The sequence below is a fragment of the Streptomyces sp. NPDC020489 genome (genome assembly GCF_044386545.1).
In the GTDB taxonomy this organism is placed as follows: Bacteria; Actinomycetota; Actinomycetes; order Streptomycetales; family Streptomycetaceae; genus Streptomyces.
Map to the genome: position 1 here is coordinate 1 of NZ_JBIRUZ010000001.1, position 47,915 is coordinate 47,915.

A 47,915-nucleotide genomic window follows, 5' to 3' on the forward strand; every position below is an offset into this window, starting at 1 on the left:
TGGGCCATGACACCCCCCGCACGGCGCGCCCGGGGGGGGGGGGGGGGGGGGCGGCGGTGGGGGGGGGGGGGGGGGGGGGGCCGCCCCCCCCCCCCACCCCCGTGGCGCTGACGTCCGAACTGTCCCTGATGTGTCCCCATATGACACCCCATCAGACGCCGTGTTCCGGCCAACTGCCCTGCCGTATGACGAAAACAGGGTTTTACAACAGGGGGCGACTGGATTTAAAGTAAGGGTCGATGGGGAGATGATCACGGTCGGAGCAAGATCAGCCGGCCAGTCAATCGGGGGGTTCTGAAAGGTATGTTCGCGAAACTCGGTGATCTGACACTGATGTTCTGTTCGCGATGTCTCGGGACGCCCTGAACGTTGATATGCCCCGCGGTGTCGGAGAGTTCTCCTGGCCGCCGGCCATCGTTCATTTGATTCACACATTCTTCTGTGAAGTAAAGCCAGAGAGCCGTCTTTTGCCGCGCCCTTCTCGATTCTGAGACAGGGGTCTTTTCCGCGCGCCGGGGGACGGTCGGCTCAGGCTGCCGACGCTGACATGGTTCTGCCCACCTTTGGCATGGCCATGCCATTTTCTGTCCTGCCCAAGCGCACTCACAAAGTGACGAATTCCAGGTTCGAGGATGATGGCGAAAACCACGGGGTCCGAGGAATTGTCCCTGCCAGACATGTTGCGTGCGGCCGCGCTCGCCCGACCCGAGCGGACCGCCGTCTCGTGCGGCACGCGGCGACTGACCTTCCGACAGCTCGACGAACGCGGCGCGGCCATGGCCGACCGTCTGCGTGGCCTCGGCGCGGTGCTGGACGAGCCCGTCGGCATCTTCATGGACCCGTCCGTCGACCTCATGGCGAGCGTCTGGGGCGTGCTGTGCTCCGGCGCCCCCTACCTGCCGCTGTCGCCGGAGTACCCGGACGAGCGCGTCCGCTACATGATCGCGGACTCCCGGACCCGGCTCATCCTGACCGACGAGTCCCTGGTCGGCCGCCTGAGCGCGCTCACCCCGCCGGGCGTACGCATCCTCACGGCCACCGAGACCCTCGCCTCGCACGACACCGGACCGGCTCCCGTCACCGTCTCGCGCGGCACCGGACCGTCCCCCGTCGCCGCCCCGCTCGCACCCCCGCCCGGCGACTCCCTCGCCTACGTCATCTACACCTCCGGGAGCACGGGCAACCCCAAGGGCATCGGGATCGAGCACCGCAGCATCGTCAGCCAGATGCGGTGGATGGCCGCCGAGCAGGGCCTCGACGAGCGCCGGACGGTGCTCCAGAAGACACCGCTGAGCTTCGACGCCGCCCAGTGGGAGATCCTCGCCCCGGCCTGCGGGGCCGGCGTGGTGATGAGCGAGCGCGGCGTCTACGCCGACCCCTCGGGCCTCCTCGACCTGATCCAGGCGCACCAGGTGACCACGCTCCAGGGCGTGCCGACCCTGCTCCAGGCGCTCGTGGACTCCGGCCGGCTGCCGCAGTGCACCTCGCTCGTCCAGGTCTTCAGCGGCGGCGAGGCCCTCACCAAGAGCCTGGCGATCGAGTTGCTCGACGCGCTGCCGGACGCCGACCTGGTCAACCTCTACGGTCCCAGCGAGTGCACGATCAACGCCTCGGCGCACACCGTGGACCGCGCCACCGTCCAGGACGGCCCGGACCACGTCTGCATCGGCCGGCCCGTGCACGGCATGAGCTTCCACATCCTCGACGCCGACCGGCGACCCGTCGGGCCCGGGGAGTCGGGTGAGCTCCACATCGCCGGACGGCAGCTGGCCCGCGGGTACCTCAACAACCCCGAGATGACGGCGGAACGTTTCATCACCAACCCGTTCGCCACCGACCCGGACTCCGCCCGCCTCTACCGCACCGGCGACCTGACCCGCTGGAACGACGACGGCACCGTGCAGTTCCTCGGCCGCACCGACAGCCAGGTCAAGCTGCGCGGCTTCCGCGTCGAGCTGGACGAGATCAAGGTGTCCATCGAGAAGCACGACTGGGTCAAGCGCGCCGCGGTCGTGGTCCGCGAGGACACCCGGGTCGGCGCCAACCTGATCGCCTTCGTCGAACTCGACCCGCACCGGGCCGCCCTGATGGACCAGGGCAACCACGGCGCCCACCACCAGTCCAAGCAGAGCCGGCACCAGCTCAAGGCCCAACTCGCCGGGCTGGGCGTACGCGAGGAGCCCGGGCTGCCGTTCGTCGACCTCCCCGGGCGGGCCGCGACGGCCGAGCAGCGCCGCACGGTGTTCGCCCGCAAGACCTACCGCTTCTACGAGGGCGGCGACGTCGACCGGCAGGACCTGCTGCGGCTGCTCGCCCCCTCGCCCGAACGGCCGGCCGAGCCCCGCGACCCCGACAGCCTCACCCTGGACGAACTCGGTTCCCTGCTGCGCTGGTTCGGCCGGTTCACCAGCGGCGAGCGGCTGCTGTCCAAGTACGGCTACGCCTCGCCCGGATCGCTCTACGCCACCCAGCTGTACCTGGAGCTGTCCGGCGTCGGGGGCCTGGAGGCGGGCCACTACTACTACCACCCGGTCGAGCACCGGCTGCTGCTGATCGGCCCGGCACCCGCGGGGGAGCCGAAGCTGCGCGCCCACTTCATCGGGCGCCACTCGGCCATCGAGCCGGTCTACCGCAACAACATCAGGGAAGTCCTCCAGTTCGAGGCCGGACACATGGTCGGGCTCTTCGACCACGTGCTCCCGGCGTACGGGCTGCGCATCACCGCGAGCCCCGCCGAGCCGGCGGTCAAGGACGCCCTGCGCTGCCCGGACGAGGACCACTACCTGGCGTCGTACGACATCCGCACGGCCGCCGCGCCGGCCGAACGCCTCCCGGTCGACCTGTACGTGCAGGCCCATCCGGGCCGGATCGCCGACCTGGCCGAGGGCCAGTACCGCTACGAGGGCGGCGAACTGGTGCGGGTGTCCGAGGAGTTGGTGCGCAAGCAGGACGTCATCGCCATCAACCAGGAGGTCTACGCGCGTTCGAGCTTCGGCATCAGCCTGATCGGCGGCGCGCCCGAACCCTGGCAGCGCTACACCGACCTCGGCCGCGAGCTCCAGCGCCTCCAGATGAACGGGTTCGACCTGGGGCTGATGTCCTCCGGCTACAGCTCCGAGACCGGCAACCCGCTGCCCTCGTCCCGGCGGATCGCGCAGCTCGTCGGCCTCGGCCCGGACACCGCGTCCTACTTCGCCGTCGGCGGCCGGATCAGCGCCCAGCAGCGGCTGAGCGAGGGCATGAAGGAGGACTCCGTGCACATGCGGGGTCCCGCCGAGATCATCAAGGACAACCTCGCCGCCGCCCTGCCGCCGTACATGGTGCCCAACCGGGTCACCGTCCTCGACGCCTTCCCGCTCACCCCCAACGGCAAGGTCGACCACCAGGCCCTGCGCGAGCTGGACAAGGCCGCCGTCGACGACACCGAGACGCCGGTCGTGCCGCCGCGCACCCCCACCGAGGAGGCCATCGCCGCGCTGTGGGGGAAGGCGCTGAAGCAGGAGCGGGTCTCCATCCGCGACAACTTCTTCGCCGCCGGCGGCCATTCGCTGACCGCGGTCGACCTGGTCAACCGGATCAACCGGGAGCTGGGCGCCGCCCTGCCCCTGCAGATCCTGTTCGACGCGCCGACCATCGCCGAACTCGCCCGCCGAGTAGACCGCGAGCCCGCCACCGCCGCCTCCCGGCTGGTGCGGCTGCGCGCCGCCGACGGCGGCCGCCCGGTGTTCTGCTGGCCCGGCCTGGGCGGCTACCCGATGAGCCTGCGGCTGCTGGCCGGCCGCCTGGACCTGGACCGCCCCTTCCTCGGCGTCCAGTCCCACGGCATCAACGAGGGCGAGACCCCCTACGGGACCTTCGCCGAGATGGTCGCCCGGGACGTCGAGCTGGTCCGCCAGGCGCAGCCGACCGGCCCGTACACGCTGTGGGGCTACTCCTTCGGCGCCCGGCTCGCCTTCGAGGCCGCCCACCAGCTGGAGTCGGCGGGCGAGCGGGTCGACGAGGTGATCCTCATCGCGCCCGGCAAGCCGCCCGTGGAATTCCTCGGCGAGGCGGCCGGCCGGACCTCGGTCGATTTCGACGACGCCACGTTCGTCTCCATTCTCTATTCGGTGTTCGCCGGAAACCTCCAGAAGTCGGCGGTCGAGGAATGCCTGGCCGCGACCCACGACGAGGAATCCTTCGTCACCTTCGTCAGCGACCGGTTCGAGCACCTGGACCCCGCCTGGGTGCGGCGGATCGTCGGCGTGGTGCGACGGACGTTCCTTTTCGAGTACGACCCCCGCGAACTCGCCGAGCGGAATGTCACCGCGCCGGTCGCGGTGTTCCGGGCGACGGGCGACCAGGAGTCGTTCATCGACTCCGGTGAGGTGCTCACCGCCGCGCCCCCCGCCTTCCACCAGCTCGACGCGGACCACTACGAACTGCTCCGCGCGAACGGAATTCACGAACTCGTCACCGCCCTTCAGGCCGCACGAATTCCCAGAAAGGTCATAGGAGTGCCGCACGTCAGCATCAAGCATTTCCCGAACAACCTCGAGGCCGAGCAGCTCACCGCGCTCGTCGACGCGATCACCAGTGCCGTGCGGACCGCGTTCGCGGTCGACGAGGGCGCGGTGTCCATCGCCCTGGAACCGGTGGCGCAGGACGCCTGGAACGAGCGGGTCTACCTCCCGGAGATCGCCAACGGCGGCGGGAACCTCGTCAAGGCGCCCACCTACTGAGCCCGCGACCGGATCCGACGGTGCCCACCCCCCCACCAGGACATGAACCACGGAGGACCGCGATGCGCACAGTGATCACCAGGATGAGGGAGGACCTCTCCGTGATCGTGGCGCGAGACCCGTCGATCCGCACCCGCGCGGAGGCCCTGCTGCACCCCGCGCTGCCGGCGCTGTGGGCGCACCGGGTGGCACACGTCCTGTTCACCCGCGGGCACCGGCAGAGCGCACGGCTCCTGGCCTACCTGGCGCGCTCCTTCACCGGCGGCATCGAGATCCATCCCGGTGCCCGCCTGGGCCGGCGCGTCTTCATCGACCACGGGGCCGCCGTGGTCATCGGGGAGACCGCCGAGGTCGGCGACGACGTCACGATCTTCCACCAGGTCACGCTCGGTGCCGTCGGCTGGTGGAAGGACGGGCGGCGCGAACCCGGCGCCCGCCGGCACCCGGTCGTCGGGGACCGGGTGGTGCTCGGCACCAACGCGATCGTGCTCGGCCCGGTCACCGTCGGCGCCGACGCGCTGATCGGCGCCGGCTCGCTGGTGCTGGGTGACGTGCCGCCGAAGGCCAGGGTGGCGGCCCCCGCCGCCGAGATCGTGGTCCGCCCCTCGCCCGCGGAGCGCGCGGACGCGGACCAGTTGCTGCGCGCCCTGGCCACTTCCGGGTGCTGGTGACGCCCAGGTCCCCTGCCCCGCCCCCACCGCCGCACGTCCCCAGCCCGTTCGCCGCATCCCACGGCCGACCACGCGTCGGCACGCCATCGGAGGCACAGATGACTCACGTCGGTGTACTGGAGAGCAACCTCTCCGGTTCCGGCTTCGAGGGCCTGCAGATCATCAAGGAACTCGACTGCCGGGTCACCTTCTTCACCCGCGATCTGGACCGGTACCTCGAAGTGCCGGGCGGTCCGGCCTACTTCGAGAAGTACGTCGACGAGATCGTGCACTGCGAGACGAACATCCTCGAAGAACTCCTGCCCGAGGTGCACCGGATCGGCGCCGAGCACCCCTTCGACGCGTTCCTGACCCTGGCCGAGTACGACGTGGTCGTGGCCGCCGAGGTCGCCGTCCACCTCGGACTGCCCACCGTCAGCGTCGACGGCGTCGCCACGGCCCGCAACAAGGCGCTGATGCGCCGCCGCTGCGCCGAACTCGGCGTCGCGATACCGGCGTTCCGCACCGTGCAGACCCCGGCCGAGGCGGCCGTGGCCGCGGCGGAGGTCGGACTGCCCTGTGTGGTGAAGCCGGCCGACGAAACCTCCAGCGCCGACGTGCGGCTGGTGGAGACCGCGGAACAGGCCGCCGAGCACGTCGAGCTGATCCGCTCCCGGGTGGAGAACACCCGCGGCCAGAGCCGCTACCACGAGCTGATGGTCGAGGAGTACCTCAGCGGCCCCGAGGTCAGCGTCGAGGTCCTCGCCGACGGCGACCGGTACGAGGTCCTCGGGGTCACCGACAAGTCCGTCATCGGCCAGGGCTACTTCGTGGAGCTGGCCCACACCTTCCCCTCCGGCCTGCCCGAGAAGCTGGTCGGCGAGATCGGGGACCTGGCCGTGGAGGCGCTGCGCGCCTGCGGGTTCGACCTGGGCATGGCCCACGTCGAGATCAAGGTCACCGCGTCCGGCCCCAAGCTCATCGAGATCAACCCCCGGCCCGCCGGCGGCAAGATCACCTACCTGGCCGACCGCGCCCTCGGCATCAAGTCCCTGGAACTGGTGGCCCGTCAGTACCTCGGCGAGAAGCTGCCCGAGCGGGTGCTGCCCGACCAGCCGGTCGCCGGCGCCGCCATCCGCTACCTGATCGCCACGCCGGGCCGGGTGGTGTCGGTCTCCGGCCAGGACCGCGCCGCCGCGCTGCCCGGCGTCGAGGAGGTCGTCGTCAAGCCCGCACCGGGTGCCGTGCTGCGCGAGCCGCGCCGCAACGGCGACCGCGCGGGCCACGTCCTGGTGATCGCCGAGACCGCCCAGCTCGCGGCCCGTACCGCCGAGGCCGCGGTCAAGGAGATCGACATCCGCACCGAGCCGGTCACCGCCCGCCCGGTCGCGGACTCCCTCGTCGACCTGATCGGCCGCACCCCGCTGCTCCGCCTCCCCGTGGACCGGGTCCTCACCGGCGTCCAGGACGGCACCGAGGTGCTGGCGAAGCTGGAGCTGTTCAACCCCTGGTCCAGCAGCAAGGACCGGGCCGCGCTGTCGATGCTGCGCGGCGCCGAGGAGCGCGGGCTGCTCACGCCCGGCGCGGGCACCGTGATCGAGGCGACCTCCGGCAACACCGGCATCTCGCTGGCGGCGCTCGCCGCGGCCCGCGGCTACCGCTGTGTCATCGTCCTCCCGGACAACGCCACCGAGGAGCGGGTCGCCATGCTCCGCTCGCTCGGCGCCGAGGTGGTGCGCACCCCGCACACCGGCGGCTACCAGGCGGCCGTCGACAAGGCCGAGGAACTGCACCGGGCCACCCCCGGCTCCTGGTTCTGCTGCCAGCACGACAACCCCGACAACACCCGGGCGCACTACGAGACGACCGGCCCGGAGATCTGGGCCGACGCCGAGGGCCGCGTCGACGTCCTCGTCTGCGGAGTGGGCACCGGCGGCACGCTCAGCGGCGCGGGCCGGTACCTGCGCGAGCGCAACCCCGCCGTCCGGATCGTCGCGGTGGAGCCGGCCGGCTCGCCCCTGCTGTCCGGCGGCGAACCCGGCACCCACACCATCCCCGGCTTCAACGGCGGCTTCATCGCGCCGACCACGGAACGCGACCTCATCGACGAGGTGATCGCGGTCGCCGACGCCGACGCCCTCGACACCACCCGGCGCCTCGCCCACCGCGTCGGCCTCACCGTCGGTGTCTCGGCCGGCGCGGTCGTGCACGCCTGCGGTGTGGTGGCCGCCCGCCAGGAGACGCGGGGCAAGCGCGTGGTGACCCTGCTGCCCGACACCGGTGAGCGCTACCTCAGCCTGCTCAGCCGCGTCGCCGAGGAACAGGCGGCCGGCCGGTGACGGCGCCCGTGGCGGACCGGCCCCGCCTGCTGATGGTGATGCCCTACCGCCAGTTCGTCCGCAAGGCACAGGACGCGGGGTTCTGGGTCGCCGCGCTCTGGGACCCCCGGCTGGAGTCGCCCGCCTACCTGGACGACGTACGCGCGCTGGCGGACGTGTTCGTCACCGCCGACTTCCGCGACGACGAGCTGCTGCGCCGCGCCATCCGGGAGACGGCCGAGGAGCACCGGGCGTCGGTGATCTACCACATCGGCCGCGAGGAGACGATGGCCGCCGCCTACGAGGTGGCCGAGGAGCTCGGCGTCGAGGTCAACCCGGCCGCGGCGGTCCGGCTGCTCACCGACAAGCACGCCATGCGTGACCTGCTCGCCGAGCGCGGCCTGTCCCCGGTCCGCTACGAGGCGGTGGCGACCCGGGAGCAGGTGCCGGACGCGGTCCGCCGGCTCGGCAGCCCGGTCGTCGTCAAGCCGACCGCGCTCGCCGGCAGCCGGGGCGTCTTCCTCTGGCAGCAGGACACGGACCGCGCGGCCTGGACCGCGCTCGTCGAGGGCTACGGCTACGACGGGCCGTTCCTGGTCGAGGAGTACCTGCGCGGTCCCGAGTACAGCGTGGAGACGCTGAGCCGGGACGGCCGGCACCAGGTCGTCGGGATCACCGAGAAACTGCTGGGCGCGCCCCCGCTGTTCGTGGAGGTGGGGCACGTCCACCCCGCGCCGCTGCCCGCGGAGCGCCGGCAGGCCGTCGAGGAGCTGACGACCGAGCTGCTCACCGCGTGCGGGTACCGGTTCGGGCCCGCGCACACCGAGGTGATCTGGACCGAGGCGGGTCCGCGGATCGTGGAGTCGCAGGCGCGGCTCGGCGGCGACCGGATCCCGCGCCTGGTCGAGCTGGCCACCGGCCTCGACATCGAGCAGGCGATCTTCGCCGGTCTGGCGGGCACCCCGGCCGCACCGGCGGCGGCGACGGCCACGGCCGTCGTGCGGTTCTTCACCTTCCCGCCCGGTCACGTCGACGCCGTCCGCGGCCTGGACGAGGTCGCCGCCCTCGGCCACGTCGACGAACTCACCCTCCGGCTGAGCCCGGGCGACACCGTGCCGGAGGTCCGCGACTCCAAGAGCCGGCACGGGCACGTCATCGTCTCCGGCGCCTCCCCCGAGGAGGCCCGCGCACGGTGCGCCGAGGTGCTCGCCGCCGTCGAGGTCGTCGTCGACGGCACGCCCGTCCGCGCGGACGGGCGGACCGCGGCGCTCGGGACGGCCGTGTGAACAGCGACGGTCACGACTCCCCCCACCCCAGAAAGGCAGTGGCCATGCAGTGGTCCGGATCAGCTATCAGGAGGTCGCCATGACCACCCCCGCCCCCGACGCGCAGGTGGTGTTCGTCGGCTACAACGCGGCCTATCTGCGCGCGATCGACACGAGCGTCCCGAGCGGCTCCGTCATGGTGATCGAGGAACCCGACATCATCCGCAAACGGGAACTGCACGACGCGGCCGACCGCTTCGACTGCCTCGACCGCATCGTGCCCGCGAGCTACCAGCAGTCGACCGAGGCGCTCGACCTCGCGGCCGAACTGACCGCCGTGCGCCCGGTGGCCGCGGTCGTCCCCGGCCTGGAGTACGCCGTGCCCGCGACGGCCGCGCTGGCCGAGAAGCTCGGCCTGCCCGGCGCCACCGAGCAGGCCGCGCAGGCGCTGCGGGACAAGGTCCGGCTGCGCGAGGTCACCGGCGCGGCAGGGGTCCGCAACCCGCGCTGGCGCGAGGTGTTCGGACCCGAGGACATCCTCGACTTCGCCGGCGACGGGCCGGTCGTGGTCAAGCCCGCCAACCGGCAGGCCAGCGTCGGTGTGCAGCTGCTGGACTCCGTGGACGCCGAGAGCGCGGCCCGGGCCTGGCAGCGGACCTCGTCGGCCGCCGAGTACGAGCAGGTGCCGGACCGGGAACTGACCTGGCGGTTCCTCGCCGAGGAGCGGCTTCAGGGCCCCGAGTTCAGCGTCGAGGCGCTGGTGCGCGACGGCGAGATCATCTTCCAGAACGTCACGGCCAAGACGGTGATCCCGGGGCCGTACCCGGTGGAACTCGGTCATCTGCTGCCCGCCCCGCTCGACGAGGCCACCGAGGACGCCTTCGGGACGGCCATGCGGGCCCTGGTCGACGCCACCGGCTACCGGACCGGCATCCTGCACGCCGAGTGGATCCTCACCGACTCCGGTCCGACGCTGGTCGAGTGCGCCGGCCGCTGCCCCGGCGACTACCTGATCGACCTCAACGACCTCGCCTACGGCACCCGCATCCGGCTGACCCTCATCGACCTGCTCGCCGGTCGCCCGGTCACCCTGCCCCGGGCCGCCGAGCAGACCGCGGCGATCCGCTTCCTGGCCGCCGAGCCGGGCACCGTCACCGAGGTCTCCGGCGTGGACACCGCCCAGGCCCTGCCCGGCGTCCGGGTCGTCGAGGTCGACGTCGCCGCCGGTGACCAGGTGCGCCCGTGGGCGTCCTCCTGGGACCGCGCCGGGCATGTCATCGCCACCGGGCCGGACGCGGAGACCACCCGCCGACGCGTCCTGGACGCGGACGCCGCCGTCAGCATCACCACCGATTGAGGAACGCACATGTCTGATCTCTGGCGACGCGTCCGCGGCTGGCGCGGATCCGTCCCCGGCGGGACGGTCGGCCTGCGGCTGGCCGTGATGGCGATGATCGACGCCGTCGGCACCGGTGCCTTCCTCGCCGTCTCCGTCCCCTTCATCACCCGGTCCGTCGGGCTGTCCGAGGGCAGGCTCGGCCTCGGTCTGACCCTGTCCGCGGCCATCGCCCTGGCCACCGCGATCCCGATCGGCATCCTCGCCGACCGGATCGGACCCAAGAAGGTCCTGGTCGGGGTCAGCCTGTGGCGGTGCGCCTGCTTCGTGGTGTACCCCTTCGTCCAGAACCTGTGGCAGTTCCTCACCGTGGTGTGTCTGCTCGGCCTGGTCGACAAGGCGGCGGCCCCCATGGAGCAGGCCCTGGTCGGGCAGGCCACCGCGACCGACGACCGGGTCCGGGTGGTCGCGGTCCTGCGGTCGCTGCGCAACGTCGGTTTCACCGTGGGCGCCCTGCTCGGCGGCATCGGGCTGCTCATCGACAACCGGGCCGGCTACGCGGTGATCCTGCTGCTCAACGCGGCCTCGTTCGCCGTGCTCGCGACGCTCGCCTCCCGGCTGCCGGTGCTCAGCGCGCCCGCCAAGAGCCTGCGCCGCCGTTTCTCGGTGAGCGTGCTGCGCGACGGATCGTTCCTGTCGTTCACCGGGATCAACGCCGTGCTGACCATGCACATGACCCTGCTGAGCATCGGCATCCCGCTGTGGATCGTCGGGCACACCGAGGTCTCGTCCGCGGTGATCGCCCCGCTGGTCGCGGTCAACACCGTGCTCGCGGTCGCCCTCCAGGTGCGGGCCAGCCGGGACACCGAGACCATCGCCGGCGCCTCCCGCGCACTGGTGCGGGCCGGGGTCTCCCTCGCGCTGTGCTGTCTGCTGCTGACCGCGGCCCCGAGGCTGTCGGCGGTCCTGGCCGTCGGGGTGCTGCTGCTGGCCATGATCGCGCTGACCGGCGGCGAGCTGTGGCAGTCCGCCGGCGGCTGGGGCGGCTCCTATCTGCTGGCGGCCCCCGGCCAGGAGGGCGTCTACCTGTCGGTCTTCTGGCTCGGCGTGGCCATCCAGCAGATCGCCGCGCCGGTCCTGGTCAGCCTGGTCGTCACCTCCGGCACCGTGGGCTGGACCGTGCTGGCTGCGCTGTTCGCCGTGTGCGGTTTCGCGGCGCCGGTCATCGGCCGCTGGGCGCAGGCCCGGGCGGACAGCCGACCGCAGCCGGAGCCGGCCCCGGCCACGTGACCGGCCGTCCCCGCAAACGGGCCCGTCATCCGGGCCGTCCCTCTGCTCACCCGTTGATCACGACCTGATCAGGTACACCCAAGGAGAATCATGTCTGTTCCGCTGTATGTCCCCGCAGGCGGCGGCGAGTACGTCGACATCCGGGACACGAAGAGGACCTACCTCAAGCTCACCACGCCCATGTCCAACGGTGAGTTCGGCTTCTTCGAGCACCACATGGCCCCGGAGGCCAAGGGTGCGGCCCCGCACATCCACAAAGAGTCCACCGAGATGTTCTACGTGGTGAAGGGCGAGATCGAGTTCACCATCGGCGACCAGAAGGTGGTAGGCGAGCCGGGCGCGTTCGCCTACGTCCCCAAGGGCGAGCCGCACGGCTTCACCAACCGGGGCTCCGAGGACGCCACCCTGCTGATCATGTTCTACCCGATCTACGACCGCGAGGACTACTTCCGTGGTCTGGGGCGCCTGACGGCCAACGGCCGCAACCCCAGCCTGGAGGAGCTCCAGGAGCACATGGCCAAGTACGACCAGTTCATGTGCTGACCCGCGGACCCGCTGACCCGCGCCGACCCACGGGAGACGGGAACGGCCGGGGCCCGGCGGCGGAATCCGCCGCCGGGCCCCGGCCCGCCGTCGTCACTCGGCCGCGCCGCCGTCGGGGTTGCGGAAGCGCCACTGCAACTGGCGTACCTGCTCGGCGAATTCCGGCACCGGGCCGACCACCTCCAGGCCGGGCACCACGTCCTGGACGGTCAGCGGGGCCAGCGGCGAGGTGACCGGCACACCCCACTGCGCCTTCCAGTCCCGGGCCTGCTGGGAGGAGCTGGCGTACACGATCCGGCCGAGCCCGGCCCAGCCGTGCGCGGCCGCGCACATCGGGCAGTGCTCGCCCGAGGTGTACACCGTCGCCGCGGCCCGCTCCTCGGGGCTCAGCCTGGTCGCCGCCCAGCGGGCCAGCTCGAACTCCGGGTGCGCGGTCGGGTCGCCCGTGGTGGTCTCGCGGTTGCGCTCCTCCGCGAGGATCGTGCCGTCCGCGCCGACCAGCACGGACCCGAACGGCCAGTCGCCGGCGTCCACCGCCTCGGCCGCCAGCTCCACACAGCGGCGCAGGTACGGACGTTCCGACTCGCTGATCACGGTCGTGGGCTCGGCGTCGCTCTCGGGAAGGCCGTGGGCGTCGAGGGTCACTGTCTCTCCGTCTGTCGGGGGGATGGGGCGGCCGGTGTCAGGCACGGTGCGCGGCCACGGTGGCCAGCGCCTGCCACGCCTGCTCGGGGCGCAGCGTCTCGTCCGGGTCACCGTGGTACGGGTCGAGCAGCACGGTGTCGGCCCCGGCGCGGCGCAGCTGCTCCAGGTCCTCGAGGACCTGCTCGATCGTGCCCTCCCCGGCCCGGCGCTCGGGGTCGTCGATCGGCTTTTGTGTGATCCGGAGAAAGATACGCGGCGCCAAATCCGGAACGGGCCGGTCGAGCTCGGCCGAAATGCGCTTCAACCGTTCCAGCGCGTCATTGAACCAGGGCATCGTGAATCGCAGCGGATGCCACGGAAGACCCCGGCGGACGGCCCGGCGAATTGCCGCGTCACTGTTTCCGCCGATCCAGATCGGAATCTGTCCCGATCCGTAGTCGGCGTCGTTCTCCCAGGCCGTGCGAAGGGTGTCCAGCACCTCGTCGGTCAGTGCGCCACGCCGGGAGAAGGGGACGCCGAGCGCCGCGAACTCCTCCTTCGCCCAGCCGACGCCGACCCCCAGGATCAGTCGGCCGCCACTGAGTTGTTGCAGGTTGGCGGCCATGCGAGCGACCAACAGGGGGTGCCGGTACGGGGCGATGAGGACGGTCGTGCCCAGCTTCACCCGGGTGGTGATCCCGGCCAGCCAGGCGAGTGTCGTGACAGGTTCGTAAAACGGGGCCGGATATTGCCGGGCGACATCCGGGGTGATGGCCACATGGTCCGAGACCATCAACAGGTCGAAGCCGAGGCCTTCCACTGTTCTGGCCCACCGGGCGAGATTATCCGGATTTGTTCCGGGCCCGAAGTTGGGGACATTCACGCCTATCTGCATGAGCGTCAGACTAGCAAGATCTCAACGGCTGGTGGGCGCCGAAAAGAAAGTGCCCGACCGGTCCGCGAACCGGTGATTCGAGGGGATTTCCAGCGGCGTCCGGCAGGGTGGTGTCACCGCGGCGGCACGATCGGGACGTACGCAGCAGAATGTGAGGAGACGCACCAAGTGGCGGTCCGTACGTCTGCCGCGGCGCCCACGGGGTAGGGCTGCGATTACCCGCAAGGACGCCGTACTCGACAAGGAGGCCCCTCGTGGTCGCTCCCGCACACCCGCGCTCCAAACGCGTGGCGCAGCCGCCGTCCCCCGCGCCCGAGCCGCACTTCTGCGTGTTCAGCGCGGAGGGTGCCTGCGCCGACATCCCGCTGACCAGCGAGGCGCCGCTGCCCGACGCGGAACCGCTGACCAGCGAGCCGCCGCTCGCCGAGGCGAGCCACCTGACCAGCGAGTCGGCGGCCTTCGAGCCGGACCTCGCGAGGCTGTAGATGAGGGCACCCGAGCCGGCCGAACCGCCCTGCGAGGACCTCTCCCGCCTCGCCGAGCTGCATGGCGTCGCCACGTCCTACAGCCCGTCCCCGGACCGTACGGTCGCCGCCTCGGCCACCGCTCTCACCCTCGCCCTGGCCGCCCTGGGCGTCGACGCGAGCCGCCCCGCGGCCGCCCTGGCCGCCCGTGAGCGCGCGCTGCGCGACCGGCTGCTGCCGCCGACGGTGGTCAGCTGGAGCGGCGCCCCGCCCGCGGCCCTCGAGAACCTGCCCAGCGGTACCCGGCTGCGGATCGAGACCGAGCAGGGCGAGACCCGCTCCTCCGCCGCCCAGCTCCCGCCCGGCGTCCACCGGTTGACGGCCACCGCGCCCGACGGCCGGACGGCCGAGGCCCACCTGGTCGCCGCCCCCGCCCGGCTCCCCACCCCCACCGGCCGCTCCCACGGGCTCCTCGTCCAGCTCTACTCCCTGCTCTCCGAGCGGTCCTGGGGCATGGGCGACCTCGGTGACCTCGCCGAACTCACCGCCTGGGCCGGCCGGGCGCTCGGCGCCGGCTTCGTGCAGGTCAACCCGCTGCACGCGGCGGTACCCGGCGCCCCCACCGACCCCTCGCCCTACCGGCCCTCCTCGCGGCGCTTCCCCGACCCGGTGCACCTGCGGGTCGAGGACGTGCCCGAGTACGCCCACGTCACCGACCGCGAGGCGGTGCGGTCACTGGCCGAACGGGCCGGACGGCTGCGCGAGGCGGTGCTGGACAAGGGCGAGCTGATCGACCGGGACGCCGTGTGGGAGCTCAAGCGGGAGGCGCTGGAGCTGGTGCGCGAGGTGCCGCTGGGTCCCGGACGACGGGCCGCCTACGCCGACTTCCTCGCCGAGGAGGGCCAGGCGCTGGAGGACCACGCGACCTGGTGCGCGCTGGCGGAGGTGCACGGCTCGGACTGGAGCCGGTGGCCGGCCGGGCTGCGCGACCCCCGGTCGGGTGAAACCGCCCGGGCCCGCGCCGAGTTGATGGACCGCGTCGACCTCCACTGCCGGCTCGCCTGGCTCACCGACGCCCAGCTCGTCGCCACCCAGCGGGCCGCCCGGGAGGCCGGAATGCCCGTCGGGGTCGTCCACGACCTCGCGGTGGGCGTGCACCCCCAGGGCGCCGACGCCTGGGCGCAGCAGGAGTACTTCGCCGCCGGGATGTCGGTCGGCGCGCCGCCGGACGCCTTCAACGCGCGCGGCCAGGACTGGGGGCTGCCGCCCTGGCGCCCGGACCGGCTCGCCGAGTCCGGCTACGCCCCCTACCGGCGCCTGCTGAAAGCCCTCTTCCGGTACGCCGGCGCGCTGCGCATCGACCACGTCATGGGCCTGTTCCGGCTCTGGTGGGTGCCCCAGGGCCACCCGCCGACCGAGGGTACCTACGTCCGCTACGACGCCGAGGCCATGCTCGCGGTCCTGGTGCTGGAGGCCTCACGGGCCAGGGCGGTCGTCATCGGCGAGGACCTCGGCACGGTGGAGCCCGGCGTCCGCGAGACGCTGCGCGAGCGCGGGGTGCTCGGCACGTCGGTGCTGTGGTTCGAGCGGGACTGGGAGGGCGACGGCCGGCCGCTGCCGCCGGAACACTGGCGTGCCGACTGCCTCGCCACCGCCACCACCCACGACCTGCCCTCCACCGCCGCCCGCCTGACCGGCGAGCACGTCGAGCTCCGGCACCGTCTCGGGCTGCTGACCCGCACGCTCGCGGAGGAACGCGCGGAGGCGGCGGCGGACACGGGGGAGTGGCTGGAGCTGCTGTCCCGCCTCGGACTGCTGCACGGCACCGGCGGCGGCCACGGCATCTCGACGGAGGAGGCCGAGGTGCAGGCCGTGCACCGGTTCCTGCTGCGCACCCCGGCCCGGCTGGTGGGGGTCTGGCTGCCGGACGCCGTGGGGGACCGGCGTCCGCAGAACCTGCCCGGCACCTGGGACCAGTACCCCAACTGGCGGCTGCCGATCGCCGACGCGGACGGCAGACCGGTCACCCTGGAGTCCCTGGCCGGCTCCCCCCGGCTGCACGCCTTGATGGAGGTGCTGCGCCAGTCGGCGCCGGGACGCGGGGCGGGGTGACGGGCGTGGGACGGGCCTATCCACCCCCCGGACGAGCGGCCCCGACCCGGGTTGGCTATTTTGGCACCGTGGACAAGAAGAACGCCCTGCGCGCCGGTGCCCTGGCTGCCGGTACGACGCTGATGATGCTGCTCATGACGTCTCCCGCGCTCGCGCTCACCCGCGACGACGGCGACGACCCCGGTCCGGGCCTGAGCGTCATGGAGACGCTGGGTCTCTTCGTCGTGGCCCCGCTCGTGATCTTCGCGGTCATCGCGGGCCTGGTGATGGTCCTGGACCGGTCCACCGACCGGGTGCCGAGGACGAAGACCAAGGTTCCCGTGAAGGCGAAGGCCGGAGCCTGACCGAGCCGAGGGCCGAGGCGGCCTGACAGCTCACCGCACGTTCCCCGAGGGCGCCGCCCCCGCCCACGTACGCGCACCAAGCCGTACGTGGGCGAGGCCGGCGCCCTCGGCGTGTCCGGGAGTCGGCGCGGCCCGGGGAGCGCGGGGCCGTGCCCCCCGAGTGGTCAGTGCGGGGGTGCCTGGGTGCCGGCCAGCAGGTGGCGCAGCAGCTCGGCCAGTTGGGCGGTCTGTTCGTCGCTGAGGACGGACATCGCCTGGGTCTCGGCGGCGAGGCCGGCGCCGACCGCCTCGTCCAGGACGCTCAGCCCCTTGTCGGTGAGGGTGACCTGGAGGCCCCGGCGGTCGTGCGGGTCGGGGGAGCGGCGCAGCAGGCCCGCGCGCTCCAGCTTGTCGAGGCGGCCGGTCATGCCGCCGGTGGTGAGCATCAGCGCCCCGGAGAGCTCGCGGGGCGAGAGGGTGTAGGGCTCGCCGGCGCGGCGCAGGGTGGCCAGGACGTCGAACTCGCCGCGTGAGATGCCGTAGGGGGCGTAGGCCCGTTCCATGCGGTCGCCCATGGCGCGTGACAGCCGGAAGATCCGTCCGAAGACCTCCATCGCCCGGGTGTCGAGGTCGGGCCGCACGGTGCCCCACTGCTCGATGATCGCGTCGACGGGGTCCCTCGGGGGCTGCTGAGGCGTGGCGTTCATGGGAGGAGTATCCGCCGCGGACCGGTCACCTGCAAGAAAGTAGCTTGCGGCAAAGCGGCTTGCCAGAAAGTGGCTTAGTGCTAAGCTTCTTTCAAGCAAGCTACTCCGAAGGGACCCGGCCATGACCCGCCCCGCGACCGTTCTGCTCACCGCCCTGGCCCCGATCTCCTGGGGCACCACCTACGCCGTCACCACCGAGTTCCTGCCGGCCGACCGCCCCCTGTTCACCGGGCTGATGCGCGCCCTGCCCGCCGGGCTGCTGCTGCTCGCCTTCGCCCGGGTGCTGCCGAAGGGGATCTGGTGGGGCAAGGCGGCCGTGCTCGGCGCCCTGAACATCGGGGCCTTCTTCCCGCTGCTGTTCCTGTCGGCGTACCGGCTGCCGGGCGGCATGGCCGCGGTCGTCGGCTCGGTGGGGCCGCTGCTCGTCGTGGGGCTGTCGGCGCTGCTGCTCGGGCAGCGGCCGACCGCGCGGAGCGTGCTCACCGGGGTCGTGGCGGCGTTCGGCGTCAGTCTCGTCGTGCTCAAGGCGGCCGGGGCGCTCGACGTGGTGGGCGTGCTCGCGGCCTTCGCCTCGGCGGCGTCGATGTCCGCCGGGACGGTGCTGACCAAGCGGTGGGGCCGGCCCGAGGGGGTCGGGCCGCTCGTGCTGACCGGCTGGCAGCTGACCGCGGGCGGACTGCTCATCGCACCGCTCGCGCTGCTGGTCGAGGGGGCGCCGCCCGCGCTCGACGGCCGGGCGGTCGGCGGCTACCTCTATCTGGCGCTGGCCAACACGGCGGTGGCGTACTGGCTCTGGTTCCGCGGCATCGGCCGGCTCAGCGCCACCCAGGTCACCTTCCTCGGACCGCTCTCCCCGCTGACCGCGGCGATCGTCGGCTGGGCCGCGCTCGGGCAGACGCTCACCGCGGTCCAACTGGCCGGGATGGCGGTGGCGTTCGGGGCGACCGTGGCCGGACAGCTCGGGCAGGGGGAGGGGCGAAGGAAGGCGCCCGTCGCCCGATCGTTCAGCATCTCTGAAAGGAATGCTCGAAAAGATTCGATGGACCTGACGGATCCGGCGCTGCGACGGTAGATCCACCGAGATCACCGACCAGTGGAAGGATCCCTGTGTCCGCCGTCCTCGAAAGGACCGCCCGTCCGCACGTCGCCCCGAGGGCCGTGGCCCTCGGGGTGATGTGCGCCGCCGTCGCGACCGTCGTCTGGTCCGGCAGCTTCGTCGCCTCCCGCGCGCTCCACGACAGCGTGCCGCCCGTGCAGCAGGCCTTCTGGCGCTGGCTCGTGGCGCTCGCCGCGGTGGCCCCCTTCGGGGCGAGGCAGGCCTGGCGGCAGCGGCGCGCGATCCGCCGCCACCTCGGTTTCGTGCTCCTCGCCTCGCTGCTCGGGGTGAGCGTCTACAACACCCTGGTCAATCAGGCGGGACTGACCACGTCGGCCGCCAACATGGGCATGATCATGGCGGCCTCGCCGGTGCTGATGGCGGTCTCCGAGCGGCTGGGCGGGACCCGGCCGGGCGCCCGGCGGACCGGCGGCCTGGTGATCGCGTGCGCTGGGGTGGTACTGCTCGTCGGGGGCGGGTCCGGGCTCGCCGCGGGAGACCTGTGGATGATCGCCGCCGCCTGCTGCTTCGGCGCGTACAGCGCGCTGCTGCGCCGCAGGCCGGCCGAACTCGGCGGGACCGCCTTCCTGTTCACGACCTTCCTGTTCGGCACGGCGCTGCTGCTGCCCGCCCAGGGCGTGAGCCTCGCCGTCCAGGGCGGCTTCGCACCGACGCCGGGCACGGTCCTGCCGCTGCTGTACGTCGGCGTGCTCTCCTCGGCCGTCGCCTTCTTCGCCTGGAACCGTGCCATCGCCCTGGTGGGCCCCTCCCGCGCCGGAGCGGTGTACCACCTCCAGCCGGTCTGCGCGGCCCTGCTGTCCTGGGCGGTGCTCGGTGAGACGGTCTCCGCGGCACAGGCGCTCTGCATGGCGCTGATCCTCGGCGGGGTGCTGCTCGGTGCCGCCGGATAGGTTGGCCGCCATGCTCGACTGGGACATCCGCAAGCTGCACATCCTGCGGACGCTGCGGGAACGCGGCACGGTGACGGCGACGGCCGAGGCGCTGCGGATGACGCCCTCGGCGGTGTCGCAACAGCTGACCAACCTCGCCCGGCAGCTCGGGGTGCCGCTCCTGGAGGCGCAGGGGCGGCGGGTGCGGCTCACGGACGCGGCACGGCTGGTGCTGCGGCACGCCGAGGTGGTGTTCGAGCAACTGGAGCGGGCGGACGCCGAGTTGGCGGCCCATGTGCACGGCGAGGTCGGGGAGGTGCGGGTCGGCGCCTTCTCCACGGCGGTGCCCGCGCTGGTCGTGCCCGCGGTCCGGGCCCTGCGGGCGACCCACCCCCGGATCACCGTGCGGGTGCGGGAGGCGGAGGCCGGGGAGGCGTACGAGCTGCTGGCCGGCGGGGAGGTGGACCTCGCGTTGTCGCTGGCGGCGCAGGCACCGGAGGTGGGGGACGGGCGGTTCACCCGGGTGGAACTGCTGGCGGACCCGCTGGACGTGGCACTGCCCCGGGGACATGAACGGGCGGCCGCGGACGGGCTGCGGCTCGCCGACCTCGCCGGGGAGTCCTGGATCTTCGGCGGCAGCGGACCCTGGTCCGACATCACCCGCGGTGCCTGCGAGGCCGCCGGGTTCACCCCGCGGCAGGGGCATTCCGCGGCGGGCTGGACGGCGATCCTCGCCATGGTCGAGGCGGGGATGGGCGTGGCCCTGGTCCCCCGCACGGCCGCCGTCCCCCGCGACGGCGTGGAGATGCGCGAGCTGGGTCCGGACCGCCCGGTGCGGCACATCGTCGCGGCCGTGCGCCGGGGTGCCGAGGAGGGTGCCGCGGTGGGCAGGGTGCTCGGGGCGCTGCGGGAGGTGGCGGCGGCGTACGCAGGCGTCCCCAGCGACCCGGCGAGCACCGGGCAAGCACCCCTGGGCGCGGGCGAGGGGCGCCCGGTGTGACACCGGGCACCCCTCGTCGGCGTGGCGGCTAGCGGGCCGCCGCGTCCGCGGCCTGGGCCCTCAGGGCGCGTTCCACGCCCGCGCGGGACTCCGAGACGAGGCGGCGCAGGGCCGCGTTGGGCTCGGCGGAGGCCAGCCAGGCGTCCGTCTTGTCCAGGGTCTCCTGGGAGACCTGGACGGCCGGGTAGAGGCCGACCGCGATCTGCTGGGCGATCTCGTGCGAGCGGGCGTCCCAGATGTCCTTCAGGACCTCGAAGTACCGGTCCGTGTACGACGCGAGCAGCTCGCGCTGGCCGGTCTGGACGAAGCCGCCGATGACGGCCTCCTGGACGGCGTTCGGGAGCTTGTCGGACTCGATGACCTGCGCCCAGGCCTCGGCCTTCGCCTCCTCGGTCGGGCGCGCGGCACGGGCGGTGGCCGCGTGCCGCTCGCCGGCCGCCGTCCGGTCCCGCTCGTACTCGGCCGCGATCTCCGCCTCGTCGTAGCGGCCGACCGACGCGAGGCGCTCCACCAGCGCCCAGCGCAGCTCGGTGTCGACGGCCAGGCCCTCGATCGTCTGCGAGCCGTCCAGCAGGGCCTCCAGGAGGTCCAGCTGCTCCGGCGTACGGGCCGTCGCGGCGAACGCGCGCGCCCACGCCAGCTGGTGGTCGCTGCCGGCCGCGGCCGACCGCAGGTGCGCCAGCGCGGCGTCCGTCCAGCGGGTCAGCAGCGTCTCGCGGGCGGCCGGGTCGGCGTACAGCTCGATGGCGAGCTTCACCTGGCGGTGCAGGGACTGCACGACGCCGATGTCCGACTCCTTGCCGATGCCGGACAGGACCAGGGACAGGTAGTCGCGGGTGGCCAGTTCGGCGTCGCGGGTCATGTCCCAGGCCGAGGCCCAGCACAGGGCCCGGGGCAGGGAGGACTCGAAGTCGCCGAGGTGCTCCGTGACGAAGGCCAGGGACTGCTCGTCGAGTCGCACCTTGGCGTACGACAGGTCGTCGTCGTTGAGGAGCACGACCGCCGGGCGGCGCTTGCCGACCAGCTGCGGTACGGCCGTCAGTTCGCCGTCGACGTCCAGCTCGACGCGCTCGTCGCGGACCAGCTTGCCGCTGTCCTCGTCGAGCTCGTACAGGCCGACCGCGATGCGGTGCGGGCGCAGCGTCGGCTCGCCCTTGGCGCCCGCGGGGAGCGCCGGGGCCTCCTGGCGGATGGCGAAGGAGGTGATGACGCCGTGCTCGTCCGTCTCGATCTCGGGGCGCAGGACGTTGATGCCGGCCGTCTGGAGCCACTTCTGCGACCAGGTGCCCAGGTCACGCCCGGAGGTCTCCTCCAGCGCGCCGAGCAGGTCGGACAGGCGCGTGTTGCCGAAGGCGTGGCGCTTGAAGTACGCCTGCACACCCGCGAAGAACTCGTCCATGCCGACGTACGCCACGAGCTGCTTCAGGACGCTCGCGCCCTTGGCGTAGGTGATGCCGTCGAAGTTGACCAGGACGTCGTCGAGGTCGCGGATGTCGGCCATGATCGGGTGCGTGGAGGGCAGCTGGTCCTGGCGGTACGCCCACGTCTTCATGGAGTTGGCGAACGTGGTCCACGAGTGCGGCCAGCGGCTGCCCGGCGCGTACGCCTGGCAGGCGATGGAGGTGTAGGTGGCGAACGACTCGTTCAGCCACAGGTCGTTCCACCACTCCATGGTGACCAGGTCGCCGAACCACATGTGGGCCAGCTCGTGCAGGATCGTCTCCGCGCGGACCTCGTACGCGGCGTCGGTGACCTTCGAACGGAAGACGTACTGGTCCCGGATGGTGACCGCGCCGGCGTTCTCCATCGCGCCCGCGTTGAACTCCGGCACGAACAGCTGGTCGTACTTCTTGAACGGGTACGCGTAGTCGAACTTCTCCTGGAACCAGTCGAAGCCCTGCCGCGTGACCTCGAAGATCGCGTCCGAGTCCAGGAACTCGGCGAGCGAGGGGCGGCAGTAGATGCCGAGCGGGACGGACTGGCCGTCCTTCTCGTACACGCTGTGCACCGAGTGGTACGGGCCGACGATGAGCGCCGTGATGTACGACGAGATCCGCGGGGTCGGCTCGAAGACCCAGACGTCGTCCTTCGGCTCCGGCGTGGGGGAGTTGGAGATGACCGTCCAGCCGGTCGGCGCCTTCACCGTGAACTGGAAGGTCGCCTTCAGGTCCGGCTGCTCGAAGGAGGCGAAGACGCGGCGGGCGTCCGGCACCTCGAACTGGGTGTACAGGTAGGCCTGCTGGTCGACCGGGTCGACGAAGCGGTGCAGGCCCTCGCCGGTGTTGGTGTAGGCGGCGTCGGCCGCCACGCGCAGGACGTTGCGGCCCTCGAGGAGCCCCGGCAGGGCGATCCGGGAGTCCTTGAAGACCTCCGCGGGGTCGAGCGACTCGCCGTTGAGCGTCACCTCGTGGACGGTCGGCGCCACCAGGTCGATGAACGACTCCGCGCCGCTCTCGGCGACGTCGAAGCGCACCGTGGTGACAGACCGGTAGGTACCGCCCTCTTGCGCGCCGGAGAGGTCGAGATCGATCTCGTACGACTCGACGGTGAGCAGCTGCGCCCGCTGCTGAGCCTCTTCGCGAGTCAGGTTTGTGCCAGGCACGCGGTCATCTCCTCGTTATGTGTCGGTTCGGCGGTCCGGTCATCCTTCCACGGGTCCCGCACCGAACGCGATGTCCAGAACCCGCCGGTGACCGGCGCGGACATCCGGAACCGTGGGAGCCATGACCACCTACACCGCACGTGCCCTCACCCCCGCGACCCTGAAGGAGCTCCGCTCCACGGACGACGCGGGCCGCCCGACGGTTCCCGTGACCGACGAGGAGGGCGGGACGCCCCTCAGGTGCTGCCTGCGACGCAGCGCGCCCGGGGAGCGGATCGCCCTGGTCTCGTACGCCCCCCTGCGACGCTGGGCCGCCGAGACGGGCGCCGAGCCGGGGGCCTACGACGAGCAGGGCCCCGTCTTCATCCACGCCGAGGAGTGCGCGCGGGCGCCGGAGCACGAGGGGGCCGCCGCGCGCGAGGGGTACGCCTTCGACAACGACCACCGGACCGTGCGGCGGTACTCCGCCGACGGGCACATCCTGGGCGGCGAGCTGGTGGAGAGGCTCGACGACGAGGCCTTCCGGGCCGCGTTCGACGACCCGGCCGTGGCGCTCGTCCACGTCCGGGCCGTCGAGTACGGCTGCTTCCTCTACGAGGTCCGCAGGCCTCGGAGCTGAAGTCACTGGCCGCCCCGGGGGCCCGCCGTCTCAGGCGGCCTCGCGCCGCGCCGCCGTGCGGGACAGCACCTGGTAGGCGTGGGCCGCCGACACCAGGGTCGTGTGCCGGTGCCAGCCGGGGAACGAGCGGCCCTCGAAGTCGAGCAGGCCGTAGTGCTCGCCCAGGGCGGCGACGGTCGCCAGGGTGCCGGTGTGCAGCTCGGCCAGCGCGAGCAGGTCGGCCATCCGGTGCCCGGGCAGGTTGGTCAGCCAGACGCGGTCCAGGCGCTGCCGGCCGCTGTTCCACTCGGCGAACACCCGGCCGGCCGACGTGAGCCGGCCGCCGCCCGGGCGCAGCCCCACGATCTCGGTCGGGCTGGAGACGACCTGGACGCGGCGCAGGCGGCCGTCGGCCCCTGGCGTCACCGCCGCGTCCGGGTGCCGGGTGCCGCCCTGGAGCAGCAGCTGGCGGGCGGAGACCGGGGGCGCGGGCTCCCGGTGGGCGCGGGCCGCGCCCGGCTCCGGGCCGAGCGGCAGCTGACCGCTCACCGCGAGGACGAAGCCGTGGCCCCGCCCGTGCAGCCGCTCGACCAGCGGCCGGACATCGGTGACGGTGGTCAGGTCCGCGACGACGGGTGCCCGCACCACGCCGGGCTGGGCGGCCAGGCTCTCGACGAGGTCCAGGGCCTGCGCCCACAGGGCCTGCGACGAGGTCCCCTCCGGGATGCGCGCCCGCCGGCGCAGGTCCTCGTCGGCCGTCCAGCGCTCCGGCAGATGCAGGCGCCAGTCCACCGGCACCTGCCCGGCGTCACCGGCCAGGAAGAGCCCCAGCCCCAGCTGGCAGTTGACGGTCCGGCCCTGCTCCCGGACGAACCGGCGGTGCACCCCCGCCGAGTGGGCGCCGCGCTTGGGCAGTATCGCCGGTGCGAGGGTCCAGGCGCGGGTGTCCATCCGCTCGCCCGCCCAGGCCGCCAGCTCGCGCCGGGTGGCCTCCCACTCCCAGGGACTCGCGTTCACGAACTGCTGGAGCGACTGCGACGCGGTGGGCGAGGACGTCACCGTCTCGGCCATCCGCCGTACGGACTTCTTGCCCGGGGTGGCGAGCAGGCCGTGCAGATAGACATGGCCCCAGCGCTGCTGGTCCGTGCGGGGCAGGTGCTCGAACAGCCGCCCGGTGAAGTCGGCGAACCCGGTGCCCCCCTCCCGCCTGCTCCGTCGCGCGACGGCCGCCTCGTACGCCTCCCACAGGCCGCGCACATCCCGTGCGTCCCGGATGTCCCGGACTTCTCGAATCGCTGACACTCCATCCCCCTCGGCGCGGTGCGATCCAGTGAACACCTAAAGCATAAAGAACGTTTGCTTTGTTTCGCGCCAAGTCTGCACTACTTTGGCGAGTCCGAACCTCCCCACCCCCCTCACCAGGGGCAATGTCGAAGCCAGACCTGAGGAGGAAGAGAGTCGATCCATGCAGGACAGAGCCGCACGAACCCACGACGCCCTGATCCACGCCGCGGCGGTGGAGTTCGACACCCGGGGGTACGAAGGGGCCTCGCTCTCCCGGATCAGCAAGCGGGCAGCCACCTCGATGGGGGCGCTGACCTTCCACTTCGGCACCAAGGGGGAACTCGCCGAAGCGGTGCGGGCGGCCGGCCGGGACGCCGTCGCCCCGGTCGTGCGCGGCGCGCTCACCGCCCCCGCGGCCCCGCTGGAGGCCCTGGCGGACCTGACGGTCGCCCTGGTGCGGCTGCTGGAGCACGACGTGGCCACCCGCGCGGCGGCCCGGCTGGAGCGCGACGGCCCGCCCGGGGGACAGGGCACGCGGCCGGTGCCGGGGTGGGCCGACGGGGTGCGGCTCCTGCTGGAGCGCGCGGCCGCCGCCGGGGACCTGCGGCCCGGGGTGCCGCCGGACACCGCCGCGCTGCTGCTGACCTGGCTGGTCGAGGGCAGCCGGGTGGACCCCGGCGGGGACGCCGGCGGCCACGTCGACCAGGTCTGGGACCTGGTGCTGCACGGGCTGGGCGCGGACCCGCCACCGGGGTGAGCCACGGAGGAGGGGCCCCGGGATCGGCATCCCGGGGCCCCTCCTCCGTGTCCCGCACGGTCCGTCACGCCGCCGCGGCCAGCTCCCGCTGCACGTCCGCCAGCGAGCGGTTCTTCGTCTCCGGCACCTTGCGGACCACGAAGACGACGGCGCCCGCGGACACCGCGGCGAAGAACCAGAACACCCGGTTCTCCCCGACCAGATCGGCGGCCGGCAGGAACATCTGCCCGACCACGAGGTTGGCCGCCCAGTTCACCAGCGCGCACACCGCGCCGCCACGCGCCCGGGACTCGGGCGGGAACAGCTCCGCCGCCAGGATCCAGAACACCGGACCGAGCCCGACCGCGAAGGCGGCCACATAGCCGACCATGCAGACGAGCGCCGTCGCGTTGGTCACCGGGCCCGACGGCAGACCGAGCGCCACCCCCAGGGCGACCAGGGCCAGCGCCATGCCGCCGAGCGAGAACAGCAGCAGCGGACGCCGTCCGGCCCGGTCGATCAGCGGCACCGCGGCGACGGTCGCCGCCACGTTCACGGCACCGATCACCACCGAGTACGTGATGGAGTCCGCAGCGGGCAGCCCGGCCCGGGACATGATGCTGGGCGCGTAGTAGATGACGCTGTTGATGCCGCCGAACTGCTGCACCGCCGCCAGCGTCACCCCGATCACCAGCGCGGGCCGGGTACCCGGGGCGCTCAGCGACCCGGCCGGTGTGCGAGCCGTCCGCCCGCGCAGCCACTCCGGGCTCTCCGGGATCGCCAGCGTGCCCAGCAGCATCGCCACGGACGGGACGAGACCGACGGCGAACATGGCCCGCCAGTCGGCGCTGCCCGCGAACCAGAGGTTGATCAGGTACGACACCAGGATGCCCACGGTCAGCAGGATCTGGTTGGCCGTCACCAGGCGGCCGCGCAGCCGGGGCGGGGCGATCTCGGCGAGGTACAGCGGCACCACCGTGGACGCGCCGCCCACCGCGAGGCCGAGCACCGCGCGGGCGGCGAGCAGCATCGCGAAGCCGTTCGCCAGCACCGCCGCCAGCAGCCCCACCGTGAAGGTCAGCGCGATCGCCACCAGCACCTTCTTGCGCCCGAACCGGTCGGCCGGCCGTCCGCTGCCCAGCGCGCCCACGGCGGCGCCCAGCAGCAGCGCCGAGATGACGGCGCCCTCCTCGAAGGAGTCGAGCCCGAAGTCGGTCCGGATGAACAGCAGGGCACCCGAGATCACTCCCGTGTCGAAGCCGAACAGCAGTCCGCCGAGCGCGACGACGGCGGTGCTCAGGCCGAGCCGGGCGGGCGGGGGGCCGTCAACGGCGGGGGTGGCCGGGGCGGCCGGTGGGTGGGGGGCGTCGAGCATCGTCGTCTTCCTCGGCTCGGGGTCGGTGGAGGGGGTGGGACGGCGTGTCAGGCGCGGGTGAGCAGCAGCCCGGGGTCGTTCAGGAGGGCCGCGGTGTCCGCGAGGACGCGGGAGCCGAGTTCGCCGTCGACGAGCCGGTGGTCGAAGGACAGGGCCAGGGTGGTGACCTGGCGCGGGACCACCTTGCCGCGGTGCACCCAGGGGCGTTCGCCGATGGCGCCGAGCGCGAGGATCGCCGACTCCCCGGGGTTGAGGATCGGGGTGCCGGTGTCGATGCCGAACACGCCGATGTTGGTGAGGGTCACCGTGCCGCCGCGCAGCGCCGCGGGCGGGGTCCGGCCCTCCCTCGCCGTGGTGGTCAACTCCTCCAGCGCGGACGCGAGTTCGGGCAGGGTCATCCGGTCGGCGTCGGGGACCGTGGGGACCAGCAGACCGCGCGGGGTGGCGGCCGCGACGCCCAGGTTGATCCGGTGCTTGAGCACGATCTCCTGGCGCTCCTCGTCCCAGGAGGCGTTGATCTCCGGGTTGCGTCGCACGGCGACCAGGAACGCCCGGGCCGCGAGCAGCAGCGGGCCGACCCGCAGCCCCGCCATGTCCGGGTGCCGCTTGAGCCGCCGGACCAGTTTCATGGTCCGGGTGACGTCGACCGTCACGAACTCCGTGACGTGCGGCGCGGTGAAGGCGCTGGCCACCATGGCCCGTGCGGTGGCGCGGCGGACCCCGGTGACGGGGACGCGGGTCTCGTGGCCGGCGGGGGCGGCCTCGGGGGCGGTGGCCGCGGGGGCGGAGCCCGCGGTGGGCTCGACGGCCTCGGCCGGGGGCTGCGGCACCCCGGACCGGTCGGCCCCGGCCGCCGTACGTACATCCGCCCGCGTCACGTCCCCGCGGGGCCCGGTGGGCACGACCGCGGCCAGGTTCACACCCAGCTCCTTGGCGAGCTTGCGCACCGGCGGTTTGGCCAGCGGGAGGGCGGCTGCCACCGGCGCCGCCGGGCCGCTCCCGGCACGGCGCGGGCGGCGCCGGGAGGCGGAGTCGGGCGCGGCGCCGTAGCCGACCAGGACCGGGGTGCGGGCCGCCGGCTCGGACACGGGCGCCGGTTCGGCCGCGGCTGTCGTCGCCACCCTGATGATGGGCGTGCCCACGTCCACCGTGGCGCCCTCGGGGAAGCACAGCTCGTGCACCACCCCGTCGTAGGGGATGGGCAGTTCGACCGCGGCCTTGGCGGTCTCGACCTCGCACACCACCTGCCCGTCCGTGACGCGGTCGCCGGGCGCGACCGACCAGCGGATGATCTCGGCGTCCTGGAGGCCCTCGCCCACATCGGGCATCCGGAACTCCCGCAGGGCGTTGTCCGTCATCGTCTGCCTCTCCTCAGTACGCGAGCGCGCGGTCGACGGCGTCGAGCACGCGGTCGATCCCGGGGAGGTACTCCTCCTCCAGCCGGGACGGCGGATACGGGGTGTGCCAGCCGCCGACCCGCAGGACCGGCGCCTGGAGGTGGTAGAAGCACCGCTCGGTGACGTGCGCGGCGATCTCCGCGCCCGCGCCGAAGAACACCGGGGCCTCGTGCGCGACCACCAGCCGCCCGGTGCGCCGCACCGAGTCCTGGAGGGTGTCGAAGTCCAGCGGCGAGACCGACCGCAGGTCGACGACCTCCAGCTGCCGGCCCTCCTCCTCGGCCGCCACGGCGGCGGCGTCCAGGCAGGTGCGCACCATCGGCCCGTAGGCGGCCAGGGTCAGGTCGGTGCCCGCGCGGACCACCTGCGCCCGGTGCGCCGGGGCCGCGGGGGAGGCGGTGTCCACCTCGCCCTTCTCGTAGTAGCGGCGTTTCGGCTCGAAGAAGATCACCGGGTCGTCGCAGGCGACGGCCTCCCGCAGCATCCAGTAGGCGTCGGCGGGGGTCGCCGGTGACATCACCCGCAACCCCGCCACGTGCGCGAACAGCGCCTCCGGGGACTCGGAGTGGTGCTCGACCGCGCCGATGCCACCGCCGTAGGGGATGCGGATGACGACCGGGAGCCTGACCTTGCCCAGGGAGCGGGCGTGCATCTTGGCCAGCTGGGTGACGATCTGGTCGTAGCCGGGGAAGACGAAGCCGTCGAACTGGATCTCCACCACCGGGCGGTAGCCGCGCAGCGCGAGGCCGATCGCGGTGCCGACGATGCCGGACTCGGCGAGCGGGGTGTCGATCACCCGGGCCTCGCCGAAGTCCTTCTGGAGGCCGTCGGTCACCCGGAACACCCCGCCGAGCCGGCCCACGTCCTCCCCCATGACGAGGGTCTTGGGGTCCTCGGCCAGCACGTCGCGCAGCGCGGTGTTGAGAGCGGTCACCAGCGTCATGCGGGTCGCTGTCATGGATCAGCCCTCCTCGGCGAAGGACGCCTGGTAGGCGGCGAACTCGGCACGCTCCCGGTCCACACCCGGGTGCGTCTCGGCGTAGACGTGGTCGAAGAGCGCGTCGGGCGCGGGCGAGGGCATGGTCCGTACGCCCTCCCGCACCTGGGCGGCCAGCGCCTCCCCCTGGGCCGAGACCTCGGCGAAGAACGCGTCGTCGGCGGCGCCCTCGCGGCGCAGCAGCCGTTCCAGGCGCAGCAGCGGGTCCTTGGCGCGCCAGCTCTCCACCTCGGCCGCGTCCCGGTAGCGGGTCGGGTCGTCGGACGTGGTGTGGGCGCCCATGCGGTAGGTGAACGCCTCGATCAGATACGGCCCCCGGCCCGCGCGGACATGGTCCAGCGCGGCCCGGGTCACGGCGAGCACGGCCAGCACGTCGTTGCCGTCCACCCGCACACCGGGGAAGCCGAAGCCCTGGGCGCGCTGGTACAGCGGCACCCGGGTCTGGCGCTCGTTGGGCTCGGAGATGGCCCACTGGTTGTTCTGGCAGAAGAACACGACCGGCGCGTCGTACACGGCGGCGAAGTTGAACGCCTCGGCGACGTCGCCCTGGCTGGCGGCACCGTCCCCGAAGTAGGCGACGACCGCGTTCTCCGAGCCGTCCTTGGCCATGCCCCACGCGTAGCCGGTGGCGTGCAGGGTCTGCGAGCCGATGACGAGCGTGTAGAGGTGGAAGTCGTGCGCGTCGGGGTCCCAGGCGCCGTTGTCCACGCCCCGGAACAGCCGCAGCAGCGCCAGCGGATCCACCCCGCGCCCCAGCGCGACGGCGTGCTCCCGGTAGCTCGGGAACACCCGGTCGCGCTCGGCCAGCGCCCGCACCGACCCGACCTGGGCCGCCTCCTGCCCGAGCAGCGAGGGCCACAGCCCGAGTTCGCCCTGCCGCTGGAGCGTGACCCCCTCCGCGTCGAAGCGGCGGGCGAGCGCCATGTCCCGGTACAGGGACCGCAGTTCACCGGCGTCCAGGTCGATCGTGTACTCCGGGTGCGGCACCCGCCGGCCGTCGGGGTCGAGCAGCCGTATGCCGTCGCCGCTCATCGCCCGCCGCCGATGCCGAGCCCGTCCATCGCCGCCGCCACGGCCTTGACCAGGGAGGAGGCCCGCTTGTCGTCGGGGCCGAGCGCGATGAGCCGGTTCATCACGTACGACACCCCGGCCGCCGCGCGCGGCCAGGCCTGGTTGGCGGAGCCGCCGGCGCCGTCGTGGCCGAAGGAGTCGCCGTCCACGGTGGGTCGCGGGTTGGTGCGCAGCCGGTAGCCGCCGCCCCCGTACACCATCGGTACCCCGATCAGCTGGTCGACCTTGCTGACATAGGGGGCGCGGGCCTCGTCCAGCAGCCGGCGCGACAGCAGCAGGGGCGGCTCGTCGGCGGGCCGGGCCGCGTCCTGGGCGAGGGCGCCGTACAGCGTGGCGAAGCCGCGGGCGGAGCCGTAGGCGTTGGCCGCCGGGATGAGACCGAAGCGGCGGGCCGGGCGGTTCCAGATCTCCTCGTCCTCGGGGAAGGGGACCGGGTTCTGCCAGATCCGCTGGGTGAGCGGGTCCTCGCTGGTGAAGTAGCCGGTGAACTGGTCGCGGAAGCCCGTGCCGTACTCGGTGCGGGCCACCCGGGACTCCTGCTCGGGGGTGATGCCGAAGGAGACGTCGACGCCGAGCGGCCCGGCCACCTCCTCGGCGAAGAACCGGTCCAGGCGCCGGCCGTCGGCCCGCCGGATCACCTCGCCGATGATCCACCCGGTCGCCCACGGCCCGTACAGGATCCCCTCGGCCCGCGGATCGGCCTCCGGCTCCTGGTCGGCCAGCAGCTTCGCCATGGCCTCCGGGTCGCTCAGGTCGTCCTGGGAGAGCGGGGCGGCCACGGCGGGCATCCGCGCGGTGAAGGTCACCACCTCCCGCACGGTGATGCCGGCCTTGCCCTTGGCGGCGAACTCCGGCCAGTAGTGGGCGACCGGCTTGTCCAGCTCCACCACACCCCGGTCGACGAGCACCAGCAGCGCGGTCGCCAGGATGCCCTTGCTGCCGGAGAACACGAGCTGGAGCGTGTCGCCGTCCCAGGCCCGCCCCGTGGTGGGATCGGCGGGACCGCCCCACAGGTCGACCACGAGTTCGCCGTCCAGCGTCACGGCGAGGGCGGCGCCCTGCTCGTCGCGCTCGGCGAAGTTGCGGGCGAACTCCTCCCGGACGGACTCGAAACCCGGAGCCACATGGCCGGATACGACGGTTTCCGATGATGTTTCGCTCGACGTGACGTGTGCGGACACGGTTGCGGACATGGCAGATCTCCGATCGACAGATGAGTTCGGTTGCTTCAGCTCGGGCGGCTGCTTCAGCTCGGGTGGCTGCTTCAGCTCGGGTGGCTGCTTCAGCTCGGGTGGCTGCTTCAGCTCAGGCGTTGCTTCCGCTCAGCCGGTTGCGGCAGCTCAGGCGTTGCTTCGGGTCAGGCCGGGACGGCCGTGAGGGCCGGGAGGGTCAGCCGCAGCGCCTCCTCGGCCTCCCCGCACACCGCGCCGACGTAGTCCCGGATCCGCGGCCGGCCCTGCGCGGCGGCGCCCCCGTGCGGACCGACGACCACGGTGTAACCACCGGCGGCGCGCCCCGCGAGCAGGCCCAGCTCCGCGTCCTCGAAGACGATCGCGGCGCGCGGGTCCACGCCGAGCCGGGCCGCGGCCAGCAGGTAGCCCTCCGGGTCGGGCTTGCCGCGGGCCACGTCGTCGGCGCTGACCAGCACCCGCGGCAGCGGCAGCCCGGCCGCGGCCATCCGCCGCAGGGCCAGCTCCCGGCCCGCCGAGGTGACCAACGCCCAGCGCTCGGGCGGCAGTTCGGCCAGCAGTTCGGCCGCCCCCGGCAGGGCGACCGTGCCCCGGGTGTCGGCGATGTCCTGCGCCACCAGCCAGGCCGTCTCCGCCGCCACGTCGGTGCCCGGCGGGGCGTGCTCGGCGACCGTCTCGGCGGTGCGCTGCCCGTGCGCGCCGGCCAGGATCACGGCCGGGTCGAGACCGTGGCGCTCGGCGAACCTGTGCCAGGTCCGCTCCACCGCCGCGGTGGAGTCGATGAGCGTGCCGTCCATGTCGAACAGCAGCGCCTGCGCTGTCACTACGATGGCCATGTCCCCGCCGTTCCTGCGTAGTCGGTGCGACGGCCGTACGCGCGCTCCGTCAGCGCCCGCAGCCGTCCCAGGTCGGCGGCGAGCCGGTCCGGGTCGCCGCCGCGATGGTCGTTCTCCAGCACCAGCGCCCGTACGGGCACGGCGTGTTCGGCCAGGGCCTCGAGGGTGCCGGTGACATCGCCGTCACCGTCGCCGAGCAGCGGGGTGCCGCCCCCGGCGTCCGGGCCGTCCTTCACATGCACCTGGTCGGCCAGCAGCCGGCCGGCCCTCGCCACCAGGGCCCGCGGATCCACCCCCGCGGCACGGGGGTTGTAGGTGTCCAGGAGCAGCCGGAAGGCGGGCGACGCGACCTCCTCCGCGAGCCGCAGCGCCGCCTTCGGGGCGAGGGTGTTCTCACTGGCCAGCAGCAGACCGCGGGCGTGGGCCCGCCCGGCGGCGGCGCGCAGCACCTGTGCGGTGCGCAGCAGCGCGCGCTCGCTGTCGATCGCGCTGCGCCGGAAGCTGGGCACGAAGACCAGCGGCGTCCCCAACTCCTCGGCCGTGTCCAGCAGTCGGGCCAGTACGGCACGGACCCGGCCGGCGTCGAGGGTGCCCTCGGCGGCGGTCAGCCCGATGTCGTTGAGCACGTTGGCGGCGAGCCCGAGGGGAGCCACCCCGGCGGAGCGGGCGGTGCGGGCCAGCCGTGCCGGCCGCCCCGGGGCGTCCAGCCGGGGGCCGCGCCCGGGCCCGCCCAGGTCGAACTGGAGCCCGGGCACCCGGTGTCGGAAGGCCAGGTCCACCGCCGCCTCGCCGCGCACCGGCAACCGCCAGTCGGCCAGGGCGATCCGCGGTGCCTCGGACACGGCACTCATGACGGCTCACCCATCCGCACGGCCATCTTGACGAGCCGCCGCCCGGAGACGATCCGGTCCGTCGAGGTGGCGAGCCGGGCCAGCAACGGCACCGCGCCGGGCAGGTCGACGACATGCGTCACCAGGTCCCGGTAGCGCTCGGGCGCCCGGCACAACTCGGCCGCCGCGTACCGCAGATGCTCCCCGGCCACGCCCCGGTGCCCCAGGATCCGCACCTTGTGCCCGCTCGCCGTGGCGAACCGGGCGACGTACGGCGGCTGCGGGCGGCCCGCGCGGTTCGCGGCCCGCACCTCGGTCAGGTCGGCGCCCGGCACCCGGTCGCTGGCTGCGGACCGCGGGAGCCCGCCGACCAGGTCCACCACCGTGTCGGTACCGGCCGCCGCCTCCAGCGCGAGCTCCAGAGCGGGCAGGGTGGCCGGGGCCGGGGTGGCGATCAGCACCGCGAGGGGGCCGTCGCCGAGAGCGCGCGCCAGCCGCTCGGCCGACAGGCCGTCGGACAGCAGCCGTACGTCCGCCGAGTGCGGGGCGCAGTTGCTCCAGACCAGGCCGGCGGGGGTGTGGTGGACGTGCACGGTCCGCACGTCGGGGCCGTACCAGCGCCGGGCGGTGCGCACGGCCAGGTGGCCGACCGTGCCGTCGCCGAACACCAGGAGGGTGCGCGGGCGGTGCTCGCCCAGGGCGAGGGCCGCGTACCGGGCCACCGCGAGCGGCTCGACGAGCGCGCCGAGCACTCCCGGCGGGACCTCGGGGAGCGGCAGGACGAGTCCGGCGCGGACGGCGGTGGCCGGGACGAGGGCGCGTTCCTGGAGGAGGCCGTCGACGTTGTGGCCCAGCAGGAAGGAGTCGTCCTCGGGGTGGGTGGGGTTGACGACCACGGGCACGCCGGGGTGCAGCGCGGGGTCCTGGACGTCCTCGCCCACGGCGACGATCCTGGCCACGCCCTCGTGACCGATGACCGGGGCGCCGTCGTCGCGGATGCCCCGGAGCATCTGGAGGTCGGTGCCGCAGACGCCGGCCACCATCGGCGCGACGAGCACGTCACCGGGGCCCGGGTCGGGCGTGGGGCGCGGCGAGTAGTGCAGGCCGGCCTCGTCGCGGACCACGGCGTAGTGGGCCCGCGCCGGGCGGGTGCGGCGGGTCGCGTGGTTCCCCGCGCCGGTCACGGTGCCTCGCAGCGCACCGATGCCCGCGCCGATCAGGCCGTTCGCCTCACCCGGCGCGCAGACGGTGACGCGGTCCGTCAGCCACCGCGGGGCGAGGTCCGAGGTCAGGTAGAGGCCCTCCTCGGCGAAGTGGCGGTCCAGGGAGGCCTTGTAGTGGCGGCCCAGGCCCGTCGCCACGCCGCCCGTGACGGCCAGGTCGTCCAGTTCCGGGTCCAGGGACAGGGCCGTGCGCAGGACGTCGGCCACGGGCGCTGTCGCCGCGTCCAGGAGCTCGGCGGCCAGCGGGTCGCGGTGGTCGAGGGCCGTGGCGAGGGCCTCCTCGAAGGAGGTGCCCCCGGCCATGGCCCGGCCCAGCGACGAGGCCTGCCAGCGGTCCGGGGCGCGGTCCCGCAGGACGTCCGCCATGCGGCGCAGCCCGGGGCCCGAGGAGTAGGCCGCCACATGCCCCGGACGACCGCAGTCGCAGGTCAGCTCGACGTCGTGACCCGCGAGCCGGGTGTACGCCGGCAGATGGCCGACCTCGCCCTGAAGACCGCAGGGGTCGGTGGCGATGGCCCCGGTCCGCAGGTCGATCGTGCGGCAGGCGATGCCCGAACTCACCGTCAGCAGCAGGACCTTGCGGCGCCCGTGGTGGCGGGGGTGCGAGGCGTAGTGGAGGAGCGCCGCCGTCACGTCGTTCAGGACGTGCCACTCCACGTCCGGGCGCAGGGCGCCCAGCGCCGCCGGCAGGTCCAGCGGTGTCGTCTCGTCGCCGAACAGCGGTGCCGAGCCGTAGACCGTGCCGGTGCGCTGGTCGAGGGCGGCGCCGAAGGAGAGGGCGGCCACCGGGGCGGGACCGGCCGGGACGGCGTCGCAGATCGCGCCGAGCAGGCGGCCGCGCAGCTCCTCCAACGGCATCCCCGGGTGGCGCAGCCGACTGGGGGAGGGCGTGTCGGTCACCTCGCCGAGACCCTCCTCGGGTGACCAGCGGGCGTGGCGCACATGGGTCCCGCCCACGTCGAGGACGGTGATCGGGCCTCGCGTGCTCACGGGGCCGACCCGTCCGTCCGGTCCGCGTAGGCGTGGACGAACTCCAGCGCGCGGGTGAGCTCGGCCGGCGTCACGTCGTTGACGAAGACGCAGGAGCCGATGCCGTCGGTGAGGGGGAGGCGCTGCAGGCCGTCCCGGTGCTTGACCGCGTCGGCGAGACCGACCTGGAGGAGTTCGGGGGTGAACACGGGGTGGGTGAGGGGGAGTCCGGCGGCGGCGATCAGGGCGAGCGCCCGGTGCGCCTCGGCCGGGGACAGGTACTGGCGGTTCGCCGCGAGGGCCACGCACACCGCCATGTCGACGGCGACGGCCTCGCCGTGCAGCAGCGGCGGGTCGGCGCGCAGCTCCAGGGACGGGCTGAAGGTGTGGCCGTAGTCCACCGAGCGCTCCAGCACGCTCTCCCACAGGTTGGGCTCCAGCTCGTCGAGCATGCCGGCGATGGCCCGGGAGACGACCTCGCTCATGTCCGCGCCGCAGTCCGCGAGGGTGTCGCTGGAGATGTGCGCGACGGTCTCCTCCAGGAGGCGGAACAGGTCCGCGTCCTTGATGAGCGCCATCTTGATGATCTCGGCGAGGCCGTTGGCGATGTGCCGCTGCGGCACCGTGCGCAGGAACTCGGGGTCGATCAGGGTGACTTCGGGCGCGAAGTAGGTGCCGAGGCGGTTCTTGTGGGTGCCGTGGTTGACCCCGGTCTTCACCCCGACGCCCGCGTCCACCTGGCCGACGAGGGTGGTGGGCACCCGTACGTAGGGGGCGCCGCGCCGGTAGAGGCTGGCGGCCATGCCGACGACGTCCATCAGGACACCGCCGCCGACCACGACCACGCGCTCGGTGCGGCGCAGGATGCCCATCTCGGTCATGGAGCGGGTCACCTCGACGACCTGCTCCAGGGCCTTGGTCTCCTCGTCGCCGGGCATGACCAGCCAGGTCGCGTCGGTCTGCCAGGCGGTGAAGTAGGCCCGCAGGGCGGTGCCGTACAGGTCGTCGACCACCTTGTCGACGACGATGAGGGCGCGGACGCCGCCGCGGTTGTCGGCGCCCACGGCCTTGGCGAGCGCCGGGTTGGCGGGGTTGAGCAGCCCCCGGGTGAGGGACACCTCGTAGCCGACGGGCTGCTGGGCCTGGACGTACCAGGTGAGGTCCGGGGGGCGGGGTATGTCGAAGGCGGTCGTCAGCCGCGACGGCCGGTTCGTCGTGATCTCGGTCATGTGCGGTTCTCTTCCTCTGCGGGCTTGGGCATCGGGGAGGGGCATCGGGGCCGGTGGGCGGACGCCGGGGCGGGTGCGGGGGTGTGGGGGGAGGGGGGAGGGAACCTGCCGCGGTCGGCCGCGCGAGGGTGGGGGCGGCCGGGTGCGGAGTGGGTCGTCCCCGCGACGCCGGGCCGGGGATCGCCCGGCCCGGCGTCGACGGGATGGTCCGGCGGGGGTCGCCCGCCGAAGTCGGTGCCGGCGCGACTCAGGCCTCCGGGGCGCCCATCGGCTCGGGCAGGGCGTCCAGCTCGGCGAGGTCCTGCGCGGTGAGCTCGACGTCCGCGCCGCCGGCGTTCTGCTCCAGGTAGCGCTCGGTCTTGGTGCCGGGGATCGGGACCACGTACTCGCCCTTGGCCAGCAGCCAGGCCAGGGCGACCTGGGCGGTGGTGGCGCCGTGACGGCCGGCCACGGCCGCGACCGCGTCGACGATCGCCTTGTTGTGCGCGAACGCCTCGTCGGTGAACCGCGGCTGGGTGCTGCGCCAGTCGTCCTTGGGCAGGTCGGCCGGCTTGCTGAAGGCACCGGTGAGCAGACCGCGGCCGAGCGGCGAGAACGGCAGGAAGGCGATGCCCTGCTCGACGGTGTAGGGCAGGACGTCCGCGAACGCGTCCCGGGTGAACAGGGAGGCCTCGGACTCCACCGCCGCCACCTCGTGCACGGCCTGGGCCGCCTTGATCTGCTCCAGCGTCACCGCGGACAGTCCCAGCGCGCGCACCTTGCCGGCCGCGACCTGCTCGGCGAGGGCGCCCCAGCTCTCCTCCAGCGGGACCGTCGGGTCCACGCGGTGCAGGAAGTACAGGTCGATGTGGTCCACGCCGAGCCGCTGAAGGCTCGCGTCCACGGCGGCCGACAGGTGCTCGGGACGCCCGTTGAGGCCGAGGCCGTTCTCGTCGACGACCAGGCCGCCCTTGGTGGAGAGCACGGCCTCGTCCCGGCGGCCCTTGAGCGCGCGGCCGACCAGCTCCTCGTTGGTGAACGGGCCGTACACGTCCGCGGTGTCGATCAGGTTGACGCCGAGGTCGAGGGCGCGGTGGATCACCTTGACCGAGGCGTCGTCGTCCCAGCCGTGCGGGTCGTAACCGAAGGACATGCCCATGGTGCCCAGGCCCACGCGGCCTACGACGGGACCGTTCTTGCCCAGGGTGGTGGTACGCATTGTCAACTCCATTGTTGTTGAGGGGGGTTGGGGATCTGGGGGATCGAAGGGATCGCGGGGATCCGGGGGAGGGAAGGTCAGGGGAGGCGGACCGACTGGCGGTGGCGGAAGACGTCACCGGGGTCCCAGGCGCGCTTGACCTGCTGGAGGCGCGCGTAGTTCTGCTTCCAGTACAGGTCGTGCCAGGCCACCGAGGACCGGTTGTACGCCGGGTCGGAGAGGTCGCCGTCGGGGTAGTTGATGTAGCAGCCGTCGGTCACGTCGTTCGGGACGGGGACCCCGCCGGTGGCGCCGTACACGGCGCCGAACGCCTCGCGGACCCAGCCGACGTTCTTCGCGTCGTCGGCCTTGTCGTACCAGCGGCTCTCGAAGTTCACCTTCATGATCGCGTCGCGCTGGGCGACCGCCGTCGCCGTCGACGACACGCTCGCGATCCTGCCGCCCGAGGCGGACAGCACGATCCCGGTCATGGTGCTCGGCTTGTCCGTGCTGGTCAGGTGGGCGTACATGGCGTCGATCTGCGCCTTCGGGGTGCGCCGGCGCAGATGCGCCGACTTGTGGCAGCCCCGGGTGGTGGGGTCCAGCTGGGTCGGCGAGATCGCGCCGATGTACTTGGTGCCGCGCAGCCACGGCATCAGCCGGGTGCTGGTGTACTGCGAGTCCAGGACGCCGTCGTGCCGGACGGTCGCCGAGGACAGGCCGAGGGCCGCGTCCATCCCGGCGAGGAAGCCGGACAGGACGTTCGCCGCGTCCGGCAGCGAGGCGTCGAGCTGGACGACCGCGCCCATCGAGCCGCTGTCGCGGTGGTTGAGCATCAGCCAGGAGTACAGCGAACCGGCCGTCGTGCCCGGGGTGTTGTGCTCCTCGAACCAGGTGCCCCAGTAGTCGACCAGGCGGCTGAAACCGTCCTGGGTGACCTTCTCCCAGGGCCAGCCCGCCAGCGTCAGGAAGATCTTGGAGGGCGCCTTCGGCAGCAGGGCCGCGGGCGCCCCGGTCGCCCCCGGGGTGCGGAACCAGAACGCGGTCACCACCCCGAAACTGCCGCCCCCGCCCCCGGTGTGCGCCCAGAACAGGTCGCGCAGCGCGGAGTCGGCGGAGTCCCGGGCGGCCACCACGCTGCGCGCCGTGCCGGAGGCGTTCACCACGACGACCTCGACCGCGTACAGATGGTCGACGGTCAGCCCGTACTGCCGGGACAGGTTGCCGTAGCCGCCGCCGGTGACATGGCCGCCGACGCCCACGCTGTGGCAGATGCCGGCCGGGATCGTCACACCCCAGCCCTCGTACAGCGCCTCGTAGACGTCGAGGAGGGTGGCTCCGGCGCCGACCTTGAAGGCGTTCATCGAGGTGTCGAACGAGACCGCGTTCATCAGGCCCATGTTGATGTTGACCTTGACGTCCGCGTTGAAGACGAAGTCCTCGAAGCAGTGGCCGCCGCCGCAGACGGACAGCCGCTTGCCCGCGGTGACCGCCTCCTGCACCGCGGCGACCACCTCGGCGGTCGTCCGGGGCAGCACGACCTTGTCCGGACTCGACGTCCACCGCTGGTTGTTGCCGGATATCAGGTCCGGGTAGCGGCTGTCGGACGGTGTCACCGCGACGGCCGAGGGAGCCGCCTCCCGCGCCGCGACGCCGGCGGCACGGGCGTACGGTGCCGTCGCGAGGCCTCCGCCGGCTGCGGCCGTGAACGCGATGCCGGAGCCGAGTCCGACGAACCGCCGTCTGTTCAATTCACCCATCATTGACCCCCGTTGAGAATTCGCTCGACGCCGTTCGGAGAATCGGGAACGCGTACGCAAGGAATACACGGAAAAAGTGCGAGAGGTATGCGGTGGCGCCCGGCGGATGGTGCGGCCGACGGCGCCCCGACGGACTCCATCTCAACAGCACCGGCACCCGGAATGCCAACCCGTCACGGCGACTTCGGCATGTTCGCCGACTTCTCCAACTCGCCCTTGTCGGCGGCTCGCCGGGGCGCCGAGGCTACCGGCCAGGCCGGGTGACACAGCCCGGCACAGACGCGTCCGCCCCGGGGCGGACCGAGCCCGAACGGAGCCCACTGTGAGCACACTTCCCGGAGCCCGGGCCGTCCATCACATCGCCTACACCGTGCCCGACCTGGACCAGGCGGTGAGCTTCTTCGTCGATGTCATCGGCGCCGAACTCGCCTACCGGCTGGGGCCGGTGGAGGACACCGAGGGCGACTGGATGACCCGCAAGCTCGGCGTCCACCCGAACGCCTCGGCCCAGATCGCGATGCTGCGCCTGGGGCCGGTGACCAACCTGGAGCTGTTCGAGTACACCTCCCCCGACCAGGACCGCCGGCAGCCCCGCAACAGCGACTGGGGCGGCCACCACTTCGCCCTGTACGTCGACGACGTCGACAAGGCCGTCGCCTATCTGCGCGAGGTCCCCGGGGTGACCATTCTCGGTGAGCCGGAGACCATCACCGACGGCCCTATCGCGGGCGATCGCTGGGTGTATTTCGTCACGCCCTGGGGTCTGCACATGGAACTCATCAACATGCCCGAAGGAATGCCGTTCGAGGAGACGACCAGTACCCGGCTCTATCTCCCCGAGGGGAATTGGGACGCGCACCGCGGCGATGCCGTGGACGAGTCCGTCAACAGCAATCCGTTCAACCGGAACGTCATTCAGGAATTCCGCTCGAACGACGGTCGAGTCGCCGACTTCGGCGATGTCCCGCTGCTGCTGCTCAGCACCACGGGCCGGCGCAGCGGCGTGGTCCGCACCACCCCGCTGGTGCACCTGGAGCACGAGGGCCGGCACATCGTCTTCGCCGCCAACGGCGGGGCCGACAGCCACCCCGCCTGGTACCGCAACCTGGTCGCCGCCGGCACCGGCACGGTCGAGCTGCCCGGCGGCCGCCGCTTCCTCGTACGGCCCGAGCCGGTGCCCGCGGCCGAGCACGAGGAGCTGTGGCGGCTCCAGACCGCCCAGGACCCCAACTTCGCCCAGTTCCGGGGCCGTACGGGCCGTGACATCCCGGTCGTCGAGCTGGTCCCGGTCGACTGAGACGGCCGTCCGAGCGAGCCGCAGGAAAGAGGAGACACTGTGCCGGAGACCGTAGCCACCAAGGAGTTCCGGGCCGCCCGGGACTTTCTGCTGGCCCACCGCGAGGACTACACCGCGGCCTGCGAGGGCTTCGCCTGGCCGCGCCCGGAGCACTTCAACTGGGCCCTGGACTGGTTCGACGTCATCGCCGAGGGCAACGACCGCACCGCCCTGCACATCGTGGAGGAGGACGGCGGCGAGACCCGGCTGTCCTTCGCCGAGTTGTCCGAGCGTTCGGACCGTATCGCCGTCGGACTGCGGTCGGCCGGGGTCCGCGCCGGTGACCGGGTCCTGGTGATGCTCGGCAACCAGGCGGAGCTGTGGGAGACCGCGCTGGCCGTGATGAAGCTGCGTGCGGTGCTCGTCCCGGCCACCCCGCTGCTCGGCCCGGCGGATCTGGTCGACCGGGTCGGCCGAGGCCGGGTGCGGCACGTGGTCGTACGGGCCGAGGACACGGCCAAGTTCGACGACGTGCCCGGCGGCTACACCCGGATCGCGGTCGGTGGTGCCCCCGAGGGCTGGCTGCCGTACGACGAACTGCGCACGGCCGGCGCCGACTTCGTCCCCGACGGGCCCACCCCGGCGGACACCGCCCTGCTGCTCTACTTCACCTCCGGCACGACCAACCTGCCGAAGCTGGTGGAGCACAGCCATGTGTCCTATCCGATCGGGCACTTGGCGACGATGTACTGGATCGGGCTGCGGCCCGGTGATGTGCATCTGAACATCTCCTCGCCGGGCTGGGCCAAGCACGCCTGGTCCAACCTCTTCGCGCCGTGGAACGCGGAGGCGACGGTCTTCATCCACAACTACACGCGGTTCGACGCGGGTCGGCTGATGGCGGAGATGGACCGGGCGGGGGTGACGACCTTCTGCGCCCCACCGACGGTGTGGCGCATGCTCATCCAGGCCGACCTCGGCCAGCTGCGGACTCCGCCGCGTGAGGTGGTGGCGGCCGGGGAGCCGTTGAACCCGGAGGTGATCGAGCAGGTGCGGCAGGCGTGGGGGGTGACGATCCGGGACGGCTTCGGCCAGACCGAGACGGCCGTGCAGGTCGCCAACACCCCCGGCCAGCCGCTGAAGACAGGCTCGATGGGCCGCCCCAGCCCCGGCTACACGGTGGAACTCCTCGACCCGGTCTCCGGGGCGCCGGGCGCGGCCGAGGGCGAGATCGCGCTGGACCTCTCGGCCCGGCCGGTGGGTCTGATGACCGGCTACCACGGTGACGCCGACCGTACGGCGGAGGCGATGGCCGGCGGCTACTACCGCACCGGGGACATCGCCTCCCGGGACGCGGACGGCTACCTCACCTACGTCGGGCGGGCCGACGACGTCTTCAAGGCGTCCGACTACAAGATCTCCCCCTTCGAGCTGGAGAGCGCGCTGCTGGAGCACGAGGCGGTGGCCGAGGCGGCGGTCGTGCCGGCGCCGGACGAGCTGCGGTTGGCGGTGCCGAAGGCGTACGTGGTGCTGGCGCAGGGCTGGGAGCCGGGCCCGGACACCGCGAAGGTGCTCTTCGAGCACTCCCGGCAGGTCCTCGCCCCCTACAAGCGCATCCGCCGGCTGGAGTTCGCGCCGCTGCCCAAGACCGTCTCCGGCAAGATCCGCCGCATCGAGCTGCGCGAGGCCACGGCCGCGGGCTCCGACGCCGAGTACCGCGAGGAGGACTTCCGCTGACCCGGCGCCCGCCCGCACAGCGCACTGCGGCCGTCACCCCGCTCGGGTGACGGCCGCAGCGCGCTGCCCCCGGGCGGCGGGGGATCGTGGCCGGTACGCGCCCGTCCTCGGCCCCCGCCGGACCGCTGCGGCTCGCGCCGGTTCTCGGGTCGGGCGGGGGTGCGGCCGGGCGCGGGTCTTGCGGGGGTTGTGCCTGTGCCGGTCACGCCGGGCGGTGCCTGGGCTCCGGGGCCCGCCGGGTTGCGCCCGGTTTCCGGCCTCGGAGGGTCGTGCTTGGGGTCCAGCTCCGCAGGGTCGCGCCTGCTCTTCTGTCTCGCAGGGGCGTGCCCGGCTTCTGGCCTCGGAGGGCCAGGTCTGGGCTCCGGCCTCGCCGGGTCGCACCCGGCCTCCGGCCCGCCCCGCCCTCCGGAACCGCCGCGTCACACCCGACCTCCGGCCTCGCAGAACCCTGCCCAGCCTCCGGCCCCGCTGGATCACACCCGGCCTCCGCCCCCGCCGGGTCCCACCCGCCCTCCGCCCCGCCCAGCCGCCCACAGGCTGCTGTCTCGCGGGCGCGGTTGGTGTGGGGCGGTGGTGTCGGGCGTGGGGTGGGTCAAGGAGTCGGTGTAGTCGGGTGTAGGTGGCGCAGGGTCCACAGCAGGGGGACGGTCAGGGCGCAGATCGTGGCGCCTGCCAGGGGGAGGCCTGTGACGCCGTAGCGGGCGCCGTACCAGCCGGCGATGGCCGAGCCGGCTGCGATGCCGGCGTTTCCGGCCGAGGCGCCGAGGGTGGAGGCCAGGTCGCCGGCCGGGCCCGCCAGTTCGATGGTGCGCAGTTGCAGCGCCGGGGCCAGGCCGAAGCCGAACAGTCCGAACACGGCCAGGCAGACGGCGACGGCGAGGGGCTCGGAGCCGACGGCGTAGAGCACCGCGAGGTCCGCCGCGAGCACCACGCCGGCCACCCGCAGGGTGGTGCCGGCGTCCCGGTCGGCGAAGCGGCCGCCGGCCAGGGTGCCCACGGTGCCGGCGGCGCCGAAGACCAGCAGGTACCCGCCGACCGCGCTGCCGGAGACGCCGGTGACCTTCTGGAGATAGGTGCCGAGCAACGTGAACACGGTGAACTGGCCGCAGAACACCAGGACCGCCGTGAGCAGGGCGAGCAGCGGGGGTGCGGTCAGCAGGTAGCGGGTCTGGGCGCGCAGCTCGCCCTGCCCGCTGTTCTCGACCTGCGGTATCACCGCGAGCGTCAGGCCCAGCGCGACACAGGCCAGCACCGCGATCCCCGCGAACACCGACTGCCACGGCAGGACGTGGCCCGCGTACGTGGCCAGCGGTACGCCGAGCAGGTTGGCGGCGGCGATGCCGCCGAAGACGACGGCCACCGCACGCCCCTTGCGCTCCGGCCCGACCAGGCTCGCGGCGGCGGCCGAGGCGACCCCGACGAACAGCCCGTGCACGGCCCCGGCGACCGCGCGTGCCACCACCAGCACGGCGAAGGAGGCGGCGAGCGCGGCGAGCGCGTTGGCGGCCGCGTAGACCGCCAGCGCACAGCACAGCAGCAGCCGGCGTGGCACCCGGATGGTCAGCGCGGTCAGCGAGGGGCCGCCGACGCAGACCCCGAGCGCGTACGCGGTCACCAGCAGACCCACGGCGGTGACGGAGACGTTCAGCCCGTCGGCGATCCGGTCCAGCACGCCGACGGCGACGAACTCGGCGGTGCCCACCACGAACGCGCTCAGGCCCAGGACGCCGAGCGGCGCCCGGTGCGCGGGTGGTGGTCGGTGGGGTGGGCGGGTCTTGACCAGATGAGTGGTGGCGACGGTCCGGGACGCGGCTGACACGGCTGACTCCTTCGCAGTCGTACGAGGACTCCTACGTCTGCAAGGACATCAGCGAGGTGGGTCCCCTGTCGCTGTCGACTGCCCCAAGTAGCTCTGGGTTCAAGGGAGTTGGGGGAGTCGACAGCGACCGGGGGTCAGACGGCCGTGGCGCCGCCGTCGACCGCTATCGCCGCGCCGGTGACGAACGACGAGCGCTCGGAGCAGAGCCAGACGGCGGCCTGGGCCACCTCGGCGGGGTCGGCCATGCGCTTCTGGAGCGTCTCGTCCTCGAAGCGTTCCTTCAGTTGCGGCAGCTCCTGGATGACCTGGTCCATCATCTCGGTGCGGGTGCTGCCGACCACCAGGGCGTTGATGCGGATGCCGCGCTGGGCGTACTCCGCGGCGGCGGCCCGGGTGAGTCCGAGGACCGCGTGCTTGGCGGCCACGTACGCCGCCGAGGCGCCCGTCGCCCGCTGTCCGGCCACGCTGGAGGTGTTGACGATCGTGCCGCCCCCGCCCTTGAGCAGCTCGGGGATCTGATGGGACAGGCAGTTCCAGACGCCGCGCACGTTGACGTCCATGGTCCGCTCGTAGACGTCCCCGTCCATCTCGTGCAGCAGGGTGCCCGCGGTGGCGAACCCCGCGTTGTTGAAGGCGCAGTCGAGGCGCCCGAAGGTGTCGACGGCGGCGCGTACGACCCGTTCGACGTCCTCGGCGCGGGTGATGTCGCCGGGCACGGCCAGGGCCCGTCCGCCGGCGCCGGTGATCTCCTCGGCCAGCTCCCGCAACCGCTCGTCGCGCCGGGCCGTCACCACGACGGCCGCACCCTCCCGCGCGAACAGCCGTGCGGCGGCGGCCCCGATCCCGCTGGAGGCGCCGGTGATCATGGCGACCTTGCCGGCCAGCGCCGGTGACGTGAGGGGTGCCGAAGGGGTGTCGCTCATACCGGCACCGCCTCGCTCGCCCAGAAGGTGTGGTCCGTCAGCTCCGCGTCGACGGTCCGCAGCAAGGTCTCGTCGATGGCGTCCAGCGAGTCCACGAGGTGGCGCACGCCCGCCTCCCGCATCAGCCGGGGCTGGAAGCTGTGCGCGAAGTCCGTGGGGTGCCCGATGAACCCGGTGCCCAACTCCCGTGCCGCGTCGGCGACCCGGGCCACGTCGTCCACGAACACCGCCTCGTCGGGCCGGAGTCCGAAGAGCTCGGTGGTGATCTCGCGCAGCCCCGGCCGGAAGTCGTTGGTGCAGACGTAGCGGGGCCCGTCGAACAACTCGGCCCAGTCACCGAGGAACCGCTCGAAGTGCTCGGCGCCCAGACCGCCGTAGCACACCGTGCGCAGGCCCAGGGCGCGCAGGCGCTCCACGAGGGCGATCGCGCCCGGGGTCAGGGTGACCGGGTGGTCGAGGAGATAGGCGTCCCGCTCCTCGAAGTAGGCGGCCAGCGCCTGTTCACCGGTCATGTCGCCGGGCAGCGCGGCGGCCATGTTGCGCCCCGCGACCCGCTGCGGTCGGGAGAAGACCGAGCGTTCCAGCTCGGCCGTGTACCGGCCGCCGTTGCGGGTGATGAAGCGGTGGATCACCGGGCTGAACGTGTCGTTCAGCAGTACTCCGTCGATATTGAGGGCCGCGAGTCTCAGGCGGCCGAAACCGCTCGGGGCAGGCGTGGGCAGGGACATCAATCCTCCGTGAAACGGTCAGGCCGCCACGTGCGCACGGTCCGCGCCGGTCTCGGTGCGGGCGACGATCGTGGGGACCGCGATGCCGGGCAGGAGCAGGCGCCACATCCTCGTGACGCGCTCGATCAGGTCGGTGCGGCCGCTGGCCACCGCCGAGAACATCTGCATGCCGGTACACGCCTCGACGATGAACTCGCCCACCTCGTCCGGTTCCACCCCGGGCTGCAACTCCCCGCGCTCGTGCGCGTCCCGCAGGCAGTCGGCCATGATCCCCGCCCAGGCGCGGTACGGGGCGGCTTCCTGGAGTCCGAAGGACGCCTGCTCGTTGGTCAGGCGGACACCGGCCCGCAGCAGGGGGTCCTCCTGGAGCCGGCGGGCCCAGGTGACCGTGATGTCCACCAGGCGCTGGAGGCCGTGGGACTCCAGCAGCGGGACGATGGTCTCGGGCTGGCTGTTCATCACCGCCCGGGCCAGGCCCTCCTTGGACTCGAAGTGGAAGTAGAGCGCTCCAGCGGTCAGTTTGGCGCGCTTGAGGATCCGGTTGATGCTCGCCCCGGCGTAGCCGAACTCGTCGAAGACCTCGGCGGCCGCCAGGAGAAGCGTCTCCCGGGTCTGCACTGCGCGTTCCTGCTTTGCGCCGGTCATGGCTGCACCTCCCAAGAAGTAGAACGTTCCTTATGTTATCGGCCGAAGGGTCCGCCCTGGCAACCCTTCGGTCTGGGGAGATCTGCTAGGAGTCTACTTGAGTTGACTCGCCGCTGAAGAATCCTTTGCCTGTACTTGGTGTTTCAAAACAGAACGCTCTTTATGTTGTTGAAGGCGTTCTGGAGACGCCTTCACACATCCGAACTTTTTGGGGGAAGCATGTCCGGAGTGTTCCAGCAGGAGTTGGCGGGTCCCGTCATGGCCGTGCACCAGAACCATGTGCACAAGACCAACGGCGCCGAGGTCCTGCTCTCGTCGTGGCGGGTCCTGGGCCGCGACTCCTACCGCGTCTCGGCCCACTGGCCGCGGGCCCACTCCTTCTACCACCCGGTCCACGGGCTCCACGACCCGCTGCTGCTCGCCGAGTCGGTCCGCCAGGCCGTGCCTCTGCTCTCCCACGTCGCCTACGGCGTCCCCTTCGGGCACCGCCAGGCCTGGGAGCACCTGCACTTCGACCTCAACTCCGTCGCGATGATGGTCACCACCGCCCCGGCCGAGGTGGACCTGCACATCACCTGCTCCGACATAGTCCGCCGCGGCTCGCGGCTGGCCGCGCTGACCATGGCCGTGGACGTCGTGCTCGCCGGACAGCGGCTGGGCACCGCCCGGACCCGCTTCAACAACCAGCCGCCCGTCGTCTACCAGCGCCTGCGCGGACGCTACGCCGACCTCGCCCGCGCCACCGCCGACGCGCTGCCGCCGGGCCCGCCGGTCGCACCGGAGCTGGTGGCCCGCACCCGCCCCGAGGACGTGGTGCTCTCCGCCACCGACGACCGGCCCGGACACTGGCAGCTGCGCGTGGACCTCGCCCACCCCGTCCTCTTCGACCACCCCGTCGACCACGCCCCCGGCATGCTCCTGCTCGAGGCCGCCCGCCAGGCCGCCCACGCCGTGACCGACCGTCCCTCGACGGTCGTCGGGATGGAGACGGAGTTCACCCGGTACGCCGAGTTCGACGCGCCCTGCCATGTCTGGGCGGACCTGCTGCCCTCCGACCCGCAGGGCCGGCGCCGGGTCCTGGTCACCCTGGAACAGAACGGTCTGCGCATCTTCTCCGCCGACGTCACCCTGGAGACCGCCGCCGCCCTGTGACACCACGACGCGAGGGGTGGGGGGCCCCCCGGGGGGGCCCCCCCCCCCCCGGCCCGGGCGGGGGCGGCGCCGCCCCCACCCCCCCCCCCCCCCCCCCCCCCGGGGCCCCCGGGAGCGGCCCGCCCCC

General features: G+C 73.0%; 37 protein-coding genes and 2 pseudogenes. 19 read left to right on the forward strand and 20 right to left on the reverse strand.

The window, feature by feature from the left end; translation table 11 throughout:
* The first annotated feature begins 677 nt into the window (after positions 1-677).
* The 8 genes and pseudogenes from ACH41F_RS00005 (at position 678) to ACH41F_RS00040 (ending at position 12,123) form a co-directional block, all read left to right on the forward strand.
* Positions 678-4,721, forward strand: a complete 4,044-nt coding sequence (locus ACH41F_RS00005; RefSeq protein ID WP_398831767.1) for an amino acid adenylation domain-containing protein — start codon at positions 678-680, stop codon at positions 4,719-4,721.
* Positions 4,722-4,783: 62 nt separating this feature from the next.
* A complete protein-coding gene (epsC, locus tag ACH41F_RS00010; RefSeq protein ID WP_391241240.1) occupies positions 4,784-5,392 on the forward strand; it encodes a serine O-acetyltransferase EpsC in 609 nt (202 codons plus the stop codon).
* 455 nt (positions 5,393-5,847) lie between these two features.
* Positions 5,848-6,456, forward strand: a pseudogene (locus tag ACH41F_RS00015) (acetyl-CoA carboxylase biotin carboxylase subunit family protein); the annotation flags it as partial.
* A 15-nt stretch (positions 6,457-6,471) separates the two neighbouring features.
* Complete coding sequence (locus ACH41F_RS00020) at positions 6,472-7,710, forward strand: pyridoxal-phosphate dependent enzyme (RefSeq protein WP_398832744.1); 1,239 nt, start codon at positions 6,472-6,474, stop codon at positions 7,708-7,710.
* On the forward strand, positions 7,707-8,975 hold the full coding sequence (locus ACH41F_RS00025) for an ATP-grasp domain-containing protein (RefSeq protein WP_398831770.1): 1,269 nt from the start codon (positions 7,707-7,709) through the stop codon (positions 8,973-8,975). Before ACH41F_RS00020 ends, ACH41F_RS00025 begins: the two co-directional genes overlap by 4 nt.
* 79 nt (positions 8,976-9,054) lie before the next feature.
* Positions 9,055-10,311: an ATP-grasp domain-containing protein gene (locus ACH41F_RS00030; protein ID WP_398831772.1), complete on the forward strand. Its 1,257-nt coding sequence runs from the start codon at positions 9,055-9,057 to the stop codon at positions 10,309-10,311.
* Between the two features lie 9 nt (positions 10,312-10,320).
* The gene (locus ACH41F_RS00035) at positions 10,321-11,580 is read left to right on the forward strand and encodes an MFS transporter (RefSeq protein WP_398831774.1); all 1,260 of its coding nucleotides are present in this window, start codon (positions 10,321-10,323) and stop codon (positions 11,578-11,580) included.
* A gap of 90 nt (positions 11,581-11,670) precedes the next feature.
* Positions 11,671-12,123 (forward strand): cupin domain-containing protein, encoded by a 453-nt coding sequence (locus ACH41F_RS00040; protein WP_391241250.1) that lies wholly within the window; start codon positions 11,671-11,673, stop codon positions 12,121-12,123.
* Positions 12,124-12,216: 93 nt separating this feature from the next.
* Here the strand turns inward: ACH41F_RS00040 and ACH41F_RS00045 are convergent, their stop codons facing one another.
* Complete coding sequence (locus ACH41F_RS00045) at positions 12,217-12,768, reverse strand: deaminase (protein ID WP_391241253.1); 552 nt, start codon at positions 12,766-12,768, stop codon at positions 12,217-12,219.
* Positions 12,769-12,805: 37 nt separating this feature from the next.
* The gene (locus ACH41F_RS00050) at positions 12,806-13,642 is read right to left on the reverse strand and encodes an LLM class flavin-dependent oxidoreductase (protein ID WP_398831777.1); all 837 of its coding nucleotides are present in this window, start codon (positions 13,640-13,642) and stop codon (positions 12,806-12,808) included.
* A 254-nt stretch (positions 13,643-13,896) separates the two neighbouring features.
* Between ACH41F_RS00050 and ACH41F_RS00055 the strand changes: the two genes are divergently transcribed.
* The 3 genes from ACH41F_RS00055 (at position 13,897) to ACH41F_RS00065 (ending at position 16,562) form a co-directional block, all read left to right on the forward strand.
* The gene (locus ACH41F_RS00055; protein ID WP_391241259.1) at positions 13,897-14,127 is read left to right on the forward strand and encodes a hypothetical protein; all 231 of its coding nucleotides are present in this window, start codon (positions 13,897-13,899) and stop codon (positions 14,125-14,127) included.
* A complete protein-coding gene (malQ, locus tag ACH41F_RS00060; RefSeq protein ID WP_391241262.1) occupies positions 14,128-16,218 on the forward strand; it encodes a 4-alpha-glucanotransferase in 2,091 nt (696 codons plus the stop codon). It abuts the gene before it with no gap.
* A 68-nt stretch (positions 16,219-16,286) separates the two neighbouring features.
* Positions 16,287-16,562: a hypothetical protein gene (locus tag ACH41F_RS00065; RefSeq protein WP_391241265.1), complete on the forward strand. Its 276-nt coding sequence runs from the start codon at positions 16,287-16,289 to the stop codon at positions 16,560-16,562.
* 164 nt (positions 16,563-16,726) lie between these two features.
* Here the strand turns inward: ACH41F_RS00065 and ACH41F_RS00070 are convergent, their stop codons facing one another.
* Positions 16,727-17,248: a MarR family transcriptional regulator gene (locus ACH41F_RS00070; protein WP_391241268.1), complete on the reverse strand. Its 522-nt coding sequence runs from the start codon at positions 17,246-17,248 to the stop codon at positions 16,727-16,729.
* A gap of 121 nt (positions 17,249-17,369) precedes the next feature.
* Here ACH41F_RS00070 and ACH41F_RS00075 point away from each other — a divergent pair, with 121 nt between their 5' ends.
* The 3 genes from ACH41F_RS00075 to ACH41F_RS00085 all read left to right on the forward strand — a co-directional run bounded on the left by ACH41F_RS00075 (position 17,370) and on the right by ACH41F_RS00085 (position 20,234).
* On the forward strand, positions 17,370-18,320 hold the full coding sequence (locus tag ACH41F_RS00075; protein ID WP_391241272.1) for an EamA family transporter: 951 nt from the start codon (positions 17,370-17,372) through the stop codon (positions 18,318-18,320).
* 101 nt (positions 18,321-18,421) lie between these two features.
* Positions 18,422-19,255, forward strand: coding sequence for a DMT family transporter (locus ACH41F_RS00080; RefSeq protein WP_398832746.1), 834 nt, complete (start codon positions 18,422-18,424; stop codon positions 19,253-19,255).
* A gap of 10 nt (positions 19,256-19,265) precedes the next feature.
* Complete coding sequence (locus tag ACH41F_RS00085) at positions 19,266-20,234, forward strand: LysR family transcriptional regulator (protein ID WP_398831781.1); 969 nt, start codon at positions 19,266-19,268, stop codon at positions 20,232-20,234.
* A 28-nt stretch (positions 20,235-20,262) separates the two neighbouring features.
* Here ACH41F_RS00085 and pepN read toward each other — a convergent pair whose 3' ends face one another.
* On the reverse strand, positions 20,263-22,836 hold the full coding sequence (pepN, locus tag ACH41F_RS00090) for an aminopeptidase N (protein WP_398831783.1): 2,574 nt from the start codon (positions 22,834-22,836) through the stop codon (positions 20,263-20,265).
* A gap of 121 nt (positions 22,837-22,957) precedes the next feature.
* Between pepN and ACH41F_RS00095 the strand changes: the two genes are divergently transcribed.
* Positions 22,958-23,455: a DUF1203 domain-containing protein gene (locus ACH41F_RS00095; protein WP_398831785.1), complete on the forward strand. Its 498-nt coding sequence runs from the start codon at positions 22,958-22,960 to the stop codon at positions 23,453-23,455.
* Positions 23,456-23,485: 30 nt separating this feature from the next.
* On the opposite strand, the gene ACH41F_RS00100 is transcribed toward ACH41F_RS00095, so the two are convergent.
* Complete coding sequence (locus ACH41F_RS00100; protein ID WP_391241286.1) at positions 23,486-24,736, reverse strand: transposase; 1,251 nt, start codon at positions 24,734-24,736, stop codon at positions 23,486-23,488.
* Between the two features lie 163 nt (positions 24,737-24,899).
* Between ACH41F_RS00100 and ACH41F_RS00105 the strand changes: the two genes are divergently transcribed.
* The gene (locus ACH41F_RS00105) at positions 24,900-25,475 is read left to right on the forward strand and encodes a TetR family transcriptional regulator (RefSeq protein ID WP_398831788.1); all 576 of its coding nucleotides are present in this window, start codon (positions 24,900-24,902) and stop codon (positions 25,473-25,475) included.
* Between the two features lie 64 nt (positions 25,476-25,539).
* On the opposite strand, the gene ACH41F_RS00110 is transcribed toward ACH41F_RS00105, so the two are convergent.
* The 11 genes and pseudogenes from ACH41F_RS00110 to ACH41F_RS00160 all read right to left on the reverse strand — a co-directional run bounded on the left by ACH41F_RS00110 (position 25,540) and on the right by ACH41F_RS00160 (position 39,499).
* Positions 25,540-26,829: an MFS transporter gene (locus ACH41F_RS00110; protein WP_391241292.1), complete on the reverse strand. Its 1,290-nt coding sequence runs from the start codon at positions 26,827-26,829 to the stop codon at positions 25,540-25,542.
* A 47-nt stretch (positions 26,830-26,876) separates the two neighbouring features.
* Positions 26,877-28,187, reverse strand: coding sequence for a dihydrolipoamide acetyltransferase family protein (locus ACH41F_RS00115; RefSeq protein ID WP_398831792.1), 1,311 nt, complete (start codon positions 28,185-28,187; stop codon positions 26,877-26,879).
* Positions 28,188-28,200: 13 nt separating this feature from the next.
* A complete protein-coding gene (locus ACH41F_RS00120; RefSeq protein ID WP_398831794.1) occupies positions 28,201-29,184 on the reverse strand; it encodes an alpha-ketoacid dehydrogenase subunit beta in 984 nt (327 codons plus the stop codon).
* Positions 29,185-29,187: 3 nt separating this feature from the next.
* Positions 29,188-30,390 (reverse strand): pyruvate dehydrogenase (acetyl-transferring) E1 component subunit alpha, encoded by a 1,203-nt coding sequence (gene pdhA / locus ACH41F_RS00125; protein WP_391241486.1) that lies wholly within the window; start codon positions 30,388-30,390, stop codon positions 29,188-29,190.
* Positions 30,375-31,487: pseudogene (locus tag ACH41F_RS00130) on the reverse strand (serine hydrolase domain-containing protein); the annotation flags it as partial. The pseudogene ACH41F_RS00130 and the gene pdhA, both read right to left, overlap by 16 nt.
* Before the next feature lie 164 nt (positions 31,488-31,651).
* A complete protein-coding gene (locus ACH41F_RS00135) occupies positions 31,652-32,320 on the reverse strand; it encodes an HAD-IA family hydrolase (protein ID WP_391241301.1) in 669 nt (222 codons plus the stop codon).
* A complete protein-coding gene (locus ACH41F_RS00140; RefSeq protein WP_398831796.1) occupies positions 32,308-33,171 on the reverse strand; it encodes a sugar phosphate isomerase/epimerase family protein in 864 nt (287 codons plus the stop codon). Before ACH41F_RS00140 ends, ACH41F_RS00135 begins: the two co-directional genes overlap by 13 nt.
* Complete coding sequence (locus ACH41F_RS00145) at positions 33,168-35,363, reverse strand: ROK family protein (RefSeq protein ID WP_398831798.1); 2,196 nt, start codon at positions 35,361-35,363, stop codon at positions 33,168-33,170. The genes ACH41F_RS00140 and ACH41F_RS00145 overlap by 4 nt, the downstream gene beginning before the upstream one ends.
* Positions 35,360-36,571 carry an iron-containing alcohol dehydrogenase gene (locus ACH41F_RS00150; protein WP_391241310.1) on the reverse strand — a complete coding sequence of 404 codons (1,212 nt, stop codon included), beginning with the start codon at positions 36,569-36,571 and terminating at the stop codon, positions 35,360-35,362. The genes ACH41F_RS00145 and ACH41F_RS00150 overlap by 4 nt, the downstream gene beginning before the upstream one ends.
* A gap of 247 nt (positions 36,572-36,818) precedes the next feature.
* Positions 36,819-37,769 carry an aldo/keto reductase gene (locus ACH41F_RS00155; protein WP_391241313.1) on the reverse strand — a complete coding sequence of 317 codons (951 nt, stop codon included), beginning with the start codon at positions 37,767-37,769 and terminating at the stop codon, positions 36,819-36,821.
* A gap of 77 nt (positions 37,770-37,846) precedes the next feature.
* A complete protein-coding gene (locus tag ACH41F_RS00160; protein ID WP_398831802.1) occupies positions 37,847-39,499 on the reverse strand; it encodes an FAD-binding oxidoreductase in 1,653 nt (550 codons plus the stop codon).
* Positions 39,500-39,830: 331 nt separating this feature from the next.
* Here ACH41F_RS00160 and ACH41F_RS00165 point away from each other — a divergent pair, with 331 nt between their 5' ends.
* On the forward strand, positions 39,831-40,805 hold the full coding sequence (locus ACH41F_RS00165; RefSeq protein ID WP_398831804.1) for a nitroreductase/quinone reductase family protein: 975 nt from the start codon (positions 39,831-39,833) through the stop codon (positions 40,803-40,805).
* Positions 40,806-40,844: 39 nt separating this feature from the next.
* Positions 40,845-42,521, forward strand: a complete 1,677-nt coding sequence (locus ACH41F_RS00170; RefSeq protein ID WP_398831806.1) for an AMP-binding protein — start codon at positions 40,845-40,847, stop codon at positions 42,519-42,521.
* A 592-nt stretch (positions 42,522-43,113) separates the two neighbouring features.
* On the opposite strand, the gene ACH41F_RS00175 is transcribed toward ACH41F_RS00170, so the two are convergent.
* From ACH41F_RS00175 to ACH41F_RS00190, 4 genes are all read right to left on the reverse strand, one after another.
* On the reverse strand, positions 43,114-44,340 hold the full coding sequence (locus ACH41F_RS00175; protein ID WP_398831807.1) for an MFS transporter: 1,227 nt from the start codon (positions 44,338-44,340) through the stop codon (positions 43,114-43,116).
* Positions 44,341-44,474: 134 nt separating this feature from the next.
* Positions 44,475-45,263, reverse strand: a complete 789-nt coding sequence (locus ACH41F_RS00180) for a glucose 1-dehydrogenase (protein ID WP_391241329.1) — start codon at positions 45,261-45,263, stop codon at positions 44,475-44,477.
* Positions 45,260-45,991 (reverse strand): HAD family hydrolase, encoded by a 732-nt coding sequence (locus ACH41F_RS00185; protein WP_398831810.1) that lies wholly within the window; start codon positions 45,989-45,991, stop codon positions 45,260-45,262. Before ACH41F_RS00185 ends, ACH41F_RS00180 begins: the two co-directional genes overlap by 4 nt.
* An 18-nt stretch (positions 45,992-46,009) precedes the next feature.
* On the reverse strand, positions 46,010-46,636 hold the full coding sequence (locus ACH41F_RS00190; protein WP_398831813.1) for a ScbR family autoregulator-binding transcription factor: 627 nt from the start codon (positions 46,634-46,636) through the stop codon (positions 46,010-46,012).
* 219 nt (positions 46,637-46,855) lie between these two features.
* Between ACH41F_RS00190 and ACH41F_RS00195 the strand changes: the two genes are divergently transcribed.
* A complete protein-coding gene (locus tag ACH41F_RS00195; RefSeq protein WP_391241338.1) occupies positions 46,856-47,788 on the forward strand; it encodes a ScbA/BarX family gamma-butyrolactone biosynthesis protein in 933 nt (310 codons plus the stop codon).
* Positions 47,789-47,915 lie beyond the last annotated feature (127 nt).

Excerpts from the sequence above, each read along its gene's own strand:
- ACH41F_RS00075 (WP_391241272.1), top strand. The coding sequence starts at position 17,370 with ATGACCCGCCCCGCGACCGTTCTGCTCACCGCCCTGGCCCCGATCTCC.
- ACH41F_RS00035 (WP_398831774.1), top strand. The coding sequence starts at position 10,321 with ATGTCTGATCTCTGGCGACGCGTCCGCGGCTGGCGCGGATCCGTCCCC.
- ACH41F_RS00050 (WP_398831777.1), bottom strand. The coding sequence starts at position 13,642 with ATGCAGATAGGCGTGAATGTCCCCAACTTCGGGCCCGGAACAAATCCG.
- ACH41F_RS00120 (WP_398831794.1), bottom strand. The coding sequence starts at position 29,184 with ATGACAGCGACCCGCATGACGCTGGTGACCGCTCTCAACACCGCGCTG.
- malQ (WP_391241262.1), top strand. The coding sequence starts at position 14,128 with ATGAGGGCACCCGAGCCGGCCGAACCGCCCTGCGAGGACCTCTCCCGC.
- ACH41F_RS00040 (WP_391241250.1), top strand. The coding sequence starts at position 11,671 with ATGTCTGTTCCGCTGTATGTCCCCGCAGGCGGCGGCGAGTACGTCGAC.
- ACH41F_RS00190 (WP_398831813.1), bottom strand. The coding sequence starts at position 46,636 with ATGACCGGCGCAAAGCAGGAACGCGCAGTGCAGACCCGGGAGACGCTT.
- ACH41F_RS00180 (WP_391241329.1), bottom strand. The coding sequence starts at position 45,263 with ATGAGCGACACCCCTTCGGCACCCCTCACGTCACCGGCGCTGGCCGGC.
- ACH41F_RS00105 (WP_398831788.1), top strand. The coding sequence starts at position 24,900 with ATGCAGGACAGAGCCGCACGAACCCACGACGCCCTGATCCACGCCGCG.
- ACH41F_RS00085 (WP_398831781.1), top strand. The coding sequence starts at position 19,266 with ATGCTCGACTGGGACATCCGCAAGCTGCACATCCTGCGGACGCTGCGG.
- ACH41F_RS00030 (WP_398831772.1), top strand. The coding sequence starts at position 9,055 with ATGACCACCCCCGCCCCCGACGCGCAGGTGGTGTTCGTCGGCTACAAC.
- ACH41F_RS00135 (WP_391241301.1), bottom strand. The coding sequence starts at position 32,320 with ATGGCCATCGTAGTGACAGCGCAGGCGCTGCTGTTCGACATGGACGGC.
- ACH41F_RS00195 (WP_391241338.1), top strand. The coding sequence starts at position 46,856 with ATGTCCGGAGTGTTCCAGCAGGAGTTGGCGGGTCCCGTCATGGCCGTG.
- ACH41F_RS00140 (WP_398831796.1), bottom strand. The coding sequence starts at position 33,171 with ATGAGTGCCGTGTCCGAGGCACCGCGGATCGCCCTGGCCGACTGGCGG.
- ACH41F_RS00080 (WP_398832746.1), top strand. The coding sequence starts at position 18,422 with ATGTGCGCCGCCGTCGCGACCGTCGTCTGGTCCGGCAGCTTCGTCGCC.
- ACH41F_RS00070 (WP_391241268.1), bottom strand. The coding sequence starts at position 17,248 with ATGAACGCCACGCCTCAGCAGCCCCCGAGGGACCCCGTCGACGCGATC.
- ACH41F_RS00115 (WP_398831792.1), bottom strand. The coding sequence starts at position 28,187 with ATGACGGACAACGCCCTGCGGGAGTTCCGGATGCCCGATGTGGGCGAG.
- ACH41F_RS00155 (WP_391241313.1), bottom strand. The coding sequence starts at position 37,769 with ATGCGTACCACCACCCTGGGCAAGAACGGTCCCGTCGTAGGCCGCGTG.
- epsC (WP_391241240.1), top strand. The coding sequence starts at position 4,784 with ATGCGCACAGTGATCACCAGGATGAGGGAGGACCTCTCCGTGATCGTG.
- ACH41F_RS00005 (WP_398831767.1), top strand. The coding sequence starts at position 678 with ATGTTGCGTGCGGCCGCGCTCGCCCGACCCGAGCGGACCGCCGTCTCG.
- ACH41F_RS00095 (WP_398831785.1), top strand. The coding sequence starts at position 22,958 with ATGACCACCTACACCGCACGTGCCCTCACCCCCGCGACCCTGAAGGAG.
- ACH41F_RS00110 (WP_391241292.1), bottom strand. The coding sequence starts at position 26,829 with ATGCTCGACGCCCCCCACCCACCGGCCGCCCCGGCCACCCCCGCCGTT.
- ACH41F_RS00185 (WP_398831810.1), bottom strand. The coding sequence starts at position 45,991 with ATGTCCCTGCCCACGCCTGCCCCGAGCGGTTTCGGCCGCCTGAGACTC.
- ACH41F_RS00150 (WP_391241310.1), bottom strand. The coding sequence starts at position 36,571 with ATGACCGAGATCACGACGAACCGGCCGTCGCGGCTGACGACCGCCTTC.